This window comes from Paenibacillus sp. FSL R10-2748, assembly GCF_038005565.1.
Classification (GTDB): domain Bacteria; phylum Bacillota; class Bacilli; order Paenibacillales; family Paenibacillaceae; genus Paenibacillus; species Paenibacillus polymyxa_B.
In genome coordinates this window covers 346030-403700 of record NZ_JBBOTK010000002.1, presented here as the reverse complement: position 1 = coordinate 403700, position 57671 = coordinate 346030, and the positions used below count along the sequence as shown (strand labels likewise).

Here is a 57671-nt window from a genome sequence, read left to right as displayed (position 1 = left end):
TTGGGGGAGAAGCCGATTTACGAGCTGCTCTCGTTCGTTGTGTAGGCCGAGCCGAGGAACGCTTTGAGGAGGACGGGTTGCGGATGCTGCGTTGCATCCGTTTTGCCTCTGTATTTCGGTTCCGCGTTGCATTCAACACCTGGAAAGGTATGATTCGGCGCAGAGAGGGACTTCGTTACATAGCCATGGAACGTGTGCGGGTCGAGCTGGAAAAGATGCTGGCGGGCCCTGACCCTTTACGTGGGTTGGAGATGCTGGGGCGTAGCGGATTGCTCGGCTGTACGAAGGTTCCGGTTCCCTGGGAGCAATGTGAAGCACAAGCGCTCAAGGGGATCGTTCAACTGCAAGAAGAACTGCGGTGGGGCCTGCTCTTAATGTCTTGTAGACTTACCTCAGAGGTAGCTGACGAGCTACTAAGAGCTTGGACCTTCTCCAACGCGGTACGACTTCGGCTGGTTCATTTGCTGGAATGGGAGACCGAATTAATCTACAGTACTAGTGTCATAGCTGGCGACTCCGTTACGGAGGAGTCTGACATTATCAACGATGAGGCACTGCGTCGTAGCTGGATTCGACTGCTAATTAGACTGGGAAAGGATACAGCTTCAGACTGGCTTGATCTTTACAATACACTGCCTGCTTCATTCCGCGGATTACCGCCATGGGTAGAAAAGCATGTGGCGAAAACAGCCGAACTGGCAAGCTTGTGGACAAAGCAGGCTGTAGTCGTTCGTATCAAAGATTTAAATATTACAGGAAATGAACTGGTTCAGGAGATGAATCGACCAGGCGGACCTTGGCTGGGTCAGATGATGGAACAGCTTTTACAAGCTGTTGCCTGTGGAGATATTCCGAATGAAACAGAAACATTGCTTCAGGAAGCGAAACGGGTGATGAGTAGTGAATAATCATGAAAGATTGTTAGGCATACTGGAGGAAGGTACATCCGATTACGTATCAGGGGAGGAAATCAGCCGACGGCTCTCGGTTAGCCGAACAGCAGTATGGAAGCAGATCAACAAACTGCGTGAGTTGGGCTACAATATTGATGCCTCCTCGCGTCGGGGCTATCGGTTGATATCCCGACCGGATCGGCTAGAAGTCTCCAAATTGGCCGATATATTAAATACCCAATCGTTTGGCCAGCGTATCGTTGTACTGGATTCGACGGTATCCACTCAGCAGGATGCCATGCGTTTGGCAGAAGAGGGCGCGCCAGAGGGGACAGTAGTGCTTGCAGAGGAACAAACGGCAGGTCGGGGACGTCAGGGGCGGAAGTGGTATTCACCTCGTGGCAAAGGAGTCTGGTTGAGCATTGTGTTGCGCCCTACCCAGCCTTTGGCTTTTACCCCCCAGCTAACGCTACTTACAGGTGTAGCAGTGTGTAGAGCCATTCGTCGGCTGACGGGTGTGGAGGCTGGTATCAAATGGCCAAACGATCTGCTGATTCATGGTCGCAAAGTATCCGGTATTCTGTTGGAATCTGCAACAGAGGATCAACGGGTTCGCTATTGTATTGCAGGGATCGGCATTGACGTAAATTTGAATAAAGAAGATTACCCGGAAGAGTTATCGCAGGTGGGAACGTCATTGAAAATAGAAGCAGGGCGTGAAATTGACCGTACTGTGCTGATTGCCTCAGTGCTGGAAGAGATGGAACAGCTAAGTAAGTTGTATGCCGAGCAGGGGTTCCAGCCTATAGCCATGCTGTGGGAGGCTTTGTCCGTGACTATGAACCGTAGTGTACGGGCACATACCGGACAAGGGATAACTGTAGAAGGTACAGCTGTTGGCTTGGACCCTTCCGGGGCACTCGTGATAGAAACGGATCAGGGAGAGCGAATTCAGGTCATTTCAGGGGATATACAATTATAGAAGCGACCTTAGCTATGAAAACGACCGAAATCGTTCTATTCTCTGTGCAAAACTTCACGTGAAAAAGCTGATGTTTTTTGTTATACTGTGCAGGAGGCGGCATCGGACGGTCCGAGCTGCACTCCAGGGGCACATGCTCTACTTTAGCAAGTTTGTAAGACCATCATAACTTCATTTGAAGGTTACGTTGGATTCTGCTCTGAGCCGAACAGGACCGAGACAGAAGGGACGATCTCAAAATGAGTGTCTTTTTTGGCTGTTCGGACCTTTTGATGACGCAGATGTACAGGCGTTCATAAAAGGTTATTTTTTGTGCCAAAAAAAGATGGAAGGGAGCCATTCGCAATGGCAGGAAAACAAGCACTGAATATTGTGAAAATGAAAAAAATGAAGCAAGAGGGCATTCCGCTCAGTATGCTGACCGCCTATGATTATCCATCGGCTAAAATAGCCGAGGAGGCGGGAATTGACATGATTCTCGTAGGTGACTCGCTGGGTAACGTAGTTCTTGGTTACGATTCAACCATCCCTGTAACCTTGGATGATATCGTGTACCATTCCCGGGCAGTCGCAAGAGGCGCGGAACATACATTTATCGTAGCGGACATGCCTTTTATGACATATCACAGCAGCGTATCAGAAAGTCTTCAGGGCATCCGCCGTCTGATGCAGGAAGGACATGTGCATGCTGTTAAATTGGAGGGCGGAGCTGAAATTGCCGATGTCGTAAAAGCAACTGTTCAGGCAGGTGTGCCTGTATTGGGACATATCGGGCTTACTCCGCAATCGGTTAATCAAATTGGCGGCTATCGCATTCAAGGCAAGGACGAAGCGGACGCACGCCGGTTGATGGCGGACGCCAAGGCGCTGGAGCAGGCGGGTGCTTTTGGCGTTGTACTGGAATTGGTAACTGAGGAAGTGGCAACAGCGATTTCTAAAGAGCTTTCCATTCCAACCATTGGAATTGGTGCTGGACGTGGATGTGACGGTCAGGTACTTGTTTATCACGATCTGATTCAGTACGCATCGCCTTATTTCAGCAAACGCTTTGTTAAAACCTATGCCGATGTAGGCGGCTTGATCCGCAGCAGCATTGAGCAGTATGTGAGTGATGTGAAAGGGCGGGCATTTCCGGCCGCAGAGCATGTGTTCAGCGCGGATGACCGCGTTGTGGAATCCCTATACGGTAAGGCAAAAGGACAGACACAGGAACAAGCTAAGGAAAAGGTGGAATCTCGGTCATGATCATCGTAAGAGAAGTGGCTCAGCTGCGCAAGATTATTGCTGAACGTCGGCAGCTTGGGACAAACGGAGCAAAAACAATAAACGATTCTGCTTCTTTACAGCAACATAAAGTCGGCTTTGTACCAACAATGGGATACCTGCATGAAGGACATGCGAGCTTGATGCACAAGGCGCGTGAAATGGCAGATACGGTGGTGCTTAGCATTTTCGTAAATCCGATTCAATTTGGACCGAATGAAGATCTGGAAAGCTACCCCCGCGATGAAGCTCGTGATTTGGAGGTAGCACGGCGCGAGGGCGTGGATATTGTATTTTTGCCAACTGTAGCAGAAATGTATCCACAACCAACCCAAACCAAAATTCGTGTATCCGCTTTGACAGATCGCTTGTGCGGTGCCTCCCGTCCCGGCCATTTTGATGGTGTGACTACGGTGGTAGCCAAGCTTTTTAACATGATAGGTCCTGATTTGGCCTTTTTTGGAATGAAGGACGCGCAGCAGGTTGCTGTGCTCCAGCAGATGGTGACTGATCTCAATATGAACGTGACTATCGTACCTTGTCCCATCGTTAGAGAGGCGGATGGTTTGGCCCTCAGCTCCCGTAATGTGTATTTAAGTGCAGAACAGCGCGAGCAGGCGTTGGTGCTGTCCCAGTCACTGCGTAAGGTGCAAGAAGTGAGCGAAGATATTGTAACAAACACAATTACGATTCGTCAGCTACATCAAATGGTGGAGTCCACCATTACTTCCTCTCCTTTAGCAGACATTGATTACATTGAAATATTAACTTTTCCCGGTCTGGAGCCCCTTCTTCCCGAGCAACGGCTATGTGATGTTCAGGAAGACGTCATCGTAGCGCTGGCTGTGAAATTTGGCAATACCCGACTGATTGACAATATAAGAATACAGAAGGCGGAGGTGCTTTCCCATGTTTAGAACTATGATGAAATCCAAAATTCACCGCGCTACCGTTACGGAAGCTAACCTGAACTATGTGGGGAGTATCACTATAGATGAAGATCTCATGGAGACATCGGATCTGTTGGAGAATGAAAAGGTTCAAATTGTAAACAATAACAATGGAGCTCGACTGGAAACCTATGTTATCCCCGGACCGCGTGGGAGCGGAGTGATCTGTCTCAACGGTGCGGCAGCCCGTTTGGTGCAGCCTGGTGATACAGTCATTATTATTTCCTATGCTTCCATGTCGAATGAAGAGGCCAAAACATACAAACCAACAGTGGTATTTGTTGATGAACATAATAAACCAGCCCAAACGATGAACAAAGAAGTACACGCGACGATCATGTAATGAATGGGAGTGCGGATGAAACCCGTCTTTTAAGCGAAAAATGTGAGTGTATTAATCCATCTTTCATAAGGGCGGGATGCACATGTTCCAGCATGTATTCGCAGAAATGAACAGCATGTTAGATGATATCGTGAAGCATTACCCATCAGCCCAGGGCTCCCGCAGGCAGGAGCTGCTACAGCACTGGAGTCTGCTGCGGAGAATGAGTGACGGAATTATGGATGAGTGGCTGGCCTTTGAGGAAAAAATGGTTTGCTTGCGTGCGGCCGGATTTTCCGCAGAGACCGATATGTCTGACACTGAGCTGCCTGAAAAAGAGCTGCCAGCTTTTAATCGGGGGCAAGGGTATTATCGATTACTTATGTACCCTGAGGCGATCCAACAATTTGAGCAGGTACTACAGCATTTTCCGAACAGCTGGCAGAGTCGCATGTATATGGGAATGGCCTATTTTCAACTAGATGATCCAGCAGAGGCTGTATGCCATTTTCAGAAGGTGCTGGACCTGACTGAGCAGGCAGGACTAAAGGCGGTCATCTATAATGCGCTAGGCTGTCTGTTGGCAAAGCAGGCTGACGTAGAGGAGGCGCAAAAATGTTTTGCTCTCGCACATCAGTTCGATCCTGCGTTACCCGAGCCGCTGCACAATATGGAAGCCTGTTTGTCCGGTACCGAAATGCTTCGATACGACAGCTCCATGATGACCTGGATGTAGTTGTCAGACACCGAGTAAGACGATGCATGCCCACCTCCTCAGGCGGCGTGTGCATCGTCTTTTTTGGCTGTCTTAATTTCCAAACAGGCGATCTTCTGCTATGCTAATATATAGAGTTATTATTTTTGTAAGTGTCATAAGAAAGGATTAAGCCCGAATGAAATTTGCGGTATTGGATTTTGAAACGACAGGCACCCAGTCCGCGGATGACATCATTCAAGTCGGACTTGCAATTATAGATCATGATAACAGCATTTCCCGTGTTTACGGCTCTTATGTGAACCCTGGCAGATCTATTCCACCTTTTATCACTGGATTGACCGGAATTACAGACGATGACGTCAAGGATGCTCCTGCACTTGAAGAAATGATGATGGAGCTCGTGCCTATGCTGGACGATGTTGTGCTGGTCGGTCATAATGTGGCGTTTGATTTTAATTTTTTGCAAAACGCTCTGGATCGGTGCGGATATTTGCCGTTTAGCGGAAGAATCTTGGATACAATGGATTTTCTGAAAATTATGTTTCCATCGCTATCTTCGTATCAGTTGGGTTTTGTGTCTTCTGAGTTCGGGCTGGCGCATGATCGCCCTCACCAAGCAGACAGCGACGCGTTGGCTACGGCTGAGGTGTTTTTAAAGTGTCTGGGTGAGCTTCAAGCATTACCTCTGATAACGATACAGCGGCTTAGTGATTTGTTTGCAGAGGAAGACAGTGACCTTGGATGGTTTCTTGATGGGGTGCGTGAAGAGAAAGAGCTTGATCCTATTCAGGATTTGGAGGGACATCAGTTTTTTCGTCAACTTGCGCTAAAAGTGGAAGATTGGACGGAGCTAGCTGCACCGCGTAGAGAAGATGACCCGAATCCACTTTCAGGTGTTTCCTTTGAGGAGTACATGGATGATGTGCGGGACAATTTGCGTTCATCCTTGAGCCAATATGAGGAGCGCGAGGCGCAGATACAGATGATTGAGGGTGTAAATCAGGCACTGAGTGAAGACAAGCATCTGCTGATCGAAGCAGGTACAGGAACAGGAAAGTCTCTCGGTTATTTGCTCCCATCGCTGTATCACAGTGTAAAAAAAGGACAGCGCGTTATGGTAAGTACACATACGATCAACCTGCAGGAGCAATTACGCGAGCGCGACATTCCTATGCTGACCAAGGTGATTCCGTTTCCGTTCCGGGCTGCTATTTTCAAGGGTCGGGGACATTATTTGTGTCTGCGTAAGTTTGAACATAAAATAAACAGAAGAGACTTCGCGACACCGAAGGAAGACTTAATTACAGCGGCTCAGATGATCGTCTGGTTGACGCTAACAGAAACCGGTGATGATGAAGAACTGAATCTGAGCAACCGTGGAGGGGATTTCTGGGAAACGGTGGCGAGTGATTCAGAGTCCTGTCTTGGTCGTTCTTGTCCATGGTTCCGCAAATGTTATTATCATCGTGCACGCCATGAAGCAGGGATAGCGGATGTCGTTATTACGAATCACTCTAAGTTGTTCACAGACGTCAAAGCCAGTCACCAGTTGTTGCCGAGCTATGAACATCTGGTGATTGATGAAGCCCATCACCTGGAGGAAGTAGCTGGTAAGCACCTAGGTATGCATATGAAATATTTCACACTCGTGCATACACTGACGCGACTGTTCAAAGACAGCAAGAATGGACAACTGCCTTCACTTCGTCAACAGTTGGCAAAATCGGGGCACGAGAAGTCGGCGGATTGGGCTTCAACCATCGACCAGATGTATCCGCTCGTGTTAGAGGTTAAGGAAACTTGGGACCTGCTAAGCGACAAGCTGTTTGGCATGTTGCCAGAGCGAAGCGATGCGACACCGGGTGAAACAGGACAGTTTTCTTCCCGTCTCAAACCTTCGGCCAAGCCTGCAAAGTGGGATCAGGCGGGGGCTTTGGAAAATCAGCTATATGTAACGATGAGCGAAATTTTGCGTAAGGGCGACAAGCTGATGCTGGACGTCAAGGAAGAACATGACGATTATGCGGCAGATAGCCTTATTACAGATATCACGGGTCTGCTCAAGGATTTGGCGGGAATCCGAGAAAATTTGCGCTTTTTTATCCGACTCGATGATGAAACAACCGTATACTGGCTCGAAGCGAGTGGGCAATTCCGTAGTAAATCATTGCAATTTTATGCGGTGCCCGTCGATGTGAGCCGCCAGTTGAAAGAAATGTTTTTTGACAAAAAAAGAAGCATTATTCTGACGTCTGCTACCTTATCGGTAGATAAGTCGTTTCAGTACATGATCGATCAGCTCGGCTTGCAGGAGGCCGCAGATCAAGAGCGGCTGATGACTTCGCAGCTCCCGTCACCCTTTAATTACAGGGATCAGGTGTTGCTGGTCATTCCACGGGATTTCCCAAGCGTGAAGGGCAGTGTAGGAGATGCACACTTTGTAGATATGCTCGTTAGCTCTCTAGGAGCGACTGCTCAGGCGACGCGGGGGAGAATGCTCGTTCTGTTTACTTCCTATCGGATGCTCCGGCAAGTGTATGAGCCGCTCAAAGAGGCCTTAGCATCCAGCGAAATTACTGTGCTGGGACAAGGTGTGGACAGTGGGAGTCGCAGCAAGCTAACCCGCCGTTTTCAGGAAGCCAAAGCTTCTGTATTGCTGGGAACCAGCAGCTTCTGGGAAGGCGTCGATATTCCAGGAAAGGCTCTGACTTGTCTGGCCATTGTTCGCTTGCCGTTTCAACCGCCGAATCACCCGTTGCTGGAGGCAAAAAGCGAGCTGCTTCAGCAGCAGAAGAAGAATCCATTTATGAAGCTGTCTGTACCACAAGCGGTCATTCGCTTCAAACAGGGATTTGGTCGGTTAGTACGTACAGCGAGCGACCACGGGGTCGTTATCGTTTACGATACGCGTGTGATCGAATCCTATTACGGAAAGCACTTTTTGTACTCGTTACCGGGACCAAAAATGGAGCATATGCCATCGGAGCAAATGGTGCCCCGCATCGCCGAATGGCTCCAATCCGCCCCGGAGACAGAGGCATAACGGACGGACACTAAGTATGTTCGTTACAATTAGGGGGAGCAAGTATGAAATCAGATAAAATTTCAGAGGCTGTCGTACGGAGGTTACCCGTATATTTACGTTATCTGAATGCACTTCACAAACGGGAGGTGGCTACGGTCTCTTCTCAAGAGTTGGGACAGAGGCTAGATTTGAACCCGGCCCAAATCCGTAAAGATCTCGCCTATTTTGGAGATTTTGGTCGGAAGGGTATCGGTTATGATGTTTCTTATTTAATTGAGAAAATACGCCATATCCTGAAAATCGACCAGCAAATTAATGTCGTATTGGTCGGTGCGGGTAATCTGGGGCAAGCCCTTTCGAATTATAACGCTTATTTAAAAGACAATATGAAGATTGTCGCAGTATTTGATGCGTTTCCGGATAAGGTAGGGACCAAGATCAATACATTGGTCGTTCAACCGATGGATGAACTGGAAGCGACTGTGAAAGAAAAAAACATTCGAATCGGGATTATTACCGTACCTGATTTTGAAGCACAGCACGTGGCTGACAGGCTTATTGAGAGCGGAATTGGAGCGATCCTGAACTTTGCACCGACTACTCTCAAGGCACCGGCCAACATTCGGATTCATGCCACAGACTTTACAACTGATTTGCTTAGCCTCGCTTATTATTTGGAGGACGGAAAGGAAGAAACACAATATGACAGTGAATAAATGGATGATTAAAAACGGCTCTTTTGCCGTAAATGGATCAGAAGCTGGGGTAGTCCATGGTTTTATGATTGTGGAGGATAGCCGTATTACTTATATTGGCGAAACTTTGCCTGCGGGTGAGGAAGAGACGGAAGCGATCGATGGTAAGGGGCTATTGTTTTTACCTGGTCTGATTAATACTCATGGTCATGCGGCGATGTCTCTGCTGCGTGGGCATGGAGATGACTTGGCACTTCAAGTATGGCTTCAGGAGAAAATGTGGCCTATGGAAGCCAAGTTTACATCTACGGACGTGTACTGGGGTACGTCCTTGTCTGTGCTGGAAATGCTGAAAGGTGGAACAACGACCTTCCTGGATATGTACGATCATATGGATGAGGTGGCTCGTGTAGCTGAAGAGTCAGGTATTCGTGCAAGTCTGATGCGTGGAGCAATTGGACTTTGCTCGGAAGAAGAACAGCGAATCAAGCTGGCTGAGGCCGTGACTTTTGCGCGTAACTGGCATGGTAAAGCAGACGGGCGTATTACAACGATGATGTCTCCGCACGCGCCATACACATGTCCACCTGCGTTTATTGAAAAATTCGTACAAGCTGCGCATGATCTGGACTTGCCACTGCATACGCACATGTCTGAGACGATCGCCGAAGTGGAGCAAAACGTACGCGACTACGGTTTGCGTCCAGTTGCACACTTAGATAAGCTTGGCTTTTTCTCCCGTCCTTCGCTTGTTGCCCATGGCGTTCATTTGAACGACGAAGAAATAGCTTTACTGGCTGAACGTGGTGTAGCGGTTTCGCATAATCCGGGTAGCAACTTGAAGCTGGCAAGTGGTGTGGCCAGAGTGCCTGAATTGCTGCGTGCAGGGGTTACTGTTTCTCTCGGAACGGATGGTCCTGCCAGCAATAATAACCTGGATATGTTCGAGGAAATGCGTCTGGCGGCACTTATTCACAAGGGTGTATCCGGTGACCCTACGGCAGTTCCTGCAAGTGAAGCGCTGCGTCTGGCAACAGAATACGGTGCAAAGTCGATTGGTTTAAAAGAAGTAGGAGCGTTGGCAGCAGGCAACAAGGCTGACTTTATCGCGTTGGATCTGAATCAGGCACATTTCTTGCCGCGTACAGATCTTATTTCCCATGCGGTATACTCTGCAAGCGCCAAGGACGTGGCTCATGTGTGGGTAGACGGTCGCCAGGTTGTGAAAAACGGCGAATGCCTGACTATGGACGAGGAACGTATCAAACATGAGGCACAAGCCGCCTTTGAAGGGCTGCTGTCGCGCTAATTTAGGTGTCACATCCCCTTAGAGAGGAAGCACAGGTTTGAAAAATAAGAAAAAATGGATAGCGGTCGCCATTTTGGCCGTGATACTGATCCTGGTCAGCATTTTCTGGTATTATTCCTATGTTACTCAAGACCAGGTGGCTGAGAAAAATGCCGCTATCATTAAGGCCAAGCAATCAGGTGGTCTGGTTAGCACGACTCAAACATGGAAGTCTGTGTGGGATCAGGTATATTGGGTGGTTCAAGGGAAAAATGCACAGAATGAAAATATAATGGTGTGGGTTCCTTTTCAAAAAGTGGAAGGACAACCTAACGTACCTGTCGCAGATAATAGCGGTGTTCACACCGAGTTGCTGAAGAACGGAGTCGATGAGCAAAAAATGACGGCAATAATTCAGCAGCAGCTTCCAGGTGCAAAAATTGTAAGGCTTCAGCCGAGTGTGTTCAATGGCGAATATGTGTGGCAGTTGTTTTACGATGATGGAAGTCATCATTACTACACCTTTTATCGTTTCTCAGATGGGGTAGCGACGGGTGTGAAATATACTTTGCCCAATAACTGAGCTGGTTGAGGATTAGCAGATGTGGAATGAATGACTAGTAAATGATTAAAAGCTCAAGAAAAAGACGTAAATACGACAAAATTCGTATTTACGTCTTTTAGTTTTGCTATGCCGTAAAGCTGGCTGAAAGCCAGTGAAGCATCTTTACCTATCCATCTTCTCTCCTAGGTCAAATTCATCTTTGTGGCGGGCAACAGCGATCGTAAGATCAAATCCTACACGCAGCGTCTCGCCTCCACCATAACCAAAGATTTTGCCTCATCACAACTCCTCCACACATTGCCTTCGATATTAGATATACGTTATGATATACTATATTTTATAAGTGATAGGCAAAAATGATAGAAAAAAGAATTGCTGATCACTATAAGATCATGCAATTTGGTTGTTTGTTGACATTCGTCCCGTTTCTTCTGGGTTTTACATTTTGAGAGGAGGATGTTGTTTGAAATTGCGTGTAGTTCCTATCGTTGTGGCGGCAGTTTTGGCAGCTTTGCTGCTATTTGGGGGATGGTTCATTTACCGTCAGGTTACAATGCAAAGTCCTCTGGAAAAACTGGTATCTCAATATCCAGGCGTGACAAGCGCTCAAATAGATATTAAACAGGATCAGGTTGTATTGAAACTAGATCTCAAACCGCAGGCGGATGTGGCCAGATTGGTCGATGTGGTTAAGCAAAAAGGACAATCCATCATTGGCAGCCGCACCATTAAGTTGGATATCGCAGATCGTTCCAATTCAGCACTGAATCAATGGTGGTCTGAGGCTATGTTTCCTGTGGCCGAAGCGATGGAAAATAAAAAGTATACTCAAATTTCATCTACAGTTGAGCAGATGAAAAAGAAAAAGACGGGTATCAAAGCTGATACCGACATGGATTCGAACAATGTCTATATCCGACTCAGCGAAGGTAAAGCGACCAAGTTTATCGTTTTGCCACGTCAATCTCAGCAAATGGGGGTATGGCCTAATGCCTAGATGGATTAAGGAAATATTAATCGGCATTGTGCCGGTAACCATTATATTTCTCGTTTTTATTGGGGTAAATATTATCCCTCTTCTGGTTGCTGGCGTGATGTTCAGCGGCTTGTTAATGCTCATGCATGCGCGTGGCGGTTTGGCCGTAGGTGCTGGGCAAGAGCGTAAACGTAAAAAAAATGGTCCGGACAAGCTGACTTTTGAGGAAATCGGTGGGCAAGAAAGCGCTAAGCAGGAACTGCGCGAGGCCCTGGATTTTTTGAATCGACATGATGAAATTTCCAAGTTTGGTATCCGTCCATTAAAAGGCGTTTTGCTCACTGGTCCTCCGGGAACAGGAAAAACGCTGATGGCGAAGGCAGCGGCACACTACACTAATTCTGTATTTGTTGCAGCCTCAGGTAGTGAATTTGTTGAAATGTACGTTGGTGTTGGAGCGGGTCGTGTCCGTGAGTTGTTTCGGGAGGCGCGTACTCGTGCAGCCAAGGAAAAGAAGGAAAATGCAATTATTTTTATTGACGAAATCGATGTAATTGGTGGTAAACGTGAGGGTGGACAGCAACGAGAATATGATCAGACTTTGAATCAGTTACTGACAGAAATGGATGGTATTTATTCCGCAGATACACCGCGGATTTTGATCATTGCGGCAACAAACCGTAAAGAAATGCTGGACAGCGCCTTAACGCGTCCAGGGCGTTTTGATCGTCATATTCAAGTGGATCTGCCTGACAAGAAGGGCCGTCTTCATATTCTAAAAATTCATGCCAAAAACAAACCGATTCAGGAAGATGCAAATCTGGACAAAATTGCTGAGGAATCTTACGGGTTTTCCGGCGCACAGCTGGAGAGCGTGATGAATGAAGCGGCAATCTATGCGATGAGACAGGATCAGAAAATGATTGCGCAGAAGCATCTGTCGATGGCGATTGACAAAGTGATGATGGGTGAAAAGACAGACCGAGAATCGACCTTGGAAGAGAAAAAACGTGTAGCGATTCATGAACTAGGACATGCTATTATGGCCGAAATTGTTCGTCCCGGTAGCGTAAGCCAGGTAGCACTTAGCCCACGTGGGAAAGCGCTTGGCTATGTGCGCCACAATCCACAGCAAGAGCATTATTTATACACCAAGCAGTTCCTGGAGGAGCAAATTATGATCTCGCTCGCAGGGGCTACGGCGGAAGAAATGTACTATGGCGGTCGCAGTACTGGCTCAAGTAATGATTTTGAGCAGGCGCTGAACATCGTTCATACGATGATGACTTCCGGTTTGACTTCACTTGGCATTATTAACATGGAAATGGTAACCAAAGAAGAACTCATGCGGGAAAATGGCGAGATTATGGCTGACCTGCATACCCGAACTTTGGAGCTGCTGGAAAAGCATCGTCCTGTGTTCGACAACTCACTTGACATCCTGATGAAGGAAGAAACTCTGTCTGGAGACCAATTTAGATGTCAATTTAGTGAAAATGCTTTATTACCAGCATAATTTTTTATGCTGGTTATTTTTTTTTACTTTTAGTCCGTGCTAAGATATTATTATCTATTGGGACATAAACATGTATTTTTCGACAAAGAAGGATACAATATATGAGAGTGACCAGGAAAGGGTGGAGTAAAGAATCATGCAATTTAAAAAAATCGGCGTCATCGGCGGCGGCACCATGGGACAGGGGATTTCTGAAATGCTCGCGTCCAAAGGAATCGATGTGCTGCTGGTAGAGCAGACACCAGAGAAACTAGACTACGCCTACAATATGATTGAAACGAGTCTGGACAAACAACTGGAAAAGTGGGCAATTACTCAAGCTGAGAAAAAATTGATCTTATCCCGTATTCAAAAAGTAATCCATTTAGCGGAGCTCGGCAGCTGTGATATGGTCATTGAGACTATTACAGAGAATCTGGACGAGAAGAAAGCAGTGTTCCAAGAGCTAGACCATGTGTGTCCAAGCAATATTATTCTTGCAAGTAATACATCCACGCTGAGCCTGACCGAGCTTGCTAGCTCGACCAAGTATCCTGAGCGTGTTATTGGTATGCACTTTATTTATCCAGTATCCCGTATTGATCTTGTAGAAATTATTCGTGGTTTGAAAACTTCGGACGATACATTTGAAAACACTAAAATGTTCGTGGAAGAGATAGTGGAGAAAAAAGGAGTCATGATTTATGAATCTCCTGGATTCGTAACAAGCCGGATTATCTGTCTGCTGATTAACGAAGCGGCCCATGTACTTCAAGAAGGCGTGGCTTCCGCTGATGATATCGATGACGCTATGCGAATCGGATATAACTTCCAAAGCGGCCCTTTGGAAATGGCTGACCGCTTTGGTCTGGATTCCGTTTTGGCTGCTCTGGAGCGTATGTTCCGTGAATTCGGCGAATTGAAATATCGTCCGTCCATCGTACTGAAGAAAATGGTGCGTGCAGGTAATCTGGGCGTGAAATCGGGCGAAGGCTTCTTTAAGTACGACAAGGATGGTGACCGGATATGAAAATTCTCGTAATCAATGCAGGGAGTTCTTCCCTGAAATACCAATTGTATGATATGACGGACGAGTCCGTTCTGGCAAAAGGATTGGTAGAGCGCATCGGTATGGATTCCTCCATTCTGACGCATAAGCCAACCAATAAAGAAGAATACACTGAAGTTAGCGAGATTTTGGAACATACTACAGCCATCCGTAAAGTGCTGAACGTACTCACAGATGCTGAACATGGTGTAATCTCCAGTACTAGTGAAATTCAGGCTGTGGGCCATCGTGTGGTTCATGGAGGCGAAATCTTCAAACAGTCAGCAGTTGTAACGCCTGAAGCGAAGAGTGAAATCCGTCGCTTGTTTGACCTGGCGCCACTGCATAACCCTGCTTCCATGATGGGGATTAAAGCGGCTGAATTGAATATGCCAGATGTACCACAGGTTGTGGTATTTGATACCTCGTTCCATCAAACGATGCCTGAAAAAGCTTATATGTACGCCATTCCAAGAGTGTTGTACAATAAGTATAAGGTTCGTCGTTACGGTGCCCACGGCACTTCCCATGATTTTGTAAGTAAGGAAGCCGCCAAATTCCTTGGTCGTCCTTTGGAAGACCTGAAGATTATCACTTGTCATATCGGTAATGGTGGTAGTGTAACAGCAGTTCAAGGCGGTTTGTCTGTTGATACTTCCATGGGTATGACTCCCTTGGAAGGTCTTATGATGGGTACTCGTAGTGGTGATTTGGACCCAGCAATCGTACCTTATGTCATGAACAAAGAAGAATTGACTGTCAATGAAGTCAATTCCATGTTGAACAAGCATAGTGGACTTTTAGCTATCTCTGGTATCAGCAGTGACATGCGTGAAATCACAGAAGGTATGGAAAAAGGCGAAGCTAATTCTACATTGGCATTCGAAATGTATGAATACCGTCTGCGCAAATACATTGGATCGTATGCTGCCGCAATGAACGGGGTAGACGTAATTGCATTTACAGCAGGTGTAGGCGAGAACTCCATCGTTCTGCGTAAGAGAGTGTTGGAGCAATTGACATTCCTCGGTATCGAGCTGGATGAATCGTTGAATGCTATTCGTTCTGGCGAGCCTCGTCGGATTACAACTGCAAATTCAAAGGTAGAAGTACTGATCATTCCAACGAACGAAGAACTGGTTATTGCCCGCGACACGTTCCGTCTGGTTCAGTAGTTCGGTTCGAAAGTGTAAACTTTATGCATGCGGACTATTGTTTGAGTTCCGCATGCACCAAACAGCGAGAGCAAACAGCCTGACCCAGGGGGAAGGGCTGTTTGATTTTCGGTTAAGAGGAGAGAGACGGTCATGACGAATAAAAGTACGATTGCCCAAGTGGGCCGCCATGTAGGGGAAACGGTTACAATCGGCGCTTGGGTAAACAATAAACGATCTAGTGGTAAAATTCAGTTCCTGCAACTGCGCGATGGTAGCGGGTATATTCAAGGGGTTATCGTGAAAAGCGAAGTGTCCGAGGATATTTGGAATGACGCCAAATCCTTGACTCAAGAGAGCTCCCTTTACGTTACTGGAGTGGTGCGTGAAGAACCGCGTAGCCAATCGGGCTTTGAATTAACGGTTACAGGCATTGAAATTATTCATTTGACCGAAAACTACCCGATTACACCCAAAGAGCATGGTGTAGATTTCCTGATGGATCATCGTCACTTGTGGCTGCGTTCCGCCAAGCAACGTGCTGTTCTGATCGTACGGGCGGAAATTATCCGTGCTGTACAGGAATTCTTTAACGGCAACGGCTTTACGAAGGTGGACCCACCTATTTTGACTCCTTCCTCTGCAGAAGGTACAACAGAGTTGTTCCACATTAAATATTTTGATGAAGATGCGTATTTGACACAAAGCGGACAGTTGTATATGGAAGCCGCGGCAATGGCGCTGGGCAAAGTGTATTCCTTTGGTCCAACTTTCCGTGCGGAAAAGTCCAAAACACGTCGTCACCTGATTGAGTTCTGGATGATCGAGCCTGAGATGGCTTTTGTGGATCATGAAGAATCCTTGCGCGTTCAGGAGCAGTTTGTAAGCCATATCGTGCAATCTGTTCTGAAAAACTGTGCGAAGGAGCTTGAAACAATCGGACGCGATGTTTCGAAGCTGGAGCAAATTCAAGGCGAATTTCCACGTATTACGTATGATGAGGCGATTGCCTTCCTTCAAGGTGAAGGTTTCGATATCCCATGGGGCGAAGACTTTGGTGCTCCTCATGAAACGGCGATTGCTGAAAGATATAACAAACCTGTGTTCATTACACATTGGCCAACTCACATTAAGGCATTCTATATGAAACCAGACCCAACCCGTCCAGAGGTTGTTCTGTGTGCCGATATGATCGCTCCTGAAGGCTATGGTGAAATTATCGGGGGTTCCCAACGGATTGATGATCCAGCATTGATGGAAGAACGTTTTAACGAGCATAACTTGGCTCGTGAAGCCTACCAATGGTATATGGATCTGCGCACCTATGGTACCGTTCCGCATTCCGGCTTTGGACTGGGCCTGGAGCGTACAGTAGCATGGATTTGTGGACTCGATCATGTACGTGAAACGATTCCGTTCCCACGTATGCTGTATCGTTTGTATCCGTAACCGATGACCGGATCATTCGACAAGACATCAGCGGCAGAATGGGCGGAGGGAGTAGCCTTTGCTATGGAAGCCGGAATGGTCCAGATTCCCTATGCCCTGCTCAAGCATTATCGGACACTTCGGCTGACAGATGGTGAAATGCTGCTACTGATGCAGTTGCTTGCCTTTAAACAAGCGGAACGTAATGAATTTCCGACATGGGAACAATTGCAGACCCGCATCGGATGTACTGCGAACGAAATCGCACTCTATTTCAGTAAGCTCATGAAAGAAGGATTTTTGAGAATCGATTCCGTAGAAGACCGCAGCTCATCCGTACAATTCGAACGTTACAATTTGACGGGGCTGTATCGTAAGTTGGCAGAATGTATGATCGCTGAGCGTAACGAGCAGCACGATGAAGATGACATTTTGTTTGCCGGAAAGCCGGATTTACTGAATGGAATAGCAGAATCCCCGCTTACAGAAGAACGGAATTTGTTTACGATTTTTGAGAAAGAATTCGGGCGACCATTGTCACCGATGGAATACGAGACGATCACCAGCTGGGTGGATCAGGATCGGTATCCCGAGGAGCTGATTTTGCTGGCTTTGAAGGAAGCGGTATTTGCAGGGAAGGTACATTTCCGGTATATAGACCGTATTTTGCTGGAGTGGAGCCGAAACCGTGTTCGTAATGCACAGGATGCCAAAGAATACGCCCAGCGATTCCGTGGTGGCGGACGCAATTGATATATCGGTCTAAGCCTTTTAGGCTAAGCAGTAGACTTATGTATCGAGGTTGTCACTGCAAATTGGCTAATGTGCAATGAGAACAATCTGGAATATCGCCTGTGCGCGTGAACTAAGCCGAAATGAAAGCGAGTAAATAGGCTTTAATGATAGAGGACACACCATTCCGTCAGGAGGGTGTGTCCTTTTTAAATATTTTTTTGAAATATGCAGGGGAAGGAAATTTCCTGGCGTCTATAGTATTGGGAAGGGGGAGAGCGTCATTGATATAGAGAGAATCATTGAACGAATACGGTCCGGTGACCGGCAGGCGTTCCGTGAGATCGTAGAGCTGTACAGCAAGCATGTATTTCATGTCGCCTATTCGGTACTGCATGACAGCAAGGAAGCAGAAGATGCCGCGCAGGAGGCATTCGTTCAGGTGTACAAGTCTCTCCCCCAGTACCGGAACGAAGGTTTTAAAACGTGGCTGAGCCGAATTGCGCTCCACAAAGCGCTGGATATTAAGCGCAAACAGGACAGACGACCCGCAGAGCTTATAGACGTCGCACAATCCCTTGTACAGCTCCCTTCCCGGGATGAGGATGTGCTGGCTCGTCTCATTCGCGAGGAGCAAATTGAAGAACTATCGCAAAAAATCGCCCAGTTGCCCCAGCAACATCGGGATATTATTCAAGCCTATTATATGCAGGGCAAAACCTACGACCAAATTGCAGAAGAGACGCAGGTAGCTTTAAAAACAGTAGAGTCGAGGCTCTATCGGGCGCGGCTATGGATTCGAAACCACTGGAAGGAGGAGGAATGGCAATGACTGACCAACAGGATAAACCGTGGATTGAAGGGAAATCGAATGACTGGCATGCTTACATTGCAGGAACTTGCACGATAGAGGAGTCTGCCCGGCTGGAAAAGCTCCTGCTGGAAGACGAACAGGCGCTGATGCTATATCTTGTCGCACTGGAGCAACTGGAGTCAACTATGAAAGATTATTCTGCCTGGATGGATACGGAGCGCTTCACAGATCAGGTAATGGCCGTTCTTCCCGAGATAGAAGCTGAACCGAATCAAGTTCTGTTTAAAAAACGCCGCTGGTTTGAAAAACCTGTGTTTCACTACGTTGTCGCCGCAAGCCTAACGTTGATCTTATTGTCCAGTGGAGCCTTTGACAAAATGATGCCGCAAACAGATGGAAAGCCGATTCCTCCAAAAGAACGCGTTTCTTACAGTGAAGAGGTCATGCGAGCTACAACAACCTGGCTCGATAAATTAAAGCCCTAAATCATCGGATAAAGGCTGAGATGAAAAAACTCAAACAACAACCTTCAAATGGGGACTTTATCAAAATCCCATAAATAGAAAGGAAGTGTAGCGATGCCTTATACGGAAAGAAGCAAGCTCTTGGCATTTCTATTGAACATCATTCCCGGTGTGGGTCACTATTACTGGACCAGAAAAGCCAATGCGTTTGTATACACCATTTTGTTTTTCGGATGTCTGGCGGGAGGATTATTTTTTTCAGTGATTTCAAGAGACGAATTACCTTTATTGGCCAGTATGTTTGTTGCCGCTCTTTTTTGGGGGCTGAGTATGCTGCATATCATTATTAGCTTATTACGTTATGATCCTCGTGCAGCTGCTGTTCCATATCCCCCACATGCAGGACCCAATCCATATGGTTATTACTCGCAAAGTGGGCCTTATGGACATGCTGGTTCAACGGGAGAGGTACCGGAGGGGGCAACAGACGCGGATGTGGATGCACCGGGAGCAGGAATGGGATATGGCCCGGGCTATAACCATTATCAACAAGGACACTATGGTATGGCAGGATCACCTGCTTTTCAAAAAGGATCGGAGAATGAACGCTTTTTTACGATTTTGCTGTCGTTCATTCCTGGATTGGGACACCTTCATTTGGGGCTGATGCAGCGTGGTTTGTCTTTTCTGCTATCTTTCTTTGGCTTTGGAGCGATCCTCGTTTTTATTACCAGCATTACAAACGAATCCGGATTTTTGGCGTTTGCGGGCGTGCTGCCGATCATTTGGCTGTATTGCATGTTTGATGCGGTGCAGCATGTACATCGCAAACAAGCGGGAGAAATGCTTCAGGACCGGACTTTGTTTGAGGAACTGGAGCATGGAAGAGTCGAGGGACGGCGGAGTAAAATGCTGGCTACCATTTTATCGGTATTTCCCGGTGCTGGACATATGTATATCGGTTTGCAAAAGCGTGGACTCCAGCTTATGCTTCTGTTTTTAGGAGGCATCTATGTACTGGACGTGCTATATCTTTCACTCTTTTTGTTCCTGATTCCGGTGGTTTGGTTTTACAGCTTTTTTGATGCGTTGCAGCAAGTAAGCCGTTATGGACGGGAGCCGCTGATCGACAAGCCTGTGATCGGTATGTTTGCACAATATCACCGCTGGGTAGGCTTGGGGTTGCTATTGCTGGGCGCCTATTACATCTTAATCAACGTACTAGTTCCTACTCTGGATCGTCTGTTTCCGAATGGAGAGATTTATAATTTGGTTGACATGTATCTACGGACGATTATCGTATCCTTATTGTTGATTGGCGGTGGTATTTGGATGATGATTGGGAATTCCAAATCTAAACGAGTAAAGGAGAAGCAATAGAATGGATACTGAGTTTTCAAAGAGTGAGGCTCCCTTTAAGGGAGCCCATCATCCTCATAGCGATGGAGGAGGCTCCACAGGTATATTTGGTACATCGTCTAACAAAAACAGTTCCTCTAAAGCGTCAAACGCTCCGGCAGGGGTGTGGAAAGTCGGAAGGCTGTCAATGGGACTTTTCCTCGTCCTGCTGGGGGGCATAACGTTTGCCTCCAAGTTTTGGGGAGCGGGCATACTGGACCAGGCTTTGACCTGGTGGCCTGTCGTTTTTGTTTTGCTGGGGTTGGAAATTTTAATGTATACTGCTTGGAAAGGGACGCGTGAGCGCATTCGTTATGATTTATTCAGTATGTTTATTACGGCGGTATTGGTTTTTTGCTGTATCGGATTTGCCTTGGTCAGTTCATTGGGGATCACTCCGCAAGTCAGAGAAATAATGAGTTCGGTTCAGGAAACAAGGCTTCTCCCAGACTGGCATGAAAAACTGCCTGCCGGAGTGACCAAGGTGATTGTACAGGGAGAAGATCCTTATGCGGTCAAAATTGATGCAACCACCTCACCGGAGGTGCATGTGTTCGGGAGTTATGTATACACAGGCAAAGAGGACGAAATAAAGGGGCAAGATTTATATCAGACCAAGCAAATCGGCGATACCTTGTATGTATTACTGGGTCAAATTCCGACACGGTTTATGCAGACTCAGCAGCAGCTTGATGTTACGATTGCTGTACCTGAGGGAATTACGGTTACTGTGCGCGATAGCCGAGGAAATATAATTGAAAAATAGGGAGATCTTCCGGCTCCAACTTTACATTTCGTATCATTCACGCGATACTGAAAGGGAAGCCTGAGATGTCATCCATGTCGCTAACTAATGGTGCATTTGCTTATCAGGCGAAACTTGATGATGTGCAGTCGAATAGCGATTGTAATCGGAAATGAGGGAGAAAAATGATTTCGTTGAATCCTGACACGCTTACAGGGCGTGAAAATTATAAGCTGTTGACCGGAAGTATCATCCCAAGGCCGGTAGCCTTTGTAACGACTTTGAGCAGCGAAGGGGTGCTGAATGGTGCGCCGTTCAGTTATTTTTCCATCGTAGCTTCTGAACCGCCACTGCTGTCTGTATCCGTACAACGTGTTGATGGAGTACCCAAAGATACAGCACGTAATGCGATGGAGCATAAGGCTTTTGTCGTACATATCACAGACGAGGACAATGTGGGAGCGGTGAATGTGACGGCTTCCCGTCTGTTGCCGCAGGAGAGTGAGGTTACACTGGCAGGCCTTACCCCGGTCAAAAGTACAAAAATCGAAGTTCCCGGTGTGGCAGAAGCGAGAATACGTATGGAATGTATTCTGGAACAGGTTATACCGTTGGGAGGTCAGGAGGACACACCTGCCTGTGATCTGTTAATCGGACGCGTAGTGCAGTATCATTTGTCCGAGGAAGCGTATCAAAATACGTATGTGATTGCTAAGGAGTTGCGTCCAGTAAGTCGTTTGGCTGGGAACAACTATGCGAAGCTAGGAGAGCAATTCACGCTGGAGCGTCCCCAATAGGGGGCGTTTTTTTACAGCATATCCAAAATTATATCAGGAGGATTCTTATTCATCATATTTCCTTTTATGTCGCTAGTAGAATAGAAATACCCTTATTATAAAAAAAGAGAACGTTCCTGTGCTATCGCTTAGGCTCCGTTCTCGATATTCAATGACCACTTTTACAAATAAGGATACGCATCTTTGATATTTATGAGTTTATTTACTTCAAAGTTTTCAGCAGCAGGGAGCGATAGGTCGTTTCAAACAAAAATTCAAACGCCTCCAAATGCTTTTTAGCCTCAAATACATCACGGCCCCACGCATAAATGCCGTGGTTACGCAATAAAATTCCAGGCACCTGATCATTCAGCACACCAGGTACGAGCTTGGCAATCGAGGCAATATCCGCGTAATTAGGCAGCACAGGAATATCAATGGCAGCATTTTCTTTCCAAATGTTAAAAGCCTTGATCAGCTCAATACCTTGGATAGGTACAGCGCCTTGCTCACCGTAATATTCGGAAATCAGATTGTTAAACACGGTATGCACATGAAAAACGGCTCCGCAGCCTGTTAGGCGGTAAATTTCACAATGTATAAGCGTCTCTGCGCTTGGCTTGAGGTTTGTCGCTTCTGCCGCTTTTCCGTACTGGTCTACGAATAGAAAATCTTCCGGAGTACGCTTGGTTTTATCCTTGCCGCTGGCGGTGACTGCAAAATAAAATTGTTCGGGATGAAAGTCACCAATTCGGATCGACAAATTGCCGCTCGTGCCTGGGAACCAGTTGCGAGATGCGAATAGTTCTTTGACATCAGCGAGTTCTTCAAGTGCGCGGCGTTTTTCTTCCAATGAAATGTCTGCCAAGTTAAAACTCATTTACAGCACCCCTTGCTCCTGTTTTTGCTTTAAATCCTCGATAATGTCATCAAATGTTTCAAAGGGTACATGTGGTACGCCAAGCTCTTGACACTTTAAAGTCAGATGCGAACGGGAGTACACAAGATCGGCAATTTTAGCTCCTTCAAAATCGGTCAGGCTGTCGCCGATCAAAATCCGTTCGTATTGTTCGGAAGGGTATTGACGAATCACAGTCGTTTTACACATGCCACAATCATTTGTACACGGTTCCTCACATGGATGCGGCCAAGTAATCTGGATGCGATCCTCGGAAAAATCCGCTCCGTTGCAATAGACGTGGTCGTGTGGAATATCGAAGGGTTTTAGCAATGGATCAATAAAAAAATCAATGCCGCCACTGGTGACGAAAAATTGAATCTGCTGCTCTCGTACATAGCCCAAAAAGCGTGCAAAGCCCTCGCGTATACCAGCTTGTCCAAGTACATATGAGATAATTTCGTCCTTTTGCTCCGAAGGCATGAGGGCAAACATCGCACCTACGCCTTCACGAATGGATGTATGCCCATTTACGATCTGATGCATGATGGGCTCACAGCTTGTAGGTTGAAAATGCTTCATAATGGCGACAATATTGTCGCTGTTCGTAATTGTCCCGTCAAAATCGCAAAAAATGACGGGCTTCTTCGCTGTGCTCATCGTTCACCTCCCCATGTGTCGAGCGCAGATTGCAGCTCGGGGTGAGTACGGGCGTATTCTGCCAGAGGGACATTTTGCTGTACCGCTTCAATCGCCTGCACAAAGGCGCGCCCACCAGCTTCTGTACCCAGCGGATGACCGTGAATCCCGCCCCCAGCGTTGACAACAACGTCAGTACCAAAGTCACGTACAATTAACGGCACGAGGCCCGGGTGAATCCCTGCGGAAGGGACCGGCATACTGGCCTTCAGCGGTAGATCAGGGGTGATCAGCTCATCGCGGATCGCCATGTTTTCCTCACGCGGCATCGTCACTGAGCCGTAGGGAGAAGGGAAGAGGACGAGGTCAGCGCCAGCCAGCCGCATAAGCTGACCGAGTAGGACGGACGCCGAAATACCATAATGCGGCGATGGATAAGCAGCTCCCGCCAACGAAGGATGGGCTGCAATCGGCACCGAGACGGCAGGATCGCTACTAAGTTCATGTAGCACATCGTAACCGTAGGCCAACACGTTAAACAGTAACGCGTTGGCACCCGCATCAATGGCCTTGAGAGCTTGCGTCTTAAGCTGCGAGGTCGGCCCCGTTAAATTAGCGGCATACAGCAGCTTTTTACCAGTTTCACGCTCAGCCGCTTCGGCGGCTTTGATGCAGGCTTCGACACGTTTTTCAATCGGCGTCAGCGCGTTTTCAAACAAGATCTCGTCGTCCTTGATCAGATCAACGCCACCGAGAGCCTGCCGGGTAAACTGTTCACGAAGTTCGTCCAAATTGAGGCCAATTACAGATTTGAAAATGCTCATGAGCAGGGGACGATCATACACGCCAAGCTGTTCGCGCAAGCCGCTGATACCGAATTTCGGTCCTGGAAAAGCAGAGCGGAATGCTTCCGAGAAACCCAGCTTCGTTAGCTTAATTCGGCCGTCCATCGAAATTTTGCCGAAGACTGTGACCAGCAGAGCGGGAATGTCTTGGCTGAAGTTGACATCCGGGTAAGCGATGGTCAGGTCCGCGTACCGTTCACCGGGACCTCCATCGTAAATATCCACAGAATGAACCGAGCCAAGATGCTTTTGCATCGCGTCCCGTTTGGCTTGCGGGAGCTCAGTCCAGCTGCCCACCGTCATGCCGATGGCAATAGATTGGGCCTTTTGGTTAAAATCGGCTTTGTCATCGTATACCCGGTAGGTCGCCAAGCAATAGCTCATTCAATTCCCTCCTTAAGTACAGCTCCCATCTCGCGGGATCGTTCAGCGCACCGCTGCACCGCCGCAATCACCGTTTCGTAGAAGTCACCTTTGTCCAGCATTTCCAATGCAGCTACCGTAGAGCCATTAGGAGACATGATTTTGTGGCGAAGGGCAGAAGGCTCCTCTCCGGTTTGCTGCACCATGCGTGCCGCTCCAAGCGCGGTTTGCACCGTTAGTTCGTGCGCTTGCTCAGGGGTCAAGCCACCACGGATTCCCCCGGCAATCATGGCTTCCATCAGGTAGTAGACATAAGCAGGGCCGCTTCCAGATATCCCGGTCAAAACATCCATTTTCTCTTCTTCTATAACCGTTACCGTACCTACAGATTCGAACATCGTAAGCACGTTTTTACGCTGGTTTTCGCTGATTTCCTTGGAAAAGCTAATGCCTGTGGCTCCCAGCCCAATTGAGCTGGATGTATTGGGCATCGTCCGTGCGATCGGCTGCTTGCGACCCAGCAACGTTTGCATCGTACGAATGGACAATCCTGCGATTACCGAAATAATCAGCTGCTCATCAGACAGAAGTGGGCCGAGTTGCCCAAGTGCTTGTGCAGCATCCTTGGGCTTCATGGCAAGCACAATGACCGGAGAACGACGCAGAAGCTCGGTTTTGGCGGCATCCTCGGTTTGGAACAAGACTCCATATTGCTTTTGAAGTTCCTCAAGGCGAGCCTGATTACTGCGGTTGATGACGGTAATACCACTACGTTTGACGACAGAACGAGCCGTCATTCCGCGAATAATAGCCTCTGCCATTGATCCTGCCCCGAAAAATGTAATTTGCTCATTAATTAAAACCTTTGTTTGTGATTCACACATAGATTCATAACCTCCAAGGATACAGATTGATTTATGTTATTATTCCCTGATTTGTCCAGTACCGTACACGCGATATTTGGTTGAAGTCAAGGCAGGCAATCCCATTGGGCCGCGGGCATGTAATTTTTGTGTGCTGATTCCGATCTCGGCACCAAACCCAAACTCGAAGCCATCCGTGAAGCGAGTGGATGCATTGTGATACACGGCTGCCGCGTCCACTTCTTGCAGAAAACGCTCGACATGGGCTTTGTCCTCGGTGACAATACACTCAGAATGCATCGTACCGTAACGGGCAATATGCTCCAGTACTTCGTCCAAATTGTTTACGACCTTGATGTTCATAATGTAATCATTATACTCGGTGCCGTAATCCTCTTCTGTAACAGGAATAGCCCAAGGGGCCAATTCTCGTGTGCGTGCACAGCCGCGTAGCTCAACCCCCGCATCACGAAAGCGTTCTGCCAATCCTGTTAAGTGTGCTTTTGCATAATCCGAGTGTACGAGCAATGTTTCCATCGAGTTACACACGGACGGTCTTTGCACCTTGGCATTCAGTGTAATCGCTTCGGCCATTGCTGCATCCGCTGTAGCGTCCAAAAAGGTATGGCATACACCAGCTCCGGTTTCGATGACAGGTACGGTAGCGTTCTGAACAACATTTTGAATGAGTGAACGCCCGCCGCGTGGAATAATTACATCCAGCAAGCCGTTCAAGGTGAGCATTTCGTTGACCGAGGCACGGTCTGAATCTTCAATAAGTTGAAGCGCCTCGCGTGGCACAGCTGTTGCGTCTAGTGCCTGCTGGAGTACTTCGATAATCTTGCGGTTGGAGAAGAGGGCGGCCGAACCACCGCGTAGCACAACCGGATTGCCTGTTTTCAAGCACAGGCCCGCGGCATCCACGGTTACATTTGGACGCGCTTCATATATAATGCCGATGACACCCAGCGGCACACGTATCTTCTCAATTCTCAGACCGTTTGGACGTTCAATTTGCTCAAGGGTGTCGCCGACCGGGTCAGGCAGTGCCACAATTTGGCGTAATCCTTCGGCAATAGCTCCGATTCGGTCCTCGGTCAGCTTGAGGCGGTCGAGCAGCGACTCGGATGTTCCCTGTTCCCGTCCATGTTTCAGGTCATTATGGTTTGCTGCAATCAGCTCTTCAGTATGATTTACTAGAGCTTCAGCCATAGCAAGCAATGCTTCGTTTTTCTGTGCTGTAGTCAGGCGGTTCATGACCCCGGCACTTTTTTTGGCAAGATTGGCTTTGGTTCGTACTTCGCTAAACTGATTTTCCTCGGTTGTAGCTGTGTTAGTCGTTAAATCACTCATGTTACGGCCTCCCTACATACATAATGTAATCCATTCATCCCTGTGGATCACCTCAAGCCGGTGAATGGGACCGATTTTGCCCACAACCTCGCCGCTGGATAATCCTTGTACAATTCGGAGCTGTTCATCGTCATAATTGACGATGCCGCGTCCTAACACTTTATTTTCCGGTCCGAGCACCTCAACGACATCTCCGGCATGAAAGCTGCCTTCGACACGTCGTACGCCAACCGGAAGTAGACTGTGTCCTCCGTGAACCAACGCTTCCTCGGCCCCTTCGTCTACATGCACCGCGCCCAGAGGGGTGGACATAAATCCAAGCCACTGTTTTTTCATCGGAAGTGAAGAGAGGTGAGTGTCAAAATAAGTTCCCGGTCCGCGTCCTTCGACGGCTGCGTCTAGATCGCCATTCGAGCTTACACGTCCCACATATACAGGCACACCGCCGCGTGTAGCGACTTTGGCAGCTTCGATCTTGGATCGCATGCCGCCAGTACCTACAGACGATCCAGAACCTCCAGCTAATGCATAAATCTCCTCTGTAATTTCTTCGATACGTTCAAAACGTACGGCATTCGGATGCTTGCGCGGATCTGCCGTATATACGCCATCGGTGTCCGTAATGATAATCAGATGCTGAGCTTTGACCAGATTGGCAACCAGCGCGGACAGCATATCATTATCGCCGAATTTCAATTCGTCAATCGATACAGTATCATTTTCGTTGAAGATCGGGATAACCTGCTGGCGCAGCAATTCTTCTACAGTCATTCCGGCATTATTCATCCGTTTGCGGCTCAAAAAGTCACTACGGGTCAGTAGAACCTGCGCGATCACTAGGTCAAAATCTTTAAAAGCCTGCTCATAGGCCTGCATGAGAAGGGCTTGGCCAACAGCCGCTGCCGCTTGCTTTTCATGTAGTAGCTTAGGGCGAAACGGGTACCCAATCTCTCTGAATCCGGCGGCTACTGCACCTGATGTAACCAGCAGCACTTCATGACCTTTTGCACGTAGCAAGCTGATTTCCCGGGCAAAATAAGCGATGGCTTCCCGATTCAAGCCACCTTCCACTCCAGTTAGAGAGCTGCTTCCGATTTTAATGACGATTCGTGTTGACAAGACGTCCACTTCCTTAATTTTACTCTTTTTAATGCAAAAAAACTTCCATCCTTTGTATGCAAAGGACGAAAGTTTGTGCTTCCGCGGTACCACCTTCATTGATGATTCATGATCATCCCACTTGAAACCTGTTAACGGCAGGGACCGCCTGATTGCGCAGGGCGCTCGGGGATAGGAGTTGGGAGAGAGTCCAGGTAAATTCTTGCAGCCTATCGGAATTTACTCTCTGAACAGGACCGAGTCTCTCTTAATAGTCCCTTCAACGCGCTAAATGATATTGGATACAGAATACCACGAAAAGACCAGGTTTGGCAAAGAAGTTGTAGCTGGAAAATACGGCTTAACCAAACAGGTTTAGCTTGCCAATTCGATCAGCCGCCTCGGTCAGTCGAGCTTCTGAGCTCAGTAGTCCCGCTCGCACATATCCTTCGCCGCCACTCCCGAAGCCAATCCCTGGAGCGACAGCCACCTTGGCTTCCCGCAACAACAGACCGGCAAAAGAAGTGGAAGTATAGCCCTGCGGCACAGGCAACCAACTGAAAAAGGAGCCGCTTGGGCGCGTCGCCTTCCAGCCTATTTGCCCAAGTGCATCATAAAAAGCGTTACGGCGTGATTCATAGCGGGCTACCAGCTCGCCTACGCAGTTTTGCGAGGCCGTCAAGGCTGTCGCCGCCGCTGCCTGAATGCCGCCAAACAAGCTTACATAAATATGATCCTGCAGCAGATTAATCATCGAGATGATTTCGGCATTACCGAGCGCGAAACCAACACGCCAGCCCGCCATATTGTACGTTTTGGACAAGGTATAGAACTCAATCCCCACCTCTTTAGCACCCTCAGCCTGTAGGAAGCTTACCGGACGTTCGCCATCAAATCCAATAGCGCCATAGGCGAAATCACTGGCAACTACAATACCGTTACGTTGCGCGAATTCAACTGTATCCTCGTAAAAGGAAAGTGGAGCCGTTGCCGAGGTTGGATTATTCGGATAGTTAAGGAACATTAACTTGGCGCGGCGGCGGTCTTCTTCGGAAATGGCTTCATAATCGGGCAGAAAACGGTTCTCTTCTTTTAATGGGAGAAAAGACATTTCCGCTTTAGCCAAGGCTACACCAGACCAGTAGTCCGGGTAGCCGGGATCAGGGACGAGACACACATCCCCGGGATTGAGTAAGACTTGCGGCAGCTGAACCAAACCCGTTTTTCCGCCAAACAGGATGGCGACCTCGGTTTCAGGGTTGAGCGTCACACCGTAATCCTCCTGATAGCGCTGGGCAACGGCTTCCTTGAGAAAGCTGTAACCACGAAATGGCGAATATTTATGATACAGCGGATTATCCGCTGATTCCTGCAAAGCTTTTACAATATGAGAAGGAGTGGGAGTGTCGGGGTTCCCCTGTCCAAGATTAATGACATCATGCCCCGCCGCGATTTCACGGTTTACATTTTGTACAAGTGTGGCAAAAAATTGAGTGGGTAACTGTTTCATGACGTCAGCGGAGGGAATAGAAAAATGAGTCATCAATTCACACGACCTTTTGGAATAGTTTAAGAAATAATCTATCACGATTTTACCGAGTTGTATAGGGGGAATTAAGCTTGCATGGTTGCGTAATCCAGACTGATCGGGCTATGATGGGGGAAAATACCGGACAATGGGTCGCGGGAAGCTCTGGCTCACAAGGAGGATGAAGTATTTTGACGTATCAGGAAGCTCAGCCGTTCAGTGTTGCACTCATACAAGCTCACATAGAGATAGGAAATCCCCCGGAAAACCGCAGTCATATCCGAGCTTTAATGGAACAAGCGATGAAAGTCGAACTGAAGCCGGATCTGATTGTCCTGCCGGAAATGTGGAACACAGGCTATGCCTTAGATCGCATTCATGAGCTGGCGGACAAGGAAGGGACGGAGACTCGGGCATGGATAGCAGCATTCGCTGCCACCCATGAAGTGAACGTAGTAGCTGGGTCGATCGCAGAGAAAAAAAGCGACGGTCATGTGTATAATACGATGCTCGTTTTTGACCGAACAGGCAGAGAGGTTGCTTCGTATTCCAAGATTCATCTATTCCGACTTATGGATGAAGAAAAATATTTGCAGCCTGGCGAAGAAAAGGTTTTATTCGCACTGGATGGCGGGATTCGGGCAGGTGCGTCGATCTGCTATGATATTCGTTTTCCTGAACTAGCCCGTAGTTTGGCCCTGTCGGGCGCAAATTTGCTGATCGTACCCGCAGAATGGCCTCATCCCCGGCTTCATCACTGGCGTACCTTGCTAACCGCACGTGCTATAGAAAATCAAATGTATGTTATTGCTTGTAACCGGGTAGGTCGCAGTGGAGATACTGATTTCTTCGGGCATTCGCTTATTATTGATCCATGGGGAGAAATCATTGCTGAGGGCGGAGAGCAGGAGGGGATCATCACAGGAACGATTGAGTCTGCCTTGGTGCAGGACGTACGTAGTCGTATTCCGGTGTTTGAAGATCGGCGTCCCTCACTGTATGACCGATAATCAGTGTAGAAAGGAATACTCCATGCTTAAGGAACGCATTGAATTTTTGTGTAAAAAGAAAAATCTGTCCCGTAAAGAGCTGGTAGACGGGCTGGTGACACCAGCACATTTCGCAAATATACTGGCTGACCGTTACCCGTTGGCAGAGGATTTGGCCGAGCAAATTGCTGGGCGTTTAGGTGTAAATCCCTCCTACCTCTTGCGTGCAGCGGCAGAGGATGAGGAGACGCTGGCTACAGCGGATAAGATTTTCACAGAGCTGTCCAAGCTGGCTAATCCTGCCACGGAAAGCTATGTGGATCTACTGGAGGATCGCAACGATTCGCTTGTGGTGGAAATGACGACTTATTTGATGAAGGCCGTTTATTATCAGCAATTAAATGACCCAACGGCCTATGAATATTTACATCAAACCTATTTGAATTTTTATTTGGAGAAGTTTGGTCGTTCGGATGAGGTGGAGCTGCCCGCACCGCTAAAAAAAGCAATTTTATTTTATAAAATCCAGTATTTTCGCTCGAAAAATCATTATTATGATGTGCTGAATAACGTTACGCAGCTAAGCCGTCTAGTGGAAGAGGGGACGGAAAACTGGCTGAATGCGCAAAACATTATGATGGAGGCCTGTATTCAGGTTAAGCAATTTGATCAGGCGAAGCAGGTATTCGAGCAGACGATGCGCAGAGTATATGATGATCGACTTTTTCACCGTTTGACGGGCCTGTATGTGGCTTACAGCGGATATTGTTTTGCCATGGGTTCTGTGCAGGAAGCACTGTTAACGCTCTCTATGGCTGAGGCCAATTTGGTCTATTTAGAAAATGCGGCAGATATGCTCACGACCATTCTGAACAACCGGATTATTATGCTGACATCGATTGGCGAGCTGGATAAGGCTTTGGAGGAAGTAGCGCGTTTTGAAGCGCTGGTGAGCCGGGAGCGGGAGGAAATGCAGCAGATGATGCTGCCCGTTACGCTAATTTATCGCTGTGAGATTGCGTTTGCGCGAAAAAATTGGGGGCTTCTCTCACAGCATTTGGATCAACTGCGTAAAACAAATCTGACAACAGATCAGCAAATGGGGCTTGATTTTTATGAAAGCCAACTGGCGCTTGCCCAAGGGAATCAGGACGCCTTTTGGATGCATGCCTTGCAATGCTTGCCTTATTTTGAAGCTCTCCAGCATCCAGCGCGGCTTGAACAGTTATATGAAACGCTGGCAGTTGTGTCCGAGGACAGTCGTCGTTATAAAGAATCATCGGCGTATTATCGCAAATTGGTCTATCTTTTGCGTAAAAAATAGCCTGAATTCACTCGTTTTTCACAAAACTATCGGATGATCGTGCGAAAGAATACTCCAAAGTGTGCAAAATTTTGTGTAAACCGTCCCAGAGTTCAAAATAAACCGGAAAAGTACAGGTTAAAGCTCCTGTTTTTTCGGTTTTTTTGTATGCGCCAAAACGTATTGTGATGCCATATACCCTCTTTTATACTGAATTCATAAGGAACGACAATACAAAATACGAGGTGCAACCACATGATGAACTTATTCGGGAAAAAGAAAAAACAGCAGGATGCGATAGAACAAGCAGATCAACTGATGAATAAAGGCCTGTCAGGATTATTTATGAAAGGTTTGGTACCCAAAGAGCATCGGGAACAGATTAACCAAAGCCTAAACTCGGCAAGACAAGCTCAATCGGCGGCTAACGGTGGTTTGGCGATGGCAGCGACTGCGGTTGTTATTTCGGTAACAGATACCGGGAAGCTCGTGAATTTTGATCCGATTGTGGTGCTAATGCTAGATGTGACAGAAGTAAACGGTAATCGATATCCAAAAACGTTGGAAACGCTCGTATCCAAGCTGCAAATTCCGCGACCTGGAGATACGGTGGGTCTGGGGAGCAATCCGGTAAATCCATCGGAGCTGATTTATATGGGTCTGGTGACAGTGTAAATGAGCAGGTCGTTTCACCTTTCTTGCTGACATATAATTTGAACAGATGATTGAAAAAGGGGTTTTGGAGGATGAAAGGATTTTTGAGTATTATCGGGGTACTTATGGTGTTTGGTGTAGGCTTCTCACCATTTTTGGCTAACTATTTATGGGATGATCCATTTGTGATTATGGATGCCCCGTGGTATAGGCCGTTAATTTATATAGGCTTTACGCTTATTTTTCTACCTGGAATTTTAGGTGTGTTTTTTGAAGGCGGTAAGGTTAAGAAGGGTGTTCCTGGGGTTGGGATTATTACAAGTGTTCAGCTAACAGGGACTTATGTAAACAGTCAGCCGCAGGTAAAGCTCGGGTTGACCGTAACCAAACATGGAGAAGACAAATATGATACTGCTTTGACGACGATTATTCCTTTGACTTCCATGGCTCAATTTCAGCCAGGCTCGATCATTCCGTTGGTCGTATCGGAGAAAGATAAACTGAAAGTAGGACTTGACCTGAAAGGGCAGGTGTCGCAGACGGATTTGCAAGCGTTAATGAATGAGCAAATGGTCAAGCAGGGCGTATCGCCTGAGCTGATGGAAATTGCCAAAACCGGTAAGCAGGCATATGCGAAGGTGCTGGATGTTACACCCATGGGGGAAGCAGGATCTAATAAAATTAAGCTTCAATTTACGCTGAGTGTTACGAAAAACAACGGCGATACATTTAATGTAACCACGCAAAAGGTTGTTTTTTCTTCCCAACTATCCAAGCTGCAGCAGGGAAGTATTATAGAGGTCATTTATTCACCTCAAGATCCTTCGAAATTGGTCTTTAAAACACAAGTGAGTGAAGCCGAGGTACAGCAAGCATTTGGTTCTTCTCGATAATAAAAAAGTTTTCCGATACCTGTTTCAGATACAGCCCATAGGTGTATTATAATAGTATCCCGACACCAGGAGGTTGATAACGATGGATAACCAAAGTAGATCCGAACTGGCGAATAGGGATGGCCTGTCACGGCCGAGAGGCTTAAATAGACAGGTTGTCGGAAACAATTATGAAATGGGCTATGATCAGGATAAAAGTCCACCAGATTTAGGGAGACCCTGATCACAAAAAGGCGAGGACAGGCACTTTGGGATCACACAGCACATTGGAACTGAGGTAGGACATCTTGGGAGACCAAGGCTAGAGACCTTAAGGAAAGAAGTGATGCGGGATGGATAAAGTGGAGTTTCCGAGCAAGCGTAAAGTAATCAGGCGAGGCTGACATGAAATTCAAATGAACATGAAATGTGGTTCGTTAAGGACAGATGGAAGCAACATCGCAACAGTGTAATCGAACCCGTAAAATAAATGAAGTATTGAAAGCATAGGGGCGAAGCCCCGGGACCGTCTTCTTCTCTGGCTTTGGCTGAGGAGGAAGACGGTCCTTTTCACATTTGAAGCTACTTTTGAGAAAGTTGCTCGACCGTTTCTCGGAAGGTATCAATAAAGGCTTCGGCAGCTTTAGACAAATAACGTCCGTTTCGGTAGGCAATGGCTAGGGTACGGCTAGGGGTAGGTTCGGCGAGTGGCAATAATGCTGGAACAAACTCGCTGCTGGCGGCCCGGGCGATAAAACGGGGGACGAGTGTCACTCCCATACCTGTCGCTACAAGCGATTGGAGCGTCTCCATATTAGTGCTCTCAAACACCACATTGGGTTCAAAGCCAGCTTGATGACACAAATCCATCGTCAGCTTGCGAAAGCCTTGCCCTTTTTTCAGAACGACAAAAGGCTCATCTTTCAGTTCTTCCATATGCACAGGCTGCGGATGGTCTCCGTTTTTACGCAGGGCTAGGGGGTGACCTGGAGGAACGGCAAGATCAATCCACTCTTCACCGATCGGCACATAGGAAAGTGTAGGTTCTACTAATGGAAGAGATAGCAGGCTGAGATCTGTATCCCCACTGGCAGTTTTTTTCTCCAAATTCATGGATGAATCCTCGACCAACACGATTTCAATGTCCGGATGAGCTTTCTTGAATACAGGCAGCACATGCGGCAGCAAATGAGAACCTGTGATGGGCATACTGCCAACCACAACCTTCCCTTTTCGCAGTTGAGAAATGTCGTCCATTTCCTGCCGGAGCTGCTCAACTGCATCGACTATTTTTTTTGCCTTTTCCACAAAGCTTGCTCCTGCATGTGTTAATTCCACCGTGCTGGTGTTGCGTTGAAATAGAAGTACCCCAAGTTCTTTTTCCAGTTTGGACAATTGTTGGCTCAAAGAGGGCTGAGCAATATGCAGTTTTTCTGCTGCGCGTGAGAAGTTTTTTTCCGCTGCAATTTGCAGGGTGTATTGAAGTTGTCTGAATTCCATCGAGTTTTAAACCCCTTTTATATACGCTTTTATAATGGTTGTCGTCTTATAAGATTTACCTATTACTTCATAGACTGATTATACAATAATATAATGAAATTCCCAATCCCATATGAACTCCATGTGTTCACAAGCTGGAAAATCCCTATGTTTACTTTTATCTTTGATTTTTTAAATTATGGTATTTAATTCTGTTTGACATGGCAAATGGGTTCATCCATAATATTATTCATATTAAAACAATATGTTTTATTGGAGAAAAGGGGAAAATGGGATGTCCAAACTTATTGTATCTTTTAGGAAACCGTTTTTGGTTGGATCTTTAGCATTTCTTTTATTGGTTCTCGTGGCAGGATGCTCCGGCTCCAAAAATGATGCAGATAAAAATACAAACGCAACTAACCCAAGCACAACCGCTGATCAACCCGCGGAAGGGGGAACCTTTACATATGGCCGCCCGGCTTCCGTAACCTCGTTTGATTTGCATAATCAGATTACATCAAATAATGCTTTTGCTATCGACAAAGTATTTGAGCCGCTGGTTGCCTTTAACGGTGATGGAAAAATTGTGGATTGGCTTGCGGCGTCGCACAATATTAGCGCGAATGGATTAACCTATACTTTTGTTTTACGCGATGGCTTGAAATTTTCAGACGGCAAAGGAGTTACTGCCGAGGACGCGGTTTTTTCAATTCAGCGTCATTTGAATGTAGGAGGTCCTCTTGCAATAGCGGCACAGGTGGCTTCGCTTTCGGCTCAAGATGAAAAAACACTTGTAATTAAGCTTAAAGCGCCGTATACGCCGTTTATTTCTGAACTCTCAAATTTCTCCAATGGCATCCTTCCAAAGGATTTTGGCGGTGTCTCGGAAAAAGAATTCTTTAAGAATCCGGTCGGTACCGGTCCCTTCGTCGTTAAGAAATGGGATTCTGCCGGTGATCTTACTTTCAGCAAAAATAAATACTATTGGCAGAAAGGCAAGCCATATATCGATGAACTTGTCTACAAGCTCATTGAAGATGACAGCCAAGCGATTAACCAGCTGAAGGCTGGCGCGATAGACGCTATTGAGTCTGTAGCTCTTGAAAATGTAAATGAATTAAAACAAGGAACTGATACCAAAGTGGCGACCAATGGAAGCTGGGTGACAGAGCAATTGTTCTTCAATACCCTGGACGAGCATTTTTCGGATGTGCACGTTCGCCGTGCGTTGGCGTTGGCACTTGACCGTAATGGATTGACCAATGCGGTTACCTTTGGTTTCGCAAAGCCAGCCAATTCGCTTTTGCCGCCAGCCATTCCCTACAACACGAACGATACGATTAAAGCGCTCAGCTTTGATACGAACGCTGCCAAAGCAGAGCTTGCAAAATCAAAGTTCCCTAATGGGTTTTCTACAAAATTGCTCATTGCCTCTGGTAACAACTCAAGAACTCAGGAGGCACAGATTATTCAGGCGGCCGCCAAAACGATCGGCATAGACATTCAAATCGAATCTGTTGAGTTGGCCTCATTTCGCGAGCGTTTCTTTGCCTATGATTTTTCGGCAATGATCAACAGCGGACAGGCGGATTCTCCAGAAGCCAACTCGATCCTCGCTTTCCAGACAGATCCGGAAGGCTTTAGCAAGTCGTACTGGACTCATTACACGAACAATGAAGTTACCAAGCTCCTGCACGAGGGGCAAAAAACACCTGATGGGGAAGAACGTGCGGGAATTTACGCCAAGCTTCAACAAATCCTTGCAGACGAGGTACCTTACATCCCGCTTTATTATCCGGATATTCTGAAAGGTGTTCGTTCTTCCATTGATGGCCTGGTCGTGCTTCCCAATAACAGCGCTCGTTTTGAAGATGTACGTGTGAAAGGTAATTAGATCCTTGACGGCCCACAATTTATTTAAAAAGTCTGCCGGATTGTCTGCAAATCTAACTTTCCCACACAAATGGCTTGTGCGCGCTATGATAAGAGCGGCATCAGTAGTCATCTGTGTGGTGGTGGCAGTCTTCTTCATCATAAGGCTGGTGCCGGGAGACCCCGCCAAAATGATTCTGGGGGAATACGCCACAGCTGAGGCTATTGAGAGTATGCGCCATAGGTTGGGGCTGGATCGTTCTCTTTGGGAGCAGTTTATAGGCTTTGTGCACAATTTCTTTACACACGGTGATACCGGCGTTTCGATTGTTTTTGAGACTTCTTCAAGAGAGTTGATTGCAGAGCGGGCCCCTGTGACGCTGCTGCTCATTGCAATGACCTGTCTTTTTTCCATCATTGTTTCGCTGGTGCTGGCCACCCTTGCGGCAACACATAAAGACGGACTGCTTGACCACATTATACGCATCTTGCCTGCTGTAACGCTCGGTATGCCGATTTTTTGGGTTGGACTGCTACTGATTCTGGTATTTAGCGTTCGGCTTCGCTGGTTCCCCGTTGGGGGAGTCGGCGAGGGCTGGCTTGGAATCTTGTACAGTCTCGCCCTTCCTGCGATCACTGTCGGATTGTCGCAAATTCCCTCGCTTGTTCGTTCTTTAAGAGCGCAGATGCTGGAAGTGCTGGAATCTGATTTTGTTGTAACCTTGAAGGCAGCGGGAATCCCCGACCGGGTTATATTGGTAAAGCATGTCCTGCGCAATTCCGCTCTTCCCGCTCTTATGCTGCTTGGCGTAAACATTGCCTACCTGATGGGCGGCACGTTGGTAATTGAACAGGTTTTTGGCCTCAAGGGTATCGGAAGCCTGTTATTTTCAGCCATTTCAAACCGGGATTTTCCTGTTATACAGGGGATTGCTCTTTATTGTGCGATATCTGTGGTCATCATCGGCTTCGTGATTGAGGTTGCTTCTGGGTATCTTGATCCCAGGACGAAAGGAGAACAATGAAACGCACGCAATTAGATCTTCAGATTCAGAAGGCGGGTCATAGCAACCGCTCTTGGGGAAAAATACTAAATACTCCATCTCTTTTATGGGGCAGTATTATGTTTGCGTTACTCATAGGTATTGCAGTGTTCGCACCGGTTATTAGCCCCTACCAGCCTTCTGATCAAAATATTTCGGCAACTTTACAACCCCCGTCCTTCGAACACTGGCTGGGAACCGATCAACTGGGGCGTGATTTGTTTACACGGCTGATCTATGCCGCACGGACTGATTTGAAGATTATGGTGCTGGCGGAGATCATCCCTTTTTGTATGGGGGTGTTTCTGGGAATGCTTGCCGGGTATTATGGTAAATGGGTAGACACGGTTATCACGCTTTTGACCGATACGTTTATTGCGTTCCCTTTTTATTTGATTGTAATTATAGTGGCGTTTGCAAGCGGTACGGGTGAACAGGGGATATACATTACATTTGTCCTGGTTGGCTGGATTGTATACGCGCGCGTGGTCAAGGGTCTTAGCGCATCGTTTCGCAAGCAGGAATGGATAGCCGCTGCAAAAACTCTGGGAATCCCGGATATTAAAATCATACTGCGCCATCTTCTGCCGAATGTGTTACCGCAAGCGGTGGTAGTGCTTATGACGGACATGGCTGTTCTGCTTGTAGCCATTGTTACGCTAGGCTATCTAGGTATCGGCATTGCGCCGCCAACTCCGGATTGGGGAACTATGATTTCTGATGGGCAGCCCTTTATATCTACTAAGTGGTGGCTTTCAGCAATCCCGGGCTTTGCGGTAGTATATACAGGGATAGCCTTATCCCTTGTGGGCGATGGGCTAGCAGATATATGGAGAAGAAAATGAATGCTATGAATCCAATTTTAGAAGTGGAAAATTTGTCGCTCGCGACGCAATCGAATCATAAATTGGTCACCAATGTGAGTCTCAAAGTTGAAGCGGGCGAAAGTATAGGACTTGTGGGGGAATCCGGATCTGGAAAATCGCTCACGCTTCGCTCCATCATAGGGTTGCTTCCCTCCGGTATTGAACAAGTTGGCGGGCATATTAGGAGCAATGGCAGATGCGCAATGATTTTTCAAGACCCGATAAGGGCACTTGACCCTCTCTGCCCGGTGGCCCGGCAGCTTGCCGAGGTTGTGTACTACAGGCAGAAGGTGAGTCGGAAGGTCGCGCGCACAATAGCTTTGGAACTGCTTGAAATGCTCGGTCTTCCCGATTCCTTAAAGCATACTGACCGTTACCCCCGCCAGCTTTCAGGCGGCCAGTGTCAACGTGTTGTTATTGCGATGGCTTTGGCGTGCAAGCCGGGCATCCTTCTTTGTGATGAGCCAACAACTGCGCTTGACGTAACGGTTCAACGGCAAATACTTGACGTTATTTCACGTCTTCAAAAGGAGCTGGGTTTTGCCATGGTGTTTGTTACGCACAATCTTGCTGTAGCTGCTTCGATGTGCTCAAAGCTTTGCGTTATGAAAGAGGGAAGAATCATAGAGCGGGGAGACACTTTGCCCCTTTTACAAAACCCGCAAAATCCGTATACACAGTTGCTGATAAGCTCAGTGCTTCCTCTCCCGGATCTTGAAAGGAGCGCGGATTTATGAAAACAGCCTTGCAGATAGAAAATATAACGGTTGCTTATGGTAAGTTCACCGCGCTTGATCAAGTAAGCCTGGAGCTGCAGGAGCGTACCACGCTTGGTCTTGTGGGAGAATCGGGTTCAGGAAAGTCTACCCTCGCGCGGGTAATAGCCGGGCTGATCGCCCCGGATGAGGGCCGGATCATGCTGGGTTCTCAGGTTCTGGGCAAGCGACGGAGCCGGGAGCAGCATAAAAGAATACAAATGGTTTTTCAAAACCCGGATTCCTCGCTAAATCCAAAGCATACGATCAGGCAAATCCTTGCCGAAGCCTTACTTTTTCACAAGATTGTTGACAGAGCTCAAGTGGACAAGAAATGTAGGGAACTGCTTACACGTGTTCACATCGATGAAAGCGCCCTTGGCAGATTCCCTCACGAATTTTCCGGCGGTCAGCGTCAGCGGATAGCAATTGCCCGCGCATTAAGCGTTGAGCCAAGCATACTTATCGCAGATGAACCAACGAGCGCACTGGATGTTTCGGTACAACGGAGTATGCTTGAACTGTTGAGCACACTCAAATCGGAGCTTAATCTTACGATGCTTTTTATCTCTCATGACTTGGGAGTTATAAATGCCATAAGCGATATTGTTGCTGTAATGCGGCAGGGGAAGCTGGTTGAGATCAACCCCAAGGAGAAATTCTTTTCTCGTCCTGAAACGCCTTATAGCCGTGAGCTTTTGTCCGCTGTTCCTAAAATGCCAATATCCCATTCTGCAGGAGGTATTTATGAGTCAAAATAATAAAGGATTTGTACCTCTTACAATATCGGAGTTTGATACGCTAACTAACTTGCTCTCCAAACTCCTGTCCACCCAAGAATCCCCGGTAATCATACCGGGCGAGGCGATCCTGGGAATTGAAGCCATAGCAGCAGGCATATCTGCGCCCGACCGTAAAATTCTAAACATTGTGACAGGTCCATATGGAACGATTTTTGGTAACTGGCTTGCGCGTGGCGGAGCAGAAGTCATCGAACTCAAAACATCTTTTGATGATGTGGTAACTGTAGATGAAGTCGCCGCAGCGATTGAGCGATATAACCCATGTGCGCTTTCTTTTGTGCAGGCGGAAGTGGTCACAGGAGGCTCTAATCCAACAAGGGAAATCATGGAGCTTGCGCGTAGATCAAACATTATAACCGTGATAGATTCAGTTTCTGCAATCGGGGGCGAACCGGTGCTCATGGACGAGTGGGGAATTGATTTTGTAGCTGTAGGGGCGCAAAAAGCACTATCCGGGCCTAACGGGATCAGCGCTGTGGGGATTTCTCCCCGTGGCTGGGAGTTTCTGGCCTCCAACAAAAATGCGCCGCGCAATTCCATACTGTCTTTGCTTGACTTAAAGCGTTCCCCTAATCATGTGACGCCCGTGCGAGTTCCTCCCAACATCCCTGTTTTGGAAGCCCGTGCGCTTATAGAGTCATTAAAGCTTATTGAAGAAGAAGGTCTGGAAGCAGTCAACCGCCGCCATCGCTTAACTACATCTGCTGCAATTGCTGGCATTAAAGCCTTGGGCCTTGAACCGTGGCAGCGGAATAAAGATAGCTACTCAACGTTGACTACAACGGTTCGGATTCCTCAAGGCGGTAATTTCAATATCGAACAGCCCATAGGCATTGTCGCACCCGGAGATGGAGAATTGCATAATAAACTCTTACGCATTAACCATTTTGGGGCGAAGGCAAATCAACAAAGCGTTGAAGAAGCTATCCAAACGCTTGCTGAGCTTGTACATCAAGACCCTTATCATGCGCTTGCCGCCCAAAGGTTAATTTGGGGGAATGAAGATGGAAAATAAAATTCAAAAAGAGTTAACCTATAAAAATATATTTGTGGCGGGGATTGATGGGAAACGATTCGATATAACAATCACCAATGGTCGTTTTTCGTCCATTGCAGAGTCCTTATCCTCGCATACTCAACAAAATGGTCCAGATGGCGACTTATGGATTAGCCCCGGCGTAATTGATCTTCATACGCATTTGGCATGGACGGATTTTAATCATACTGATCAGGAGAAGCGCGATGAACTGGAGATCGAAGTGATGCAGGCGCAAGCCTTTGAGGCTACTTTCCAGGCTGGAGTGACTTCAGTGCGTGATGCAGGTGGGCTTTTGCCAAGTACGGTGAAGCATATAGGTCAGCATTATAGCCAGCCTTTAAGAGTTTATACCAGTGGTGATATGCTTGGAGCCGGAGACGCACGAGGCCTTAAGCATTTGGAACGGCGGGTAACAGAAATTATTGATTCCGGGGCAAGCTGGATTAAAATTCTTGCAACGGGGGGACTAGGCTCGTCGCCAGATACAGTGCTGAACCCGATTTTTTCTGAGGAAGAATTCTCTTTTATTGTGCGTAGCGCCCATGCACGCAACATAAAAGTCATGGTTCACACCTGGGGTGGACCTACTGTGGATTGGTCTATTGACGCTGGAGTGGAATCTATAGAGCATGGAATGTATTTGACCGAGGATCAAGCCAACCGGCTTGCGCAATCCAGGACAGCCTTTGTGCCTACTGCTTCCATCTATCGTATTGCTGCAGACCCTTCTGGAGTTCTTTCACTCGATAGGGAAATTTGTGATCGCGCCGCCCGCGCCGCCGAAGCCCACCCTAAAGCCGTTAGCTATGCCAAAAGAGCAGGCGTACGAATTGCGTTCGGTACAGATTTTGCCACACCTTCGTTACATGGACGTAACCTTGAGGAATTAGACACACTCATAGACTGTGGATTAACTCGAAAAGAGGCCTGGCAGGCTGCCACGGAGTTCGCCGCTGAAATTTTGGGATATGGGGACAGATTGGGACGTATAAAAGAAAACTACACAGCAGATACAATCCTTTTTAATGCTGATCCGTATAAGTCACAAAACGCCAAAACACTCCGTGAAAGTATCGTATCGGTAATTCAGGGACAATTTGAGTGAGACCAATACTCCAGAGAGCATCTTTAATATAGTTAGACAATCCCCTTAACATTCTCCTGACAAAGTATGATTAGACTTAGTTCTGATTGTACAATAAAGTGTCTGGGAGGAAATTGAATGCTAAAATGTTGGGGGATACATACGAAAAAATCGGTGGCAGCACTCGTAGCGGCTATGATGCTAGCAGTAAGCGGTGGGACGGCGATGGCAGTCGAAAAGGACACGTCGATTAAAAACGTAATTATTTTGATTCCAGACGGTATGGCTAATGACGCCACTGCACTGGCTAGATGGTACAAAGGATCTTCCTTAACGTTAGACAGCATGGCAAGCGGCATGGTGCGTACACATTCTGCGGATGCTCCAATTGCCGATTCTGCTCCAGCGGGTACTGCTTTTGCCACAGGACATAAATCTCATACTGGGTATGTAGGTGTCCTTCCTGATGAAGCGACAATGCCCGGACAACAACCCATTGCAGCGGGTGACGCCAAAAAGCCTGTAGCTTCCATTCTTGAGGCTTCCAAGCTGGCAGGGAAATCGACTGGAATTATTGCGACTTCGGAGATTATGCATGCGACACCAGCTGATTTTACCGCACATTATCCTGATCGTAAAAATTATGATGCACTCAGCATGCAGCAAGCCTACAACGGGGTTGATGTAGTGTTAGGTGGAGGCGGCAAGTTTTTGGACGCAGCAGGGCGTAAAGATGGCCAAGATTTGGTAGCCCAAATTAAAGACCAGGGTTATGACTTTGTCACGACACCTGAAGGGTTGAAAAATTCGACCTCCAGCAAGCTCTGGGGCAGCTTTTCTCCTGAAGCCCTTGCGTATAACCTGGATCGCGATGCATCCAAGGAACCTAGTCTGGCAGAAATGACATCGAAAGCCATTGATGTGTTGTCCAAAAACGATAAAGGCTTCTTCTTAATGGTAGAAGGCAGTAAGGTGGATTGGGCCGCCCATGCAAATGATCCAACCGGAATTATTAGTGACGTGCTTTCGTTTGACGATGCAGTGAAAGTTGCTGTGGATTACGCCAAACAAAACCAAAATACAGTCGTCGTAGCAGTGACAGACCACGGAAACGGTGGATTGACGATTGGTAGCAGCGATACAACTAGCAATTATGACAAAACACCTTTAGCTTCTTTTATAGGCCCGCTGAAAAAAGCGAAGCTGACGGGTGAGGGCTTGGAAGCCAAGCTGAATGCAGATCGCAGCAATATTAAAGAGGTGCTTTCCACATATTTTGGCATCACCGATTTGACAGACGAAGAAGTAAAAACCATTAAGGATGCCAAAGAAGGCAGCATGAACTATGCTGTTGGACCGATCATTAGCAAACGTGCGAATATTGGCTGGACTACAGGCGGACATACAGGAGGCGATGTCGTGCTGTACACGTATGCGCCGAACGGAGACCGTCCAACCGGTGTAATCGACAATACAGATGTTAATAAATATATGACACGTGTACTTGGACTGGATTTGGGTACGGTCAGCAAGCAACTTTTTGTTCCTGCAAAAGCCGCTTTTGAAGCTAAAGGAGCCAAGTTTACTGCGGACACGAAAGTCATTACGGTGACCAAAGGCAGTAACAAGCTGGAGCTTCCGGTATACAAAAATGTCGCTACGCTGAATGGTAAAAATACCACGCTCAACGGTGTAGTTGTATTTAACGGCGTTGATTATTTTGTACCCCAGCAGGCGATTGATTTGATTCAGTAATAAGCAGAACCATCGACAAGGGCTGTTTCTTCCATTAGAGGAAGAGACAGCTTTTTTGTGTGTTGATATAAATGTGTATTTTTTGGGGCAGAAGTTGGAGGAGGTTTTTATAAAATGGGATTTTTTGTGAAACTAATCACGTTACATCCTCTCCGATATTGCTAGAATAATACATGTACGGTACAAGCCGCTGATGATGTGAAGTCCGGATGGACGAGGGAAGAAGGGATGAGTCACGGACGAATTATTACTGCGTCTGGCTGACGGCAAGGAATGGACGCATATGGAAATGATGGAGCTGCTGACACGTCTGGATGATGAGCCAACGCTTCGGGCTCAACTGCGCCACCTGGCAGCTCGCACCAAATTGGAGCGCTATGGCAAAGGTGTTTTTTTACGGGGATTAATTGAATTCTCCAGTATATGTCGTCAGGACTGCATGTACTGTGGGCTGCGCGCTTCGAATAAACAGGCAGATCGTTACCGTTTGCAGCCAGAAGAAATTCTGGCCTGTTGTGCGGAGGGGTATGAACTCGGTTATCGGACCTTTGTGCTGCAAAGTGGGGAAGATTACTGGTTTACAGCGGCACGGCTGACGAAATTGATTCGCGAAATTAAAAGCCGTTTTGCGGATGTGGCGGTTACACTGTCCATCGGTGAACGGGATGATGAAACTTATGAGCAATTATACGAGGCGGGCGCGGACCGTTTTTTGCTGCGGCATGAGACAGCTTCCCCCCGTTTGTACGCCAAGCTGCATCCGACGATGACGATGGAAAGCAGGCGCAGCCGTCTGCTGGCTTTACAACGAATCGGTTTTCAGATCGGGGCCGGATGTATGGTGGGGTTACCAGGACAAACGAATAGTGAATTAGCAGACGATTTGGTCTATTTACACAGCCTATCACCAGATATGATCGGGATTGGCCCTTTTTTACCGCATAGCAACACGCCGCTTCGGGATGCCAGTCAGGGGAGCATGGAAAAGGCACTGGATATTATTTCGTTATCCCGATTGGTCGTTCCAGATGCACTTATTCCGGCGTCCACGGCAATGGGAACGATTCATCCCCAAGGCAGGGAGAAGGCGCTTCAGGCAGGGGCAAATGTGGTGATGCCCAATTTGTCGCCACTGGCGGTGAGACCTAAGTATGCGATTTATGAGAACAAAATATGTTTGGGCGATGAGTCTGCCCAATGTCGACATTGCCTGGAGCTGCGGATTCGCGGAGCGGGATTTGAAGTCGATATGGGGCGCGGCGATAGTTTGAGGGTGCAACGACAACTTATGAGACAGGAAACTTTGTGAGGCCACAACGGAAACATTGCAGTAACCATAAATAAGGAGATGGGTATACGTGAGTGGAGTACGGGAGAAAGTGTCGGCGGATTTTATTAATGAAGCAGAGATTATGGCAGCAGTGGAGCAGGGGAAACAAGAGGCAACAGATCGAAGCCGTATTTTAGAAATTTTAGAAAAGGGGAGAGCCTGCCGGGGACTGAGTGCGAGTGAAGCGGCGGCTCTTTTGCATGTGGATGATCCTGAATTATTGGAAGAGATGTTCAAATCTTCGAGGGCAGTCAAAGAACAAATTTATGGCAACCGAATTGTGCTGTTCGCCCCTTTATATGTAAGCAACCACTGCGTGAATAACTGTGAATATTGTGGTTATAAACATACCAATGACAGCTTTACTCGTAGCCGTCTGACACCGGAGGAATTGGTACAGGAGGTTAGAGTGCTTCAAGAACTGGGACACAAGCGGCTCGTGCTGGAAGCGGGGGAAGACCCAGTCCATTGTCCCATTGACTATATCGTTGATTGTCTGCGCCAGATCTATGAGGTCAAGGTAGATAACGGCAGCATTCGACGGATCAATGTGAATATTGCATCCACAACCGAGGAGGACTATCGGAAGCTGGCAGAGGTAGGCATTGGTACGTATATTTTATTTCAGGAAACGTATCATCGGGAAAGCTATCGTAAATTCCACCTGCAGGGACCAAAGCGGGACTTTGATTGGCACACCACCGCAATGGACAGAGCCATGCGTGCGGGTATAGATGATGTGGGGATCGGTGTGTTGTACGGTCTGTATGATTTCCGCTATGAAACCGTAGCGATGCTGAAACATGCCGAGCACTTGGAAGAAGCCTTTGGGTGTGGCCCTCATACGGTTTCAGTTCCACGATTGCGTCCGGCTGAAAATGTAGACTTGGAGCGATATCCGTACCTGGTCAACGATGAGGATTTTATGAAAATTGTATCCGTTCTTCGACTGGCTGTCCCTTATGCTGGTATGATCCTGTCCACACGCGAGGAGCCGGAATATAGGGATCGTGTCATTGGTCTAGGCGTGTCGCAGATTAGTGCAGGTTCAGCTACAGGCGTAGGGGCATATGCAAAACAGGAAACTGATGATAAGCCTCAATTTGAGGTAGGGGATCATCGCTCACCATCGGAAATTATTAAAAGTTTGTGCCGTGGTGGATATATGCCGAGCTACTGCACAGCTTGCTACCGTGAGGGGCGAACTGGAGATCGTTTCATGGAGCTTGCCAAATCAGGACAAATTCATAATGTGTGCCAGCCGAATTCGCTGCTAACCTTCCAAGAATATCTGCTGGATTATGGGGATGAGGAGGCGCGTGAACTGGGAGCTGCCGCTCTACGAGAGAATTTGGAGCGTATACCACGTGAATCGACGCGCCGTTTGACGCTTGACAGACTGGAGCGACTGGAAGCAGGCGAGCGTGATTTGTATTTTTAGTAATTTATATTATTCGTAGTATCATTTCACACTATGAAAATTCTCATGATTTATAATAGAACTTGAAAATAAAAAGCAGTCGCGTTGGAATCAGCGCGACTGCTTTTGTGTATCTGGAAAAAAATATTAATGACGAGATAAGGTCTTTTAGGAATAACTGCCGGCTTCTACAGCTTGCTCCCATGCCAGCATAGCAGATGGGAAGCATTCAATAGCACGGGGAAAGACCCCCTGTACATAAGCGATGAAAATACCATAGTTCACAATCGGCACTCCGGCAGCTTTCGTTTCCGACATTCGATGAAGCATCGTACGCCGATTGAGCATGCATGCACCGCAATGAATAACCAGTGCATATTCGCTCAGATCATCAGGGAAGCTGGAGCCGGATGCATGCTCGATGATGAGACGTTTGCCTATCGTTTGGCGGAGCCAGCGGGGAATTTTCACTCGACCAATATCGTCAGATTGGCATTGGTGAGTGCAGGCTTCGGCAATGAGTACACGGTCTCCATCCTTGAGGCGATCAATGGCTCTTGCACCTCGTACCAGTTCGTCCAGATCGCCTTTATGACGGGCAAACAGGATGGAAAAAGAGGTAAGAGGCACATCCTTGGGCGTGTCGGCCGCTACTTTCATAAAAACCTGTGAATCGGTAATGACCAAGCGAGGTTTGCGCCCCAATCTCTCCAGCGTCAATCGTAGTTCATGTTCTTTGGTCACTACGGCGATGGCATCGCTCTCTAGTGTATCGCGGATTGTTTGCTGCTGTGGCAGGATCAATCGGCCTTTTGGTGCAGCTTTGTCGATTGGGACGACCAGCACAACAACATCGCCGGGTGACAACAGGTCACCGACGATACGGAAACGATCCTCGTTTTGGGGGAGAGTATTCGTGATAGCCTTTTTCAGTTCCGTGTCTCCCCGGAGCAAAGATGCACTGAAAGGAATTAGGGTGAGATCCAATTCAGTTGCCAGCTTTGTAGCCGTTTTATCTGATTCAGTAAGGGTATCTACCTTATTCAATACCCCAATAACAGGAATCTTTTTGTTGCGGAGCTTTTCGAGTAGCTCATGCTCGAATGGTCCGACTCCAACGGTGGCGTCGATAACGAGCAAGGCCAAGTCTGTACTATTAAGTATTTCTAGCGTTTTGTTGCGGCGCAGCTCCCCGACCTCACCCTCATCGTCCAGTCCGGCGGTATCCACCAGAACAATGGGACCCGCTGGGAGCAGCTCCATCGGTTTGAAAACGGGGTCCGTGGTCGTTCCTCCTACAGGAGATACCACAGCGACGGGCTGACCCGTCAGGGTGTTCAGAATGCTGGATTTGCCTGCGTTGCGGCGACCGAGCAGGACAATATGTGGTCGGTTGCTACGAGGGGTATCATTCATTCCCATGGTGAGTTCCTTCTTCCTGCCCCGGAATTCCGGGTTTGGTTACTGTATAGGGATGGCATAATTGGTCAATCCTCGAACGGGTCAGTAGGCCGCGATCTTCTGCAATATCCTCTGGTGTGCGACCTTGCACAATGGCTGCAGATGCAATGGAGGCAGCTTCATCATAGCCAAGCTCCGCGACCAGCGCAGAAGCCATCACGGCTGAGTTACGCAGATTTGTAGTGCAGCGTTCCTCACGCACGATCAGGCCGCGTACGCATCTTTCCTCGAATAGTCGAACCGCGCTGTTCAGAATATGTAGCGATTCCAGCAGCGATTCGGCAATCAGCGGCAGGAATGCGTTTAGTTCCAACTGACCGGAGGCAGCGGCCATAGTGATAGCCGCATCTTCGGCTATCACACGCATGGCTGTTAGTCCTGCCATTTCAGCTATTACCGGATTGACCTTGCCAGGCATAATAGAGGATCCGGCCTGAACTGGAGGCAGCGTGTATTCGCCAATACCACCGAAAGGACCAGAGGCCAGTAGGCGAAAATCGCCAGATATTTTGTACAGATTCACGGCGGCTGATTTGAGTAGACCGGACACCTCCACAAAGACATCCATATTTTGAATCGGGTCCATCGGGTGGTCGCTGCGACTCAGTCCAAAACCAGTCTCATCCGCCAGCTTTTCGACCATCCGATAGCTGTAAGCGCGGGGCGCGTTCATACCTGTGCCAATCGCCGTGCCTCCAATAGGGATTTCCCGCAGCCGCTCTTCAGCTTTATAGAGACGCCAGCGGTCGCGCGCTATAGCCTTTGCGTAGGCACCAAAGCCCTGCCCGGCCATCATGGGCAGGGCATCCATTAGCTGAGTGCGGCCTAGTTTGAGCAGGTCAGCATATTCCGTTTCTTTGTGCTGTAAAGCATCCTGTAACGAAGACATCGTGTCACATAAAGGCCGAAGCAGCCGTATTGCTGCAATTCGTAGCGCTGTGGGATAGACATCATTCGTAGACTGGCAGCAGTTCACATCATCCAGAGGATGTATAATCTCATACTGCCCTGGTCTGCCTCCTAGCTGTACGATGGCCAAATTAGCAATGACCTCATTTACATTCATATGGGTACTGGTGCCTGCGCCGCCTTGCATGGCATCCACGGTAAACATATGTTGGTGCCTCCCGGCGAGTATTTCGTCGCAGGCATTTACAATGGCAGAGGCCCGTTGGGCAGGGAGCCGTTTCTGCTCACCATTCACTTGAGCGGCTACTTTTTTTACCAACACAAGAGCGTGGATCAGGTTTTGGTTCACGGGTCTGCCACTGACCGCAAAATTGTTCATCGCGCGTGCGGTGTGAATACCGTAAAAGGCATCTGCGGGAATTTCCATCTCTCCTAGCGCATCCCGCTCGGTTCGCGTATTTGTAGACAGAGGGAAACCTTCGGTCATAGACCCGTTGCCGGAATGCGTGTCATATGCAGTAGCTGACGTGCACTTGCAGCGCGTTTTTCTTCAACCCGGGCATGAACCAGATCTGGCTCGACCAGCTTGAGGGCTTGTGTTGGACATTTACCAATACAGGCCGGACCGCCGTCCACGCCTTCGCATAAATCACATTTGCTGGCAATCATGCGCTCTTTGGGTTGCAAGCGTCCTGACATATTGGTATACAATCCATCCTGCACGACAGGCTGCCCGTTTCGATACTCGGGTACCATGTTAATCGCGCCGTAAGGGCAGGCGATCATGCAGGTTTTACAGCCAATGCAGCTTTCGCTATTAATGAGAATGCAGCCATCTGCGTTCGTAATAGAGCCGTTCGGACAAGCGTTGGCGCATGGAGCATCCTCACAGTGACGACACTGAACGGGTGCAGTGACCCCAAATGATTTGATAACCTTCAGACGAGGGTGAAAATGAAACTCATCATCCGGCGAGATAAAAGGGTTCTCCGCTGAATGTGCGATGACACATGCGATTTCACAGGTACGACAGCCGATACATTGATCGGGATCAGCTAAAACAAAACGGTTCATACAATTCGACTCCTCTCTAACTTACGACAAAAATAATGTATACAGCATAAAAATAACTTAATGTATTAATGAATGGAGTAATCCGCATCCCCTTTGATGGAAATAGTGTTGCTGCGGCTTTGCTTGCCGGGCCCCCGTTGTTGGAAGGTGGTGTGCAGCAGATGATGCGACACATGACCCAGCGGCTCACCTAGAAATTCATCATAAAGTTTGATGATGTGAGGGTTCTCATGCGATTTTCGTACCTGGTGTGCAGCATCATGTCCATAAATGGAGGATTTACGTGCACGATAAGCTTCAATTCGTTGCTTTTCTAACATGAGCTTAGGTTGTCCCCCTCCGCTGATACATCCAGCAGGGCAGCCCATCACCTCAATAAAATGATAATCACATTCGCCCGCCTGGACACGATCCAGTAGCTGATAGGCATGTTGTAGCCCGGCGACGACCGCTACCTTGAGCTGCAGCTTGCCTACCTGAACCTCAGCTACTCGAATGCCTTCCTCACCACGTACAAAATCGAGCTGGAGCTTCGGCAGTTTTTCATTTGTCAGCAGCTCGTAACCTGTACGGATGGCAGCTTCCATGACTCCTCCAGTGACTCCAAAAATGGAGCCTGCACCTGAATATTGTCCTAACGGTGAATCGAATTCTTCATCAGGCAGGTTCGCAAAATCAATTCCGCGCTGCTTGATCCAGTATGCAAGTTCACGCGTGGTCAGTACCTCATCCACATCACGGTAACCGTCAGATTCCATTTCGGGACGATCGCATTCAAATTGTTTACAAGTACAGGGCATGATGGCAACGCTGTATATATTCGCAGGTTCCACCTCGTCCAGTTGTGCGCCATAAGATTTGATTAGCGCTCCTAACATTTGCATCGGAGATTTGCAGCTGGATAGATGGTCTAGCAGATCGGGATATTCAATCTCTGCAAATCGGACCCATGCTGGACAGCAGGATGTGAACATGGGTAAGGGACCGCCTTCGGTCACGCGACGAATCAATTCAGTGCCTTCCTCCATGATGGTCACGTCAGCTCCAAAGTTGGTGTCGTATACCCGGTCAAAGCCAAGGCGGCGTAAAGCAGCAGCCATTTTCCCAGGCGTCAAGGTGCCGAACGGCATTCCGAATTCCTCCGCGAGTGAAACACGAATGGCTGGAGCACATTGGACGATCCGAAACTGTCCAGGTTTGGTCATCATATCGGCTACCTTATTCAAGTTGTAGCTATAATAGGCAGCGAATAGTGGCTCTCTGATGTCGGCAGGCATATCGCGTTCTTGGATACGTTCCAGCCGTCTAGCGGCGCCTTCCTGTGAAGATGAACCTGCCCAGTCAGATGCGTATACGCTGCATATTTGTACACATTGACCGCAAATAACACATCGGTCTGCATTAACGGTTTGCGGTTCTCCGGGCAATCCCTCTATGGCATCTACTGGACAAACCCCAGCACAACGTCTGCATCCTGTGCAGAGCGTAGGGTCAATATGAATGACAGGGTCTGTGCAATCAGTCGTCTTCATACAAGGAGGCGAGGAGATCTTGTCTATTGTGGTTGACATGGTTTTCTACCTTTCTGCGGCTGATTTTGGCCTTATAGGCGTGGGAAAAAGACTTCCCGCCGAGGCTCTGGAGGTGAGTCGGATATACCTTTGGCCAGCCGTAGGACATGATTCGGGCAGGCCTCTACACATGCAGGCTGTCCGTTCTCTGTTTCCGCGCACAGATCGCATTTGCTTGCTGCGGTGCGGGGAAGGGCGACTCGATTTGCACGGTGAGTCAGGCCGGACTGCGTTACAACGTGTCCTGCCCGGTAGACCGGAGACACCTCAATTGCCCCGAAGGGGCAGGCCAAAACACAGGAGGTACAGCCGATACATCGTTCCTCATCTATCATGACGACGCCGTCCTCCTGACGAATGGCCTGTACCGGACAAGCATGTGCGCAGGGGGCATTTTCGCAATGCCGGCATTGCACCGGCACATACATTTCCCCTGTACGTACAACATACACCTTGGGTACAACAGGTACGCTGACGGTTCCGACCGAAGCTCCTATGCCGTTAGCCTGACTGTGAACGGCGAAGCACGCCAGTTCACAGGCTTTGCAGCCGATGCACTGTCCGGCGTCCGCGACTACAAAAGAAGAAGCAACAGCGCTTGTTCTACTGGCTGCTCCCATTCTACTCGTCGAAGCTGACCGGGTATCTGTCGGACGGTGCATCATATTCCCTGTGCCGCTCATCTCGTCACCTTATCAGCCAAAACAGCTTCCTGGACGTTCATCTGTCTGCGAATCCGTTGGTACGATTCATGTACATCACGTTCAGCCTGCGCTTGGTCGGCGATCCGTTCCAGACGGATGGCACAGTATTTTAATTCCGGGGTTTTGGATACCGGATCGAGAAAATCAGCGGTCAGCTCGTTGCATGCTCCAACCCACCAGTGATAGGTCATGTAGGTCGCACCTTGTTGCACACGGTCACTGATTTGTGCCCGTGCCATGATGCGTCCCCGGCGAGAGGATATAGCAACAATTTCGCCATCTAGAATATTCAGATCTGCTCCGTCTTCTGGGCTAATCTGAATAAAGCCAGGCTCATCAGACAACTGGCGCAGCGCGCGGCAATTGCCAGTCATGGTACGAACGGAATAGTGACCTACCTCACGGACTGTGGACAAGACAAGCGGGTATTTTGCATCCGGTTGTTCTTGTGGTGGACGCCATTCGCAGGCGAATAATCTGCCTTTGCCACTAGGTGTCGAAAATTGATTTCCTTTATATAAATACGGTGTACCTGGATGATCCTCAGTAGGGCAGGGCCATTGCACGCCGCCTTGCTGCTCCATTTTTTGGTAGCTGGCACCGGAGAATAATGGGCTGAGACTGCGCATTTCATCCCAAATTTCTTCTGTGTTTGCATAGGACATAGGATAGCCCATGGCGGTAGCAACCTCGCTAATAATAGCCCAGTCTGGTTTTACATCACCCTGTGGCTCAACGGCCTTACGGATGCGCTGAAAGCCCCGATCTGCCGAAGAATATACGCCGTCATGCTCACCCCAGGCAGTAGAAGGGAGGATGACATCGGCGTGCAGCGCTGTTTTGTTCATGAAAATATCCTGAACCACGACAAATTCCAATTGGTCTAGGGCTTCACGCAACTCGGCGGCGTTCGGATCGCTTTGTACAGGGTCCTCGCCAAAAATGTAATAAGCTTTCAGCTTGTTCTCCTTCAGAATGAGGTGTGGTACCTCCGTAAGTGGATAGCCTTTTTTACGTGGCAGCTCAACACCCCATGCTTTTTCAAACTTTTTGCGAGCTGTGTTATCTGTTACATCCTGATAGCCAGGATACACATTCGGCAAAGCGCCCATATCACAGGACCCCTGTACATTGTTTTGTCCCCGTACTGGTCCGATACCCACATTCGGCTTGCCCAAATTTCCAGTCAACAGTGCAAGGGAAGCGAGCCCCTTTACCACATCAACGGCCTGTGAAAATTGACATACGCCCATTCCGTACAAAATTGTAGCGGTAGGAGCCTTTGCATATTCCCTCATAGCCGCCCGGATATCGGCTGCCTTGACCCCCGTAATGCCTTCCGCATATTCGGGAGTATATTTTTTAATGCTGTCTACGTATTCGGCAAAGCCTTCTGTGTTTGCTTCAACATATCGTTTGTCGTACAGTCCTTCATGCACAAGTACATGACCAAAAGCGTTCACCAAAGCCATGTTCGAACCGCCCTTTAAGGGTAGCCACATATTCGAAATACGAGCTGTTTCGGTCATGCGCGGATCGCATACAATAATTTTGGCGCCTCTTTGCTTGGCAGCTACAATGCGTCTTGCGACGATCGGATGTGTTTCGGGTGCATTATATCCAAACACGAAAATGAGATCAGAGTGTTCAATTTCAGGAATAGAGTTGGACATAGCTCCATCTCCGAGCGAGTAAGTCAAACCTGCTACAGAAGGGCCGTGGCATACACGAGCGCAATGGTCAATATTGTTCGTGCCAATGACCGCTCGCATGAACTTTTGCATGACATAATTGGCTTCATTACCCGGACCGCGTGCGGAGCCCGTTCCCATAATGGAGTCGGGTCCGTATTTTTCCTTAATTGCTGACAGCCGTTCGGCAGTATATTGAATGGCTTCCTTCCACTCGACTTCCTCCATAACTCCATTTTTGCGAATCATGGGCTTGCGCAAGCGTGCAGTCAGAATTTGCGGGTCATTCAAAAAATCCCATCCATAGTGTCCTTTCAGACACAGTGTTCCTTCATTCGTACGACCACCAGCCGGCTCTGCGCCAATTACCTGTCCTTTTTCCACCAGCAAATGAAGCTGACAACCGCTCCCGCAGTAGGGACATACGGTCAATACCTTGTCTGCCATAAGTGCAGCACCTCTTTTATATGAAATAGATGAAACTCGTAACATAAAAAAAGCCAATACAAAAATGCCGCTTTACGCTGCATCCTGTACTGGCTTATCCGCGAGCGAGGAGACAAGCTCCTTCCCGCTAATCCAACCGGTGTATGTGTTGTAGTTCTAGAGTAATGATAATGTGTCCGTCTCCATGGACGGAGGGGCAGACCTCCCAAGTATAAGTGAAGGGACTGCCGAGTGTTTTTTCGGCTTCGTTCATAAACTCCTTTTCTAGATAGGGACGAAGGACGTCCCAATATTCCCTGACCTTGTCCTCAGCCCCTTCATGAACGAGAATTTCGGACAAATTAGACAATGTACCTCGAATTTCTACCGTAATCCGGAGCGGCGAATCCAGTGAAACCTTGACGTTGTCCGGTCCTTTTCCCCGGTAGTGCTTGACAATACACACGGCCAACTTCCTGATGCGCTCACGGTATTCCAATTCGGTATTCAACATCTGGACACTCCGCTTCGAATCAAAATAAAGGCGTACTTGCCGCGCATGCCAGACAGCCTGTGTAGCTGGTTTAGAACAAGACGTAACCGTCCCGACCAAAGTGGTCTGCCCAGCACGGCGTATCACCCTTCTATGGTAGAACAGGTTGACCCGGAAAGATGTGAAATTCATTACACTGAACCAAAATTTTACATAGATTAGACCGCTCTTGAAGCAACTATACCTCTATGGTTTGTATGATGCTTCTCGTTCCATCGCGTTGTTTGTCCAGATCCAATACAAAAGCAGTTGAATGACAAACTATGGGCTGAGATTAGTAAATGTCATTCTCAAAGCCCTCTATACTAAAATAGCACAGTGCGAATCTCAGAGATTTATAGTAAATTATTCATTTATATGATTTGCAATATCAATTTATTATTATTACATTGGACGGAAATGCTAGTCGAACTCCAGAAGGCATAGATATGTTATCCAAAATGGTGGAAAAGTACGGGTTCAAGATGTAGAATCTATGCGATATTCAGTTTGTAGAAGGGCACGTCAAGGTCGTCAAATGAAGACTTAGTAGGAATTACTGCAACGTGTGGCTGAACATGAAGCCGCAAGTCAAGCCACGTTAGAATAAAGAGAAGAGGTTCGTGCTAAAATGCATGGACCTCTTCAAACTTGTAATAATTGATTTTTTATGAAACTTTACTGTTTAACCAGAACGGATAAATCGCCTTCAAAAACTTGCTCCTCTTTGTTGTTGAAAGTCGACAGCAATACAGTAACGAGTCCTGTTCCATTCCTCATCTCTTTTACTCCAATCACTTCAACAATGGTGTACAATTCGTCGCCTGGATATACTGGTTTAATAAATTTAATATTATTCATAGCAGTTCCAGCAATAACCTCATCACCGTAACTGCCTGTTTCAACCCAAAGCTTAAAAGAAACAGCTAATGTTTGAATTCCTGAAGCGATAATTCCATTAAATCTACCTTGTAATGCTTTCTCTTCATCTAAATGCATATATTGCGGGTCAAACTCCCTTGCAAATCTGGTAATATCCTCTTTAGTTAATTTTAAAGACTTGGTTTTAAATACTTGTCCGATATAAAATTCATGAAACCGCATTATTACACCTCTTGATTAAATTATTTGCTTATTTATAGAGTAGCATAATATCACCAATCATTTGTAGTCCCACTCAGCAAGTAACCCTCCGTACTTTTGTACAGTCAGATCAATGTAAGTGTCTGCTTTTTGAAGGATTATATTTCCATTAACATAAGTCTCACCGGTAACAGTGGCAGGGTTATTTGACTTCAATGCAGAGTGACTCTTTGGAACTGCTTATTTTATATACTTCGACATTCGATGCAAATAAATAAAAATTATTGACAACTGTTAAATTATGGACAACAATAGAATGCAATAATATATAAATATTGGTACTTCTGTATGGAGGGTGGTTTATCTATGAAAGTTACACCCACGATTAGAGCAGAATTGGAACAATATCTAAAACAAGAAGGTTTGAGCATGATGGAGTTTGGGCATATAGCGGGCATGAATAGGGGGATAGTAAGTAGCATAGTGTCAGGCAATAAATCTATGTCTGTTAACCAGATAGATCGCATTACCGAGGCTATGGGGTTACCGGAAGGTCACTTTTATGACTTGTTCATAGAAAACTACATCATCGACCATCCTCCGAATATGAGACGAATCGAGCCATTTTTGTTTCGCTGTGCGGAGTTGGACAAGTTGGATGCAATCCGTCGAGTGGTGGGAGCCATCATGGACAATCTACTGTATTCACCCAAGCTATTTGAAATTGCAGAAGAATTGTTGGCGCAGGGAAGACATGCGGCTGCATTGCTGCTCTATGAGGGGGTAGCTGAAGCGGAGAAATATCAACATTCAGAACGATTGGCAGTCTGTCAATATCGTATATTCACGATTCAGATTGGTGACGACCAAAGCCGCAACCACAAGGCAGCTATACTATTTGAGCCTTATGTCGAGCGCCTAGATGATTTAGAACAACTTGATGCGTTAAAGGATTTGGCTAATGTGTACAGGTCTTTGCGTAAGTGGGACAAGGTTGAGGAAATGGCAAGGCAAATGAGAGGGAAAGCTGAAGTACAATATTCCATAAAGCATCAGCAGAAGAATCGAAAGAACAGGGAGCATGAAAAGGAAACCAGAAATCCGTTATTTGGATACATTGCTTACGCCGATTTGTTGTGTGCTAGTGTTTGTGAAGCCCAAGGCGATTATCAACAAGCTCTACAATATACATACGCCTATGCGGATTTAGACTGGGTTAAAGAGGATGACGAGGATACAAAACACTGGGTAAACCTGTTCAGTCAGTGGGCGGTAGGAAATACTTACGTATATAAGCTGTTGTCAGGAGAAATAAGCCTGCTGAACGATTATGTTGAATATATTGCTACAACATCAGCCGCTAACGAGAATGAAAAGCTTTCAAAACTGCTGAATGTTATAATCGCAGCAAACCAGTTTAGCATAGATGTAGACAATATACTCAAACGATTTGAAACGCTAATTGCGACTTTTTCACAGCAACCATCATCAGATGATATGTATACCCGACAAGTGATACCGGATTATATCGCGTGGTTTGGTTACGAATTAGGTTTTTATTATTTATACCGAGGGAAGTACATTGATGGCTTTAAATATTTGATGAATGCAATGGTAAAGTCACATATAATAAAT

The 57671-nt window shown here is 47.5% G+C and carries 53 protein-coding genes (2 of these 53 only partly in view); 37 read left to right on the top strand and 16 right to left on the bottom strand.

Annotated elements, in window-relative coordinates; all coding sequences use genetic code 11:
* From NSS66_RS08355 to NSS66_RS08255, 21 genes are all read left to right on the top strand, one after another.
* Positions 1-908, top strand: partial view of a CCA tRNA nucleotidyltransferase gene (locus tag NSS66_RS08355; protein ID WP_053325665.1) — the 3' portion only. Its footprint begins 415 nt before the window's first position; the window shows 908 of its 1323 coding nt (coding positions 416-1323); its start codon lies beyond the left edge, outside the window; its stop codon occupies positions 906-908.
* Complete coding sequence (locus tag NSS66_RS08350) at positions 901-1875, top strand: biotin--[acetyl-CoA-carboxylase] ligase (RefSeq protein WP_069079761.1); 975 nt, start codon at positions 901-903, stop codon at positions 1873-1875. Before NSS66_RS08355 ends, NSS66_RS08350 begins: the two co-directional genes overlap by 8 nt.
* A gap of 345 nt (positions 1876-2220) precedes the next feature.
* On the top strand, positions 2221-3120 hold the full coding sequence (panB, locus tag NSS66_RS08345; RefSeq protein WP_023989139.1) for a 3-methyl-2-oxobutanoate hydroxymethyltransferase: 900 nt from the start codon (positions 2221-2223) through the stop codon (positions 3118-3120).
* On the top strand, positions 3117-4055 hold the full coding sequence (gene panC, locus NSS66_RS08340; RefSeq protein ID WP_023989138.1) for a pantoate--beta-alanine ligase: 939 nt from the start codon (positions 3117-3119) through the stop codon (positions 4053-4055). The genes panB and panC overlap by 4 nt, the downstream gene beginning before the upstream one ends.
* Positions 4048-4431 (top strand): aspartate 1-decarboxylase, encoded by a 384-nt coding sequence (gene panD / locus NSS66_RS08335; RefSeq protein ID WP_013371641.1) that lies wholly within the window; start codon positions 4048-4050, stop codon positions 4429-4431. The genes panC and panD overlap by 8 nt, the downstream gene beginning before the upstream one ends.
* A gap of 82 nt (positions 4432-4513) precedes the next feature.
* Entirely contained in the window at positions 4514-5146 is a 633-nt protein-coding gene (locus NSS66_RS08330) for a tetratricopeptide repeat protein (protein ID WP_023989137.1), read from the top strand.
* A gap of 157 nt (positions 5147-5303) precedes the next feature.
* Positions 5304-8171 carry an ATP-dependent DNA helicase DinG gene (gene dinG / locus NSS66_RS08325; protein ID WP_053325663.1) on the top strand — a complete coding sequence of 956 codons (2868 nt, stop codon included), beginning with the start codon at positions 5304-5306 and terminating at the stop codon, positions 8169-8171.
* A gap of 44 nt (positions 8172-8215) precedes the next feature.
* A complete protein-coding gene (locus tag NSS66_RS08320; RefSeq protein ID WP_013310684.1) occupies positions 8216-8869 on the top strand; it encodes a redox-sensing transcriptional repressor Rex in 654 nt (217 codons plus the stop codon).
* Positions 8856-10157 carry an amidohydrolase gene (locus tag NSS66_RS08315; RefSeq protein ID WP_023989134.1) on the top strand — a complete coding sequence of 434 codons (1302 nt, stop codon included), beginning with the start codon at positions 8856-8858 and terminating at the stop codon, positions 10155-10157. Before NSS66_RS08320 ends, NSS66_RS08315 begins: the two co-directional genes overlap by 14 nt.
* Before the next feature lie 37 nt (positions 10158-10194).
* The gene (locus tag NSS66_RS08310) at positions 10195-10719 is read left to right on the top strand and encodes a cell wall elongation regulator TseB-like domain-containing protein (RefSeq protein WP_069079760.1); all 525 of its coding nucleotides are present in this window, start codon (positions 10195-10197) and stop codon (positions 10717-10719) included.
* 445 nt (positions 10720-11164) lie between these two features.
* The gene (locus NSS66_RS08305; protein WP_053325660.1) at positions 11165-11698 is read left to right on the top strand and encodes a hypothetical protein; all 534 of its coding nucleotides are present in this window, start codon (positions 11165-11167) and stop codon (positions 11696-11698) included.
* Positions 11691-13193 carry an AAA family ATPase gene (locus NSS66_RS08300; RefSeq protein WP_069079759.1) on the top strand — a complete coding sequence of 501 codons (1503 nt, stop codon included), beginning with the start codon at positions 11691-11693 and terminating at the stop codon, positions 13191-13193. The genes NSS66_RS08305 and NSS66_RS08300 overlap by 8 nt, the downstream gene beginning before the upstream one ends.
* Before the next feature lie 136 nt (positions 13194-13329).
* The gene (locus tag NSS66_RS08295) at positions 13330-14202 is read left to right on the top strand and encodes a 3-hydroxyacyl-CoA dehydrogenase family protein (protein ID WP_023989130.1); all 873 of its coding nucleotides are present in this window, start codon (positions 13330-13332) and stop codon (positions 14200-14202) included.
* Positions 14199-15395 (top strand): acetate/propionate family kinase, encoded by a 1197-nt coding sequence (locus tag NSS66_RS08290; protein WP_023989129.1) that lies wholly within the window; start codon positions 14199-14201, stop codon positions 15393-15395. Before NSS66_RS08295 ends, NSS66_RS08290 begins: the two co-directional genes overlap by 4 nt.
* Positions 15396-15527: 132 nt before the next feature.
* Positions 15528-16823 (top strand): asparagine--tRNA ligase, encoded by a 1296-nt coding sequence (gene asnS, locus NSS66_RS08285; protein ID WP_013310674.1) that lies wholly within the window; start codon positions 15528-15530, stop codon positions 16821-16823.
* Positions 16824-16826: 3 nt separating this feature from the next.
* Positions 16827-17555 carry a DnaD domain-containing protein gene (locus NSS66_RS08280; protein ID WP_069079758.1) on the top strand — a complete coding sequence of 243 codons (729 nt, stop codon included), beginning with the start codon at positions 16827-16829 and terminating at the stop codon, positions 17553-17555.
* 136 nt (positions 17556-17691) lie between these two features.
* Positions 17692-18366: an RNA polymerase sigma factor gene (locus NSS66_RS08275; RefSeq protein ID WP_305954142.1), complete on the top strand. Its 675-nt coding sequence runs from the start codon at positions 17692-17694 to the stop codon at positions 18364-18366.
* A complete protein-coding gene (locus tag NSS66_RS08270) occupies positions 18363-18833 on the top strand; it encodes a hypothetical protein (RefSeq protein WP_023989126.1) in 471 nt (156 codons plus the stop codon). Before NSS66_RS08275 ends, NSS66_RS08270 begins: the two co-directional genes overlap by 4 nt.
* A 93-nt stretch (positions 18834-18926) precedes the next feature.
* Positions 18927-20192, top strand: a complete 1266-nt coding sequence (locus tag NSS66_RS08265; protein ID WP_069079757.1) for a multi-tm2 domain protein — start codon at positions 18927-18929, stop codon at positions 20190-20192.
* A gap of 1 nt (position 20193) precedes the next feature.
* Positions 20194-20976 carry a hypothetical protein gene (locus tag NSS66_RS08260; protein WP_069079756.1) on the top strand — a complete coding sequence of 261 codons (783 nt, stop codon included), beginning with the start codon at positions 20194-20196 and terminating at the stop codon, positions 20974-20976.
* A 164-nt stretch (positions 20977-21140) separates the two neighbouring features.
* Positions 21141-21752 carry a flavin reductase family protein gene (locus NSS66_RS08255; protein ID WP_069079755.1) on the top strand — a complete coding sequence of 204 codons (612 nt, stop codon included), beginning with the start codon at positions 21141-21143 and terminating at the stop codon, positions 21750-21752.
* A gap of 202 nt (positions 21753-21954) precedes the next feature.
* Here NSS66_RS08255 and NSS66_RS08250 read toward each other — a convergent pair whose 3' ends face one another.
* The 7 genes from NSS66_RS08250 to NSS66_RS08220 all read right to left on the bottom strand — a co-directional run bounded on the left by NSS66_RS08250 (position 21955) and on the right by NSS66_RS08220 (position 29333).
* Entirely contained in the window at positions 21955-22611 is a 657-nt protein-coding gene (locus NSS66_RS08250; protein WP_023989122.1) for a methylthioribulose 1-phosphate dehydratase, read from the bottom strand.
* Positions 22612-23289 (bottom strand): 2-hydroxy-3-keto-5-methylthiopentenyl-1-phosphate phosphatase, encoded by a 678-nt coding sequence (locus NSS66_RS08245; RefSeq protein WP_069079754.1) that lies wholly within the window; start codon positions 23287-23289, stop codon positions 22612-22614.
* On the bottom strand, positions 23286-24497 hold the full coding sequence (locus tag NSS66_RS08240) for a 2,3-diketo-5-methylthiopentyl-1-phosphate enolase (RefSeq protein WP_028540659.1): 1212 nt from the start codon (positions 24495-24497) through the stop codon (positions 23286-23288). Before NSS66_RS08240 ends, NSS66_RS08245 begins: the two co-directional genes overlap by 4 nt.
* Positions 24494-25360, bottom strand: a complete 867-nt coding sequence (gene proC, locus NSS66_RS08235; protein WP_023989119.1) for a pyrroline-5-carboxylate reductase — start codon at positions 25358-25360, stop codon at positions 24494-24496. Before proC ends, NSS66_RS08240 begins: the two co-directional genes overlap by 4 nt.
* 39 nt (positions 25361-25399) lie before the next feature.
* Positions 25400-26692: a glutamate-5-semialdehyde dehydrogenase gene (locus NSS66_RS08230; protein ID WP_028540661.1), complete on the bottom strand. Its 1293-nt coding sequence runs from the start codon at positions 26690-26692 to the stop codon at positions 25400-25402.
* Between the two features lie 12 nt (positions 26693-26704).
* Entirely contained in the window at positions 26705-27910 is a 1206-nt protein-coding gene (proB, locus tag NSS66_RS08225) for a glutamate 5-kinase (RefSeq protein ID WP_069079753.1), read from the bottom strand.
* 241 nt (positions 27911-28151) lie between these two features.
* The gene (locus tag NSS66_RS08220) at positions 28152-29333 is read right to left on the bottom strand and encodes a pyridoxal phosphate-dependent aminotransferase (protein ID WP_028540663.1); all 1182 of its coding nucleotides are present in this window, start codon (positions 29331-29333) and stop codon (positions 28152-28154) included.
* Positions 29334-29509: 176 nt separating this feature from the next.
* On the opposite strand from NSS66_RS08220, the gene NSS66_RS08215 reads away from it, so the two are divergent.
* From NSS66_RS08215 to NSS66_RS08195, 5 genes are all read left to right on the top strand, one after another.
* On the top strand, positions 29510-30328 hold the full coding sequence (locus NSS66_RS08215; protein WP_069079752.1) for a carbon-nitrogen family hydrolase: 819 nt from the start codon (positions 29510-29512) through the stop codon (positions 30326-30328).
* Between the two features lie 22 nt (positions 30329-30350).
* Positions 30351-31631 carry a helix-turn-helix domain-containing protein gene (locus NSS66_RS08210; RefSeq protein WP_028540665.1) on the top strand — a complete coding sequence of 427 codons (1281 nt, stop codon included), beginning with the start codon at positions 30351-30353 and terminating at the stop codon, positions 31629-31631.
* 234 nt (positions 31632-31865) lie between these two features.
* Positions 31866-32285: a hypothetical protein gene (locus tag NSS66_RS08205; RefSeq protein WP_028540666.1), complete on the top strand. Its 420-nt coding sequence runs from the start codon at positions 31866-31868 to the stop codon at positions 32283-32285.
* A gap of 71 nt (positions 32286-32356) precedes the next feature.
* Positions 32357-33157 (top strand): DUF3592 domain-containing protein, encoded by an 801-nt coding sequence (locus NSS66_RS08200; RefSeq protein WP_069079751.1) that lies wholly within the window; start codon positions 32357-32359, stop codon positions 33155-33157.
* A gap of 82 nt (positions 33158-33239) precedes the next feature.
* Positions 33240-33380: a hypothetical protein gene (locus NSS66_RS08195; RefSeq protein WP_023989112.1), complete on the top strand. Its 141-nt coding sequence runs from the start codon at positions 33240-33242 to the stop codon at positions 33378-33380.
* A gap of 338 nt (positions 33381-33718) precedes the next feature.
* Here NSS66_RS08195 and NSS66_RS08190 read toward each other — a convergent pair whose 3' ends face one another.
* Complete coding sequence (locus NSS66_RS08190) at positions 33719-34636, bottom strand: LysR family transcriptional regulator (RefSeq protein WP_025723122.1); 918 nt, start codon at positions 34634-34636, stop codon at positions 33719-33721.
* 274 nt (positions 34637-34910) lie between these two features.
* Here NSS66_RS08190 and NSS66_RS08185 point away from each other — a divergent pair, with 274 nt between their 5' ends.
* The 10 genes from NSS66_RS08185 to hydG all read left to right on the top strand — a co-directional run bounded on the left by NSS66_RS08185 (position 34911) and on the right by hydG (position 46606).
* On the top strand, positions 34911-36512 hold the full coding sequence (locus tag NSS66_RS08185; protein WP_023989110.1) for an ABC transporter substrate-binding protein: 1602 nt from the start codon (positions 34911-34913) through the stop codon (positions 36510-36512).
* A gap of 4 nt (positions 36513-36516) precedes the next feature.
* A complete protein-coding gene (locus NSS66_RS08180) occupies positions 36517-37515 on the top strand; it encodes an ABC transporter permease (RefSeq protein ID WP_023989109.1) in 999 nt (332 codons plus the stop codon).
* Complete coding sequence (locus NSS66_RS08175) at positions 37512-38378, top strand: ABC transporter permease (protein ID WP_023989108.1); 867 nt, start codon at positions 37512-37514, stop codon at positions 38376-38378. Before NSS66_RS08180 ends, NSS66_RS08175 begins: the two co-directional genes overlap by 4 nt.
* Positions 38363-39136, top strand: a complete 774-nt coding sequence (locus NSS66_RS08170) for an ABC transporter ATP-binding protein (RefSeq protein WP_028540670.1) — start codon at positions 38363-38365, stop codon at positions 39134-39136. Before NSS66_RS08175 ends, NSS66_RS08170 begins: the two co-directional genes overlap by 16 nt.
* A complete protein-coding gene (locus tag NSS66_RS08165; protein ID WP_023989106.1) occupies positions 39133-39915 on the top strand; it encodes an ABC transporter ATP-binding protein in 783 nt (260 codons plus the stop codon). The genes NSS66_RS08170 and NSS66_RS08165 overlap by 4 nt, the downstream gene beginning before the upstream one ends.
* Positions 39902-40972: a pyridoxal-phosphate-dependent aminotransferase family protein gene (locus tag NSS66_RS08160; RefSeq protein WP_069079749.1), complete on the top strand. Its 1071-nt coding sequence runs from the start codon at positions 39902-39904 to the stop codon at positions 40970-40972. Before NSS66_RS08165 ends, NSS66_RS08160 begins: the two co-directional genes overlap by 14 nt.
* Positions 40962-42101, top strand: a complete 1140-nt coding sequence (locus NSS66_RS08155) for an amidohydrolase family protein (protein WP_069079748.1) — start codon at positions 40962-40964, stop codon at positions 42099-42101. The genes NSS66_RS08160 and NSS66_RS08155 overlap by 11 nt, the downstream gene beginning before the upstream one ends.
* Before the next feature lie 117 nt (positions 42102-42218).
* Positions 42219-43835 (top strand): alkaline phosphatase, encoded by a 1617-nt coding sequence (locus NSS66_RS08150; RefSeq protein ID WP_069079747.1) that lies wholly within the window; start codon positions 42219-42221, stop codon positions 43833-43835.
* Between the two features lie 256 nt (positions 43836-44091).
* Entirely contained in the window at positions 44092-45144 is a 1053-nt protein-coding gene (gene hydE, locus NSS66_RS08145; protein WP_226887778.1) for a [FeFe] hydrogenase H-cluster radical SAM maturase HydE, read from the top strand.
* Between the two features lie 49 nt (positions 45145-45193).
* On the top strand, positions 45194-46606 hold the full coding sequence (gene hydG, locus NSS66_RS08140) for a [FeFe] hydrogenase H-cluster radical SAM maturase HydG (protein WP_069079746.1): 1413 nt from the start codon (positions 45194-45196) through the stop codon (positions 46604-46606).
* Positions 46607-46753: 147 nt separating this feature from the next.
* Here the strand turns inward: hydG and hydF are convergent, their stop codons facing one another.
* The 8 genes from hydF to NSS66_RS08100 form a co-directional block, all read right to left on the bottom strand.
* The gene (gene hydF, locus NSS66_RS08135; RefSeq protein ID WP_053325645.1) at positions 46754-48007 is read right to left on the bottom strand and encodes a [FeFe] hydrogenase H-cluster maturation GTPase HydF; all 1254 of its coding nucleotides are present in this window, start codon (positions 48005-48007) and stop codon (positions 46754-46756) included.
* On the bottom strand, positions 47994-49442 hold the full coding sequence (locus tag NSS66_RS08130) for an aspartate ammonia-lyase (RefSeq protein WP_076159271.1): 1449 nt from the start codon (positions 49440-49442) through the stop codon (positions 47994-47996). Before NSS66_RS08130 ends, hydF begins: the two co-directional genes overlap by 14 nt.
* Positions 49439-50029, bottom strand: a complete 591-nt coding sequence (locus tag NSS66_RS08125; protein WP_028540676.1) for a 4Fe-4S dicluster domain-containing protein — start codon at positions 50027-50029, stop codon at positions 49439-49441. Before NSS66_RS08125 ends, NSS66_RS08130 begins: the two co-directional genes overlap by 4 nt.
* A gap of 65 nt (positions 50030-50094) precedes the next feature.
* Entirely contained in the window at positions 50095-51600 is a 1506-nt protein-coding gene (locus NSS66_RS08120) for a [FeFe] hydrogenase, group A (RefSeq protein ID WP_340958737.1), read from the bottom strand.
* A gap of 32 nt (positions 51601-51632) precedes the next feature.
* Positions 51633-52283: a 4Fe-4S dicluster domain-containing protein gene (locus NSS66_RS08115; RefSeq protein WP_023989098.1), complete on the bottom strand. Its 651-nt coding sequence runs from the start codon at positions 52281-52283 to the stop codon at positions 51633-51635.
* Complete coding sequence (gene fdhF, locus NSS66_RS08110) at positions 52280-54442, bottom strand: formate dehydrogenase subunit alpha (protein ID WP_028540678.1); 2163 nt, start codon at positions 54440-54442, stop codon at positions 52280-52282. The genes NSS66_RS08115 and fdhF overlap by 4 nt, the downstream gene beginning before the upstream one ends.
* Positions 54443-54569: 127 nt before the next feature.
* Entirely contained in the window at positions 54570-54935 is a 366-nt protein-coding gene (locus NSS66_RS08105; RefSeq protein ID WP_013310644.1) for a hypothetical protein, read from the bottom strand.
* A 696-nt stretch (positions 54936-55631) separates the two neighbouring features.
* A complete protein-coding gene (locus NSS66_RS08100) occupies positions 55632-56057 on the bottom strand; it encodes a MaoC family dehydratase (protein WP_028540679.1) in 426 nt (141 codons plus the stop codon).
* 345 nt (positions 56058-56402) lie between these two features.
* Between NSS66_RS08100 and NSS66_RS08095 the strand changes: the two genes are divergently transcribed.
* Positions 56403-57671, top strand: the 5' portion of a protein-coding gene (locus NSS66_RS08095; RefSeq protein ID WP_028540680.1) for a helix-turn-helix domain-containing protein. Its footprint extends 150 nt past the window's final position; only the first 1269 of its 1419 coding nucleotides appear in the window; the start codon lies at positions 56403-56405; its stop codon lies beyond the right edge, outside the window.

Coding starts and splice junctions, on each gene's coding strand:
- NSS66_RS08270 (WP_023989126.1), top strand. CDS start 18,363: ATGACTGACCAACAGGATAAACCGTGGATTGAAGGGAAATCGAATGAC.
- NSS66_RS08200 (WP_069079751.1), top strand. CDS start 32,357: ATGAAAGGATTTTTGAGTATTATCGGGGTACTTATGGTGTTTGGTGTA.
- proC (WP_023989119.1), bottom strand. CDS start 25,360: ATGTGTGAATCACAAACAAAGGTTTTAATTAATGAGCAAATTACATTT.
- NSS66_RS08295 (WP_023989130.1), top strand. CDS start 13,330: ATGCAATTTAAAAAAATCGGCGTCATCGGCGGCGGCACCATGGGACAG.
- NSS66_RS08150 (WP_069079747.1), top strand. CDS start 42,219: ATGCTAAAATGTTGGGGGATACATACGAAAAAATCGGTGGCAGCACTC.
- NSS66_RS08330 (WP_023989137.1), top strand. CDS start 4,514: ATGTTCCAGCATGTATTCGCAGAAATGAACAGCATGTTAGATGATATC.
- NSS66_RS08260 (WP_069079756.1), top strand. CDS start 20,194: ATGGATACTGAGTTTTCAAAGAGTGAGGCTCCCTTTAAGGGAGCCCAT.
- NSS66_RS08185 (WP_023989110.1), top strand. CDS start 34,911: ATGTCCAAACTTATTGTATCTTTTAGGAAACCGTTTTTGGTTGGATCT.
- NSS66_RS08195 (WP_023989112.1), top strand. CDS start 33,240: ATGGATAACCAAAGTAGATCCGAACTGGCGAATAGGGATGGCCTGTCA.
- NSS66_RS08190 (WP_025723122.1), bottom strand. CDS start 34,636: ATGGAATTCAGACAACTTCAATACACCCTGCAAATTGCAGCGGAAAAA.
- hydF (WP_053325645.1), bottom strand. CDS start 48,007: ATGGGAATGAATGATACCCCTCGTAGCAACCGACCACATATTGTCCTG.
- proB (WP_069079753.1), bottom strand. CDS start 27,910: ATGAAGGTGGTACCGCGGAAGCACAAACTTTCGTCCTTTGCATACAAA.
- NSS66_RS08315 (WP_023989134.1), top strand. CDS start 8,856: ATGACAGTGAATAAATGGATGATTAAAAACGGCTCTTTTGCCGTAAAT.
- NSS66_RS08240 (WP_028540659.1), bottom strand. CDS start 24,497: ATGAGCTATTGCTTGGCGACCTACCGGGTATACGATGACAAAGCCGAT.
- NSS66_RS08120 (WP_340958737.1), bottom strand. CDS start 51,600: ATGTCAACCACAATAGACAAGATCTCCTCGCCTCCTTGTATGAAGACG.
- NSS66_RS08300 (WP_069079759.1), top strand. CDS start 11,691: ATGCCTAGATGGATTAAGGAAATATTAATCGGCATTGTGCCGGTAACC.
- NSS66_RS08250 (WP_023989122.1), bottom strand. CDS start 22,611: ATGAGTTTTAACTTGGCAGACATTTCATTGGAAGAAAAACGCCGCGCA.
- NSS66_RS08175 (WP_023989108.1), top strand. CDS start 37,512: ATGAAACGCACGCAATTAGATCTTCAGATTCAGAAGGCGGGTCATAGC.
- NSS66_RS08280 (WP_069079758.1), top strand. CDS start 16,827: ATGACCGGATCATTCGACAAGACATCAGCGGCAGAATGGGCGGAGGGA.
- NSS66_RS08170 (WP_028540670.1), top strand. CDS start 38,363: ATGGAGAAGAAAATGAATGCTATGAATCCAATTTTAGAAGTGGAAAAT.
- NSS66_RS08230 (WP_028540661.1), bottom strand. CDS start 26,692: ATGAGTGATTTAACGACTAACACAGCTACAACCGAGGAAAATCAGTTT.
- panC (WP_023989138.1), top strand. CDS start 3,117: ATGATCATCGTAAGAGAAGTGGCTCAGCTGCGCAAGATTATTGCTGAA.
- NSS66_RS08130 (WP_076159271.1), bottom strand. CDS start 49,442: ATGACCGAAGGTTTCCCTCTGTCTACAAATACGCGAACCGAGCGGGAT.
- NSS66_RS08165 (WP_023989106.1), top strand. CDS start 39,133: ATGAAAACAGCCTTGCAGATAGAAAATATAACGGTTGCTTATGGTAAG.
- NSS66_RS08115 (WP_023989098.1), bottom strand. CDS start 52,283: ATGAGCGGCACAGGGAATATGATGCACCGTCCGACAGATACCCGGTCA.
- NSS66_RS08125 (WP_028540676.1), bottom strand. CDS start 50,029: ATGAACCGTTTTGTTTTAGCTGATCCCGATCAATGTATCGGCTGTCGT.
- NSS66_RS08220 (WP_028540663.1), bottom strand. CDS start 29,333: ATGACTCATTTTTCTATTCCCTCCGCTGACGTCATGAAACAGTTACCC.
- fdhF (WP_028540678.1), bottom strand. CDS start 54,442: ATGGCAGACAAGGTATTGACCGTATGTCCCTACTGCGGGAGCGGTTGT.
- NSS66_RS08290 (WP_023989129.1), top strand. CDS start 14,199: ATGAAAATTCTCGTAATCAATGCAGGGAGTTCTTCCCTGAAATACCAA.
- NSS66_RS08245 (WP_069079754.1), bottom strand. CDS start 23,289: ATGAGCACAGCGAAGAAGCCCGTCATTTTTTGCGATTTTGACGGGACA.
- NSS66_RS08105 (WP_013310644.1), bottom strand. CDS start 54,935: ATGTTGAATACCGAATTGGAATACCGTGAGCGCATCAGGAAGTTGGCC.
- NSS66_RS08265 (WP_069079757.1), top strand. CDS start 18,927: ATGCCTTATACGGAAAGAAGCAAGCTCTTGGCATTTCTATTGAACATC.
- asnS (WP_013310674.1), top strand. CDS start 15,528: ATGACGAATAAAAGTACGATTGCCCAAGTGGGCCGCCATGTAGGGGAA.
- panB (WP_023989139.1), top strand. CDS start 2,221: ATGGCAGGAAAACAAGCACTGAATATTGTGAAAATGAAAAAAATGAAG.
- panD (WP_013371641.1), top strand. CDS start 4,048: ATGTTTAGAACTATGATGAAATCCAAAATTCACCGCGCTACCGTTACG.
- NSS66_RS08210 (WP_028540665.1), top strand. CDS start 30,351: ATGCTTAAGGAACGCATTGAATTTTTGTGTAAAAAGAAAAATCTGTCC.
- NSS66_RS08205 (WP_028540666.1), top strand. CDS start 31,866: ATGATGAACTTATTCGGGAAAAAGAAAAAACAGCAGGATGCGATAGAA.
- NSS66_RS08160 (WP_069079749.1), top strand. CDS start 39,902: ATGAGTCAAAATAATAAAGGATTTGTACCTCTTACAATATCGGAGTTT.
- NSS66_RS08100 (WP_028540679.1), bottom strand. CDS start 56,057: ATGCGGTTTCATGAATTTTATATCGGACAAGTATTTAAAACCAAGTCT.
- dinG (WP_053325663.1), top strand. CDS start 5,304: ATGAAATTTGCGGTATTGGATTTTGAAACGACAGGCACCCAGTCCGCG.
- NSS66_RS08255 (WP_069079755.1), top strand. CDS start 21,141: ATGATTTCGTTGAATCCTGACACGCTTACAGGGCGTGAAAATTATAAG.
- NSS66_RS08320 (WP_013310684.1), top strand. CDS start 8,216: ATGAAATCAGATAAAATTTCAGAGGCTGTCGTACGGAGGTTACCCGTA.
- NSS66_RS08155 (WP_069079748.1), top strand. CDS start 40,962: ATGGAAAATAAAATTCAAAAAGAGTTAACCTATAAAAATATATTTGTG.